This is a genomic window from Streptosporangium nanhuense, assembly GCF_059358815.1.
Genome location: NZ_JCADBG010000014.1, coordinates 56,782 through 113,528, shown reverse-complemented (window position 1 = coordinate 113,528; position 56,747 = coordinate 56,782). Strand labels below are relative to the sequence as shown.

Below are 56,747 nucleotides of genomic sequence, written 5' to 3'. Positions count from 1 at the left end.
AACCGGAACTCCGGCCGCTCGTGCCAGTGCAGCTGCAGCCGGGTGCCCCGCATGAGCGGGGTGAGCGCGGCCTGGCGGCGCATCACGTCGGCCGCGCCCTCGTCGAAGAGGTCCGCGGAACCGATCACGGCCGTCGGCCAGCCGGTCTCCTCGTGCGTCTCGCGCAGCCAGCGCACCTCGTCCAGGGCGCGGTCGAGTGACCAGTTGGCCTGCACGTAGACCGCGGAGGTGATGCCGCAGGCGGTGGCCTCCTCGACGTACTCCGTCACCGGGTAGTCGCGGCGGATCGGTTCGTAGGGGCCGAAGATGCGCGGGATCATCTCGCCCTGGAGCCAGGGCAGGTCGGCGGCGCGCCAGATGTGGTGGTGGGCGTCGACGATCCCGGCGGGAGCCGGGCGGGCGGTGGTGTCGTTCATCGGGTACCTCCGGCGTGGATGCCCCCGGTCTCGACCCCGGGGAGGAGCTTGTTCGCGGGGGACGTCATGAGCGGGCTCCCGCGGGGCGTGGGGCGGAGGGGGCGGCCCACCGCCTGGCCGCCGCGCGCCGGGGGCCGGACAGCACCGCCGGGAGGCGGCGGACCTCCGCGAGGGCGGTGGACAGGTCGCGCACGCCGCCGAGGTGGTCGAGGTGGGGGAGCTGGGCGGCCATGGCGCGGGTGACCGGGCTGTAGCCGGGGGAGCACGCCAGCGGCGACCACCAGACGAGCCGGTGGCCCAGCCGGGACAGGCGGGCGGTCGCACGGACCATGGGGACGCAGTCGCCGCGTTCGAGCCCGTCGGACAGCACGATCACCAGCGCGCCCCTCGCGAGCGCCACGAACCGCGGGACGTCCAGGAACTCCTGCAGCGCCGCCCCGATCGCGGTGCCGCCGTCGGCGTCCGTCACCCGCTCGGACACCGCGCGCAGCGCCCGCCCGGTGTGGGGGTGCGACAGCGCGGAGGTGATCCTGGTGAGCCGGGTGCCGAAGGTGAAGACCTCGGTGCGGGCCGGTGCCGCGCGCAGCGCCGTGTGCGCGAGGCGGAGCAGGTCGGGGGTGTGGCGCCGCAGCGAGCCGGAGACGTCGACCAGGATGAGCAGGCGGCGCGGGCGCGGGGGCCGGGCACGCCGGCGCAGCTCGATGATCTCCCCGTCGTGGCGGTGCGCCCGCCGCCAGGCGTGCCGCACGTCCAGCCGGTCGCCGGTCCGCGCGGGTCGCCGCCGCCTCGACGGGGTCGAGGGCAGCACGGCGGGCCAGGCGGCCTCCAGGGCCCGGACGACCGAGCGCCACCGGTCGCCCGCCGCGTCGAAGTCCCGCCTGCCGTACGTGCCGAGCGTGCTGGCCTCGACACCGTCGCCGGGCCGCACCTCTCGCGGGGCGGGGTCGTCCTCGCCCGGCCCCTGGGGGGAGGGGGCCTCGCTCTCCCCGGCGGGCGGTGGGGGTACGTCGTCCCGAGGGCCGCCCTGCCGGAACCAGGCGGTGAAGACCCGGTCGAACGCGGCGAGTTCCTCGACGTCGTGCAGCAGGGTGATCCGGGCGTACCAGTACAGGGCGGTCAGGTCGCGCGGCGGCGACTCGCCGACGACCCGCAGCAGGTCGGCCTGTTTCGGCAGCGCGGTGGTCACGCCCGCGGCGCGCAGAGAGGACAGGAACCCCCACACGTGCCCGGCCGCGAGGGTGACGGGCTCGGCGCCGCCGGACGGCCTCCCCGGGAGGGTGCCGCCGGACGGCTCCACCGGGAGAGCGCCGCCGGACGGCTCCCCCGCGAAGGGGGCGGGGTCAGGCATCGCCGAACAGCTCCTCCGCGTGCCCGAGGAGCAGCCGGGTGTCCTCCTCGTCCTTGATGAGCAGGCCGAGGGCACGCCGCAGCGCCACGGGCCAGGGGCTGCCGCCCTCGGCCAGGGCCACCGCGCCCCTCGCCCACTCCACGGACTCGGCGATGCCGGGCCGTTTGAGCAGCGGCAGGCCGCGCACCCGCTGGACGGCGCGTACCAGCCCCTCCGCGGCCCGCTCCTCCAGGCCGGGTACGGCCGCGCGCAGGATCGCCCGCTCGCGGTCGACCTCGGGGAAGGCGATCCAGTGGTAGAGGCATCGCCGCTTGAGGGCGTCGTGCAGCTCGCGGGTCCGGTTGGAGGTCAGCACCACGACCGGCGGCGTGCGCGCCGCGATGGTGCCCAGTTCCGGGACGGTGATCTGGAAGTCGCCCAGGAACTCCAGCAGGAACGCCTCGAACTCGCTGTCGGCGCGGTCGATCTCGTCGATCAGCAGGACCGCGCCGCGATCGGCCTCCAGGGCGCGCAGCAGCGGTCGCCGCAGCAGGAACTCCTCGCGGTAGAGGTCGCCGACCTCCTGGCCCCGGCTCTCGGCCACCCGGACCTGCAGGAGCTGCTTGGGATAGTCCCACTCGTACAGCGCCTGTCCGGAGTCCAGCCCCTCGAAGCACTGGAGCCGGATGAGCTCGCGGCCGACGACGCGCGAGAGCACCCTGGCGATCTCGGTCTTCCCGACGCCGGGTTCCCCTTCGAGCAGCAGCGGCCGGCCCAGCCGCAGCGCCAGGTGGACGGCCGTGCAGAGGCCCTCGTCGGCGAAGTACCCCTCCCGTTCGAGCGCCGACGCGAGCGCGCGCTCGTCCAGGAGGCGGCCCAGCGAGGAACCCCCGCCGGTCGCCGAGGAGGCCTTGGCGCCCGCCGGGGATCCGCCGGACGCGGAGAACCTGCCGGCCGCCGAGGGCTCGCCGGACGCGGAGAGCCTGTCGGCCACCGGAGACGCGCCGGCCGGGGGCTCGCCGGGAGGGGGGAAGGATCCGCCGGGTGCCGGGGGGAGCCCGCCGGGCACCGGGGAGGCCCCGACGGGTGTCACAGTTGTGCGTGCTCGGTCGTGAGCAGGTGGATCCGCTGGGTGGTGTGCGCGGCGGCGTCGGCCGCGGCGGCCTTGCCGTGCTCGGAGCCGAACGCGGCCACGCGGGCGGCGTCGTCGTCGAAGTAGAGCTCGTTCACCGAGTCGAACGCGGCGTCCTCGCCGTTGCTGACGCTCACCGTGTACTTGCGCAGCCCGGGAAGCTTCCTGGCGAACTCGACGTGGTCCTCCACGACCCACTTCGCGAACTCCTCGTGGGACAGGTTCTCCGCGCGCTTGAGCAGCGAGACGACTTTCAGCATGGGTATCGGTTCCTCCGGATCGGATGGGTGTGCTGGTTCTCAGGCGTTCCCGCGCGAGGACACCTCGCGCGGGGCGTCCTCACGCAGGGCGTCCAGCCCGCGCAGGACGCGTTCGGGGGTGAAAGGCATCGCCGTGATGCGTACGCCGCAGGCGTCGAAGATGGCGTTGGCGATGGCCGGGATCGGCGCGTTGGCGGTCATCTCGCCGATGCCCTTGGCGCCGTAGGGGCCGTTGCCCGCCGGGCGTTCCAAAAACAGGCTGTGCTGTACGGGGATGTCGGCCGGTCCCGGCATGAGGTAGTCGGCGAAGTCGCGGGGCCCGTGGTCGCGCCGGGGGTAGTAGGGCTCGGTGGTCTCGAACAGGGCGTGCGACATGCCCATCCAGGCCCCGCCCTCGACCTGCTGGGTCGCCATCGCCGGGTTGAGCGCCCGGCCGATCTCATAGGCGTTGTACAGCTCCAGCACCTCGACCGTCCCGGTCTCGTCGTCCACCTCGACGACGGCGACCGTGCACGCGTGCGCCTGGCAGGAGTCGGGGTCCATCTCTCCCGTCTCGGGCACCGGCGTGCTCGGCTCCTTGAGGAAGATGCCGCGCCCGGAGATCGTGCGGCCGTGCTTGAAGTGCGCGGCCAGGGCCAGGTCGGTGATGTGGATGCTCGGCTGGTCCGAGCCCTTGAGCTTGATGAGGCCGGTGCCGTCGGTCTCCAGGTCCCCGGCGTCGACCTCCAGCTCCTCGGCGGCGACCTCCAGCATCACGCCGCGCGCCTCGGCCGCCGCCATGATGACGGCGTTGCCGACGCGGTGGGTGCCCCGGCTGGCGAAGGTCCCCATGCAGTGCGGCCCGGTGTCGGTGTCGGCGGTGTTGACCAGGACGTTCTCGATCGGCAGGCCGAGGGTCTCGGCGGCGCACTGCGCGGCGATCGTCTTGATGCCCTGGCCGAGGTCCACCGAGGACAGCGTGATCACGAACGTGCCCGTGGTCGTGGCGTGGATCAGCGCCTGTGAGGGGTCGCCGCCGAGGTTCATGCCGGTCGGGTAGTTCACCGACGCGTATCCGCGCCCGCGCAGCCTGGCCATGGCCTACAGCCCCTCTCGCGTCGTCGACGACATCCGGCGGTACGCCTCGGGCAGCTCGTGCCCGGACATCTCCGCGGCCTTCTGGATCACTTCGACCAGCGCGGTGCCCTCGGCGACCTTGCGGTGGGCCTTGAGGTCCCCGTCGCGGTAGGCGTTGATGAGGCGCAGCTGCAGCGGGTCCATGGACAGGGCCCTGGCGACCCGGTCCATCTGCGACTCCAGCGCGAAGTCGCCGATGGTCACGCCGAACCCGCGCATCGCGCTGGACGGCGTGCGGTTGGTGAACACGCAGTGGCAGTCGGCCCACACGTTCGGGATCGAGTACGGGCCCGGCAGATGGGCGGCGGCCTTGGTGGTGCCGTACGGGGTGTGCCGGGCGTAGGCGCCGGAGTCGACGTACAGCGTGACCTTGCGGCCGATGATCCGGCCGTCGGCCATCACGGCGTCCTTGATGTAGATGCGCTCGGCCGCGCGCGGGGAGGAGACCTGCATCTCCTCGTACCTGCTGTAGACGAACTTGACCGGGCGGTCGGTCACCATGGCGGCCACGCAGGCGACCGGCTCGACCACGACGTCGACCTTGCCGCCGAAGCCCCCGCCGACCGTCCCGCCGACGACGCGCAGCTTGTTGAACGGGGTCTGGAGGATCAGCGCGGTGTTGTCGAGGGTGAAGAAGCACGCCTGGGTGTCGGAGTGGATGCGCAACCGGCCGTCGGGCTGCGGGACCACCACGCAGCCGGTGGTCTCGGTGGGCGCCTGCTCGATCGGCGCGGACTCGTAGCGCCACTCGAAGACGTGGTCGGCCTCCCCGAACGCCTTCTCCACGTCGCCGAACCGGATCCGCCGGCAGTGGTGTCCCTCGTAGGTGAAGTAGTTGCGGCCGTGGTACTCGTTGACGATCGGCGCGCCCTCCGCCAGGGCCTCCTCGACGTCGAAGACCGGCGGCAGGTCCTCGTAGTCGACCCTGATCCTGGCCGCGCCCTCCAGGGCCGCCGCCTCGGTCTCGGCGACCACCGCGCAGATCGGCTCGCCGAGGTAGCGGACCTTGTCCACGGCCAGGATCGGCTCGTCGTCCGGTCCGACGCCGATCAGCTTGAGCGGGGTGTAGATGTTGTTCGGGATGTCGGCGTGGGTGAGGACGCGCGTGACGCCGGGCACCTCCAGGGCGCCGGTCAGGTCGACGGCCTTGATCCTGGCGTGGTGGCGGGCCGAGCGGTGCATCTTCAGGTGCAGCATGCCCCGGGGGGCGACGTCCTCGAAGAACTCGGTCCTGCCGGTGACGTGCCCCAGCGCGTCGGAGCGCTGGACGACCGAGCCGATGACGGTGAAGTCGTCGTCCTCGCGCTCGGTGGCGAAGGAGCCCTTGTCGATGGGGGCGAGCCGGTAGGTCATCGCGAGACCGTCCCTTCCACGGGCCGTTCCTGTGCCGTGCCCGCCTCGCGCCTGCGCCTGGCCGCGTCCAGGATGGCGATCATGATGGGCTGGTAGCCGGTGCACCGGCAGACGTTGCCCGATATCGCCTCGGCCACGTCCTCCTTGGTCGGGTCGGGGACGCGGTCCAGCAGGGCCTCGGCGACCATGATCATGCCTGCCGTGCAGAACCCGCACTGGGTGGCGAAGTTGTCGACGAAGGCGCTCTGCACCTCGTCGAGGTCCCCGCCCGAGGCCACCCCCTCCAGGGTGCGGACCGAGCAGTCCGAGACCGTTTCCACGGCGACCAGGCACGCCGTCACGGGCCGGTCGTCGACCAGCACGGTGCAGGTGCCGCAGCTGCCCTGCGAGCAGCCGCGCTTGGCCGCGGTGAGCCCCAGCGAGTCGCGCAGGGCCGCCAGGAGGGTGGTCCCCGGCCTGGCGATGAACTCCCGGGGTTCGCCGTTGACGACGAGCGAGACGATCTGTGACGACATTGTCCGGCCCTTTCTGGGGGATGGGCGCGTGTACGGGGGCGGCTAGGAGGTGAAGGCCCGGCGCAGGTGCACGGGCAGGACGCGTGCCCGGTACCAGGCGCTGGCGTAGGCGTCGTCGAAGGGCGCGGTGTCGGAGCGGGCCGCCTCCCCGGCCTCGGTCAGGACCTCGGGGCTCAGCGGGCGGCCCGCCAGCAGCCGCTCGGCCGACACCGCGCGCACCGGGCGCGGGGCGACGCCGCCGAGGGCGATCCTGGTCGAGGCCACCACGCCGTCCTCGACGCGCGTCACGGAGGCGACGGTCACGATGGAGGCCGAGTTCAGCCTGCGGCGCATGGCCTTGTGGTAGTACCAGGTCCCCGGTTCGGGCAGGGCCGCCGTCACCGCCGTGACGAACTCGCCCGCGCCGATCCCCGAGGCGAGCACCTCGGCCACCGGGGCGTCGCGCCGCCCGCCCGGCCCGGCGATCTCGCACACCGCGTCGAGGGCGAGCAGGCAGACCGCCAGGTCGCCGTACGGCTGCGCGACGAACAGGTTGCCGCCCACCGTCGCCAGGTTGCGGATCGTCGGGGAGGCGATGGTGCGCACCGCCGGTCGCAGGAAGGCGAGGCCGGGATGCTCCTCGACGGAGGACAGGGGAGCCGCCGCGCCGATCCTGGCCACGTCGTCGCGGACCTCGATCCCGGCCAGCCCGGCCCTTCGCAGGCTGATCAGCTCGCCGCCCGTCGCGGCTCCGCCGCTGACCAGCGGCATCACGACGGTGCCGCCGCCCATGATCTGGCCGCCCCTCGCCGAGTGGACCGCCACGGCCTCGGCGGACTCTGGCACGTGGACCGCCTGGATCATCATGTCCGGACCCCCTGCGTTACAAGCGGGTTAACTATCGATAATTGATTATCGGAACCGTAGGCTGTGGGTTGTCCCGGAGTCAAGGGGAGGTCAAGAGGAGATCGATGAACGAGAATCGATACTCGGTAGGATGCGCTCCATGACCGAGGAGATGGCCGGGGGGACGACCGGGGAGATGACGGGGGAGCCCTCCATGCTGCCGCGGCTGACGCTGTCGCGGCAGATCCGCGACTCGCTGGTCAGCCGGATCGTCTCCGGCCAGTTCAGGCCCGGTGAGCGGCTGGTGGAGACACGTCTCGCGGCGACGTACGGCACGAGCCAGGCACCCGTCCGCGAGGCGCTGCGCGAGCTGGAGGTCATGCGGCTGGTGGAGATCCTGCCGCGCAGGGGCACGTTCGTGCGCCCGTTCGTCCACGAGACGCTCAGGGAGAGCTACGTCGTGCGGGCCGCGCTGGAGGAGACGGCCATCCGGCTGGCCCTGCTCGCCGGGACCGTCCCGCTGGAGGCGCTCGGGTCGGACGTGGCGGCGATGCGGGCCGCGGCCGCCGAGGGCGACGGCGAGGCGTCCATGCGGGCGAGCGTGTCCTTCCACCGGCGCATCGTCGAGGCCGCCCGCAACGAGCTGCTCAGGCTCTCCTGGGAGGGCCTGCAGATCGAGGCGCGCACGTCGGTCACGATGCTCGCCACCGGCGTGGACCTCCACGACATCGCCCGCGACCACGCCGAGCTGCTGGCGGTGATCGAGCGCGGCGACCTGGAGACGGCCTGCAAGCACGCCCGCGACCACCAGTGGCACTACGCCGACCTGCCGCACGACGCCCACGGCCGGATCCGCGACACCGCCGCCGGCTGAACCCCGGCCGAATCACGGTTGGAACCCGATCACCGGGGTAGCCGGGCTGGGCTGTCGTCATCACCGGCCGGAACGGCGGGTGCCCGATCCTTGTGAGGGGCCGGCGCCCGCCGCGGCACGGACGGCGAGATCGTACGGGCGCGGGAGCCCGTACGACCTCACCGCCGGGACCGGGAGGCGAGGGACGCGGACACGTTTCGAGGAAGGGTGAGATCGTGACGAGCAACTCTGGACAGACCGGTTCCGAGGCGGCGACGGCCGCGGCCAAGACGCTGGCCGACCCCAACGCGACCGAGGAGGAGAAGTCCGCCGCGGCCAGCGCGCTGTCGCAGGCCCCGGAGAGCCACGGGGAGACCGGCTCGGAGGCGGCCTCGGCCTCGTCCAGGACCCTGTCGGACCCGGACCAGGGCGACACGGAGAAGTCCGCCGCGGCCAGCGCGCTGTCGCAGACGCCGGAGAAGACCGACGACAAGTGACGGTCGCGGCTGCCCGGAGGTCACCTCCGGGCAGCTCGCCGTCCGAGACGTCGCGCGATCGTCACGAGGTCGCCTCCGGACGGCAGACGGTCTTCATGAGATGGCCCAATGAGATGGCCCACGGACAGCTCGCCGCCCGGCTCCACGAGGTCGCCTTCGGGCGACAGCCGGGCTGAGGCGTCACGCGCTCGCCTCCGGACGGCAGGCGCCCCGAGGCGTCACGAGGTCGTCACGAACCCCGGACGGCTCGCCGGCCGGGGCGTCACATCGCCCAGCGGCGGAAGCCGCCCTCGGAGTTGATCACCTGGCCGGTGATCCAGGCGCCGTCGTCGGAGACGAGCCAGCGGACCAGCCGGGCGACGTCCTCCGGCTTCCCCCACCGGCCCGTGGGCAGCGCGCGGCCCACCTCGCGGGTGATGTCGGGATCGGCCCAGCCGGTGTCGACCGGCCCCGGGTTGATCGCGTTCACGGTGATCCCCCGGTCGGCGAGGGCGTCGGCGAGGCTGAGCGTCATCTGGTGGATCGCGCCCTTGCTGATGGCGTACGGCAGCTCCTGGCTCATCGGGGCGAGGTGCTGTCCGGAGGTGAACAGGATCACCCGCCCGCCGGGCCGCCGGTCGTCGTGCCGGGAGGCGAAGGCCTGTGTCAGCAGCACGCTTCCCCGGGCGTTCACCGCCCAGGAGAGGTCGAGCTCGGCCGCGGTGATCTCGTCGAGCGTTCCCAGGGCGCTGCGGGCGTGGTTGGCGACCACCACGTCGACATGGCCGAAGGAGCGCTGCGCCAGCTCGATCACCGACGCGGGCGTCTCCGGGTCGGCGAAGTCGGCCTCCACGTGCCGCAGGCGCCCGCCCTCGCCGCCGAGCTCCTCAAGGAGTCCCCGCATACCGGCGGGGTCGGCGCCCCACGGCTGGTCGGCGTCGTGCGGCGTCCACGAGTGCGCCAGCACGCTCGCCCCCGAGGCGAGCAGCTCGCGGGCGATCGCGAAACCGATCCCGGCCCGCCTGCTCACCCCGGTCACCACCGCGACGCGCCCCGCCAGCGATCCCCGGCCGTCGGCGTCGTTCGTCTCGATCGTCATGATCCGATCCTGCCGGAGGGACCTGTTCCCTCGCGACCCGCCGTCGCGAGCGCATCGCTCATCCCGCGCATCCCGCTCATCCGCTCATCCGTTTATCCCGCGATGGGCGTGCGACCTGTTCGCGCCCTTCTGGCACCCTGGTCGGGTGATCGAGGAGTTCGAGGCGGAGCGGCCGAAGATGTTCGGCCTGGCGTACCGGATGCTCGGGTCGGCCGGCGAGGCCGAGGACGTCGTCCAGGACGCCTACCTGCGCTGGAGCGGCGCCGAGCGCGCGAGCATCGTCTCGCCCGGGGCCTGGCTGGCCAAGGTGGTCACCAACCTCTGCCTCAACCGGCTGACCGCCGCCCGCGCCACCCGTGAGCGCTACGTCGGCTTCTGGCTCCCCGAGCCCGCGCCGACCGGAGAGCTCGGCCCGCTGGAGAGCGCCGAGCGGCGCGACGCGGTGTCCATGGCCTTCATGCTCCTGCTGGAACGGCTCACCCCCGCCGAGCGGGCCGTGTTCGTGCTGCGCGAGGCCTTCTCGTACGGGTACCGCGAGATCGCCGACGTGCTCGACCTGTCCGAGGCCAACTGCCGCCAGCTGTACGGCAGGGCCCGGCGCAGGGTCGGCGAGGCTCCGCGGTTCGACGCCCCCGGCGAGCAGCGGCGCAGGATCGTGGAACGGTTCCTGACGGCCGCCACGAGCGGCGACCTGGCCGGGCTGGAGCGGCTGCTCGCCGAGGACGTGGTCTCCTGGGCCGACGGCGGTGGCAGGGTGAACGCCGCGCTGCGGCCGGTCGAGGGCCGGGAGCGGGTCGTCCGCTACCTCGCCGGGGTCGCCGTCAAGTTCGGGGTGGGCGTGGAGTTCGGCCGCGCCGACGTCAACGGCCAGGAGGCGATCATCGCCTGGCGCGGGGGAGAGCTCATCGCGGTCTTCGTGCTCGAGGTCTCCGGCGGGCTGATCGTCGGGGTGCGCACCGTGCTCAACCCGGAGAAGCTGTCACATCTGCGGGGGCTCACCGGTTCGTAGGGGTATGACGGAAAACATCCTTGTCACCGGCGGTACGGGCTCTCTCGGCCGCCATGTCGTGAACCGGCTCGACGCGGCCGGCCACCCCGTCCGCGTGCTGAGCCGCACGCGCGGATCCCACGTCGGAGACCTGAGGACGGGGGAGGGGCTCGCCGCCGCCCTCGACGGTGTCGGCACGGTCGTCCACCTCGCCACCGACCCGCGCGGCCCCTCGGTGGACGTCGAGGGCACCCGCCGGCTGATCGCCGCGGCGCCCCCGGGCACCCATCTGGTCTACATCTCCATCGTCGGCGTCGAGCGGCACCCGTACTCGTACTACCGGCGCAAGTACGAGGCCGAGAGGATCGTCGAGGAGTCGGGGCTGCCGTACACCGTCCTGCGCGCGACGCAGTTCCACAACCTGGTCCTGTTCGCGCTGGAGACGCTGGCGAAGGCGCCGGTCATGCTCGTCCCCGCCGGGACGAGACTCCAGCCGGTGGAGGTCGAGGAGGTCGCGGAGCGGCTGGTGGGGCTGGCGCTGGGCGCGCCCGCCGGGAGGGTGCCCGACATGGGCGGCCCCGAGATCGTGAGCGTCGACGGGCTCGCGCGGACCTACCTGCGCCTCACCGGCCGGCGCAGGCCCGTTGTGCGGCTGCCCCTGCCGGGCCGGGTGGGCGCCGCCTTCCGGGGGGACGCCCACCTCGCGCCGGACCACCCCGGCGGGCGCGGGACGTTCGCGGACTTCGTGTCGGCGACCTCGGGCCGGAGCGGGTACGGGCCCAGGGCGCGGGGGCGCTGACCCCGGAGCCGTCCCACCCGGCCGGGTCAGGTGGCCCGGGTGCCCGTCCGGGCGGCGATGTGGTCGGGAGGGGCGATCCCGGCCGGGAGCAGGGGGTCGGCGACCGGGGCCAGCCAGGTGGTGGCCAGGGGCAGCCGGCCCGCCCAGAGCCCCAGCTCGGCGTCGGGCCCCTCGCCGTCGTCCGGCGGTCCCGAGCTCACCTTGACCGACGCCTCGGCCAGGGAGATCGCGAGGATCGTCGTCGCGGCGAGCTCCTTGCGGCTGGGCCGCCTGGCGTAGTCCCACTGGCCGGGGGCGGCGTGCTCGGTCAGGATCCGCAGCGCGGACAGTTTCTCCTCGCCCTCCAGGACCCTGGGCACGCCGTAGACCATCGCGGAGCGGTAGTTGACGCCGTGCTCGAACACCGACCTGGCCAGGACGAGGCCGTCCACGTGGGTGACGGTCACGCAGACCGTTCCCAGCCCCTCGCCCGCCGCGGCCCCTGATCCGTCCGCACCCGCGTCGGTGCCGGTGTCCGCGTCCCCGGATTCGGGCCCGGACCCGGCGGACCGCCGCGCGGGCACCCGGCCGGTCAGGCTCCTGCTGGTCACCGAGCCGTGCACGTAGAGGTGGTCGGTGTCGAAGCCGTAGACCGTGGGGACCACCATGGGCACGCCTTCCGAGATCACTCCCAGGTGGCAGACGAACCCGGCGCCCAGCACTTCGTACAGGGCGGCACGATCGGTACGGCCCTTGTGCCGCAGGCGCCGGTGCCGGGTGCGCTCGGTCGCGGACAATTCGCTCATGGGGCAGTATTCAACCAGGTGACCTCGGGGTCCGGATGCCTCGCACAACCCAGACGTAACCCGGACATCACCCGGACGTCACCGGTCCGGGCCGTCGCGGGAGGATCTACGGCGAACCCGTGGCCCGAACGGAGAAAGACCCGCCGTGGCGGGTCTTTCGCGAGGAGGCCGGAGGAGGCTCAGGCGGCGGAGGTGGGGCCGCTCGTCCGTGGAAAGCGGAGGACGTTGCGGCCCGTGTAGGCGCTGAGGTCGACGACCTTGGCGTCACCGGTCGCCCCTCGGCGTGTCGCGGAACGAATGTCCCTGATCTTGAGCCGTGCGACATATGGTGGCACGACCACAAGTCTCCTCATTGAGCCCCCCGGCGTGATGGTTCCGTTATAAGAAGTATCTACAGATCGCCGCATAAGACTGCCGTAAAGACCAGGTCAGTAGGGGAGCGGGCGCCCCGAGGGGGAACGCAGGTCCAGGCCGGAGGCGCGGTCGCGGCGGTGCGGTCTCCGCCGCCGGGTGATCCTGGTGCGTCGCCGCATGATCCTCCCCCTTCCAGGGCTCGCCGTGCTCCGCGTCCTATGACGCCGCTTCGCCGGACGCTCGGGCGCCCGGCCCGCACGGTCGCCCGTGCGAGCCAAACCTAGTCCGCCCCGCCCCTCTCGATCAACCGTTTTGGCTACGCAGGGTTCCCGCGACCATACGGGTGGTGACGGCGATCCGGTTCCATGCGTTGATCGTCGAGATCGTCACGACCAGCGCGGCCAGCACCTCCGGCTCGTAGTGCCTGGCGGCCTCGTCCCACACCGCGTCCGGCACCGTCTCGCCGCGGTCGCCGAGCCGGGTGGCCTCCTCGGCCAGGGCGAGGGCCGCCCGCTCGGCGTCACTGAAGAAGGGCGTCTCGCGCCAGGCCGCCACCGCGAACAGCCGCTCGTCGCTCTCCCCGGCCGCCTTCGCGTCGTGGGAGTGCAGGTCGACGCAGAAGCCGCAGCCGTTGATCTGGCTGACCCGCAGCTTGACCAGCTCCTTCGTGGCGTACGGCAGCCCGCTGCCGGCCAGGTACCTCTCCAGCAGCTGCATGGCCCGATAGGCCTCGGGGGCGAGCTCGGCGATGTTCATCCGCTCTTTCATCGAACACTCCTGAGTTTCTCCGGGTTCATCACGATGTCGATCTCGGTGATCCGGCCCTCGGAGACGGTGAGCCCGTAGACGACGACCCCGCGGTCCCGCGCCCACAGCAGTCCGGCCCGGCCGTTGACCGTGGTCACCGCCAGCCTCGCGGTGTCGCCCGACTTCCTGATGACCCCGAGCATGAAGCGGCCCACCCGGTCGGAGCCGCGGACCGGCTTCCGGGCCGAGCCGACCACCCCGCCGCCGTCGCTGCGTACCACCACGTCCGGATCGAGCAGCGCCATCAGCGCTTCGAGGTCGCCGTCGCCGTCGCCGTCGCCGCTGTCATGGATGATCCGCGCGAAGGCCTCGACCACCCTGCGGTGCTCGGCCTCGTCGACCTCGAAGCGGGGCGCCCGCGCCGCGACGTGCCGGCGGGCGCGCGCGGCGAGCTGCCGGCACGCGGCGGCGGAGCGCCCGACCGCGCGCGCCACCTCCCCGAACGACAGCCCGAACACGTCGTGCAGGACGAAGGAGGTGCGCTCGGCGGGGCTGAGCGACTCCAGCACCACCAGCATCGCCAGGCTCATCGACTCGTCCAGGGTCACCCTGTCGGCGGGGTCGCCCTCGCCCACCACCGGCTCCGGCAGCCACGGCCCGACGTACTCCTCGCGCCGTACGCGCGCCGAACGCAGTACGTCCAGCGCGAGTCTCGATACTGTGACCACCAGCCAGCCCGTGACGTCCGCGATCTCCGAACGCTCCGCCCTGCCCAGCCTGAACCAGGCATCCTGGACCACGTCCTCGGCCTCGTGGACGCTGCCGAGCAGGCCGTAGGCCACGCCGACCAGCCGTGGCCGGATGGCAGCGAACTCCGCCGCGAGAGCTTCGTCACCGTTCACGTAAGGAGGACGAGACATGTTCCAAGTGTGTGACATCGCCCGAACCTCGCCGTCTTCCAGGGCGTCCAACCCACCGGCGAACGGAGCGTGAGTTGAGTACGACACTTATCGACGGTGATCCCCAGCGGCTGGGCGGCTACTGGCTGGCCGGGCGGCTGGGCGCGGGCGGCCAGGGCGTGGTCTACGAGGCGTACGACGCCGAGGGCACGCGGGTCGCGGTGAAGGTCCTGCACGGCGACGCCGGGACCGACCCGGAGCTGCGCGACAGGTTCGGCCGCGAGGCCGCCGCCGCCCGCCGGGTGGCCTCGTTCTGCACGGCGGGAGTGCTGGACGCCGACCTCGACGGTCCCAGGCCCTACATCGTCAGCGAGTACGTGGAGGGCCCCAGCCTGCGCCGGGCCGTCGCGGAGGGCCGCCGCTTCACCGGGGGTGACCTGCACCGCCTCGCGACCGCGATCGCCACCGCGCTGACCGCCGTCCACGAGGCCGGGGTGATCCACCGCGACCTCAAGCCCGACAACGTCCTGCTGGGCCCGGACGGCCCACGGGTGATCGACTTCGGGGTCGCCCGCACCGAGGACATGTCGCTGACCGCGACCGGCATGGTGGCGGGCACCCCGACCTACATGGCCCCCGAGATCTTCATGGGCCAGCGCGCGACCGCGGCCGTCGACGTGTTCGCCTGGGGCGGGATCATGGTCTTCGCCGCGACGGGCGCCGACCCGTTCCGCGCCGAGAGCCTGGGCGGGATCATGCACCGCGTGCTGTCGGTGCAACCCCAGCTGGACATGCTCCCCGAGCACCTGCGGCCGTTCGTCGCCGCCTCGCTCGCCAAGGACCCCGCATCCAGGCCTGCCGCCAGGGACCTGCTGCTCGCCCTGGTCAGCGGTGACGGGGGTGTCGACACCCCGAGGCTGCTCGCGGCGGGCAGCGACGCCGGGGCGCAGATCCGCGCGACCTCGTCCGACCCCGCGCTCGGCACCCTCGCCGAGGACGCCTACGTCGCGCTCGGCCCCGCCGAGCGGGAGCTGGCCCCCGAGATCTTCCTGCGGCTGGTCACCGTGACCGACGACGGCCAGCTGATCATGCGTCAGGCGCAGTGGGCCGAGCTCCTCGACGGGCGCCAGGAGGGCGAGGCCACCGCGGTACGGCGCCTGGTGGAGGTCTTCGCGTACCTGCTCACCCACGACGACCGGGAGGTGTGGCTGTCGCGGCCCGCGCTGCCGCAGGCCTGGCCCAGGCTGCGCGCGTGGATCCAGGCCAACCGGGACGGCCTGGCCGTGCACCGGGGCATCCTCACCGCCGCGCGGCGCTGGCAGCTCCAGGGGCGCAGGGACGGGGACCTCTTCCAGGGCGGCAGCCTGGAGAACGCCATGCGCTGGGCGGCCACCGGGCGGCGCAACATCACGCTCAGCCCGGTCGAGCGCGACTTCCTGGAGGCGGGCGCCGCCCTCACCCGGCGCCGGGCCCGCAGGGGCAGGGTGCTCTCCGGCACGCTGGCCGTGCTGCTGGTCGTCGCGGTGGGCGCCGGGGCGTTCGCCGTGCAGCAGAGCAGGGTGGCCGACGCGCGCAGCGCCGTCATCGCCTCCCAGCGCGACCAGGCGACGGCCGCCAGGCTCGCCGCGACGGCCGAGACGCTGCGGGTCGCCGAGCCGGTCAGGGCCATGCTGCTCAGCGTGGCCGCCTGGCGGTTGTCGCCGGTGGTCGAGGCGAGGGCGAGCCTGGCCGGTTCACTGGCCCAGCGGGAGACGGCCACCTTCCACGACCCGGCCACCGGGGTGGAGCCCCTCAGGGCGCTGAGCGCCGACGGGCGCACCCTCGTCAGCGCGAGCGACGGCGAGGCGCGTGTCTGGGACGTGCGCACCGGCAGGCGCGCCGGCGGCCTCACCGGGATCGGCGGCGAGCTGCGCGGGATCGCGCTGAGCCCGAAGGGCGGAAGGCTCGCCGTGATCAGCGGCGAGAGGCTGAGGATCTGGGACATGCGGACCGGCAGGCCGACCGGCGCCGTCATGCGGGTCCAGGGCCTGACCGGAGGCGGCGACACCACCGCGGCCTTCGGGCAGTCGGAGGACTGGCTCCTGGTCGGGCAGGGGGAGGGGTTCATCGCCTGGAACATCGTGACCGGCCAGAGGCGCTCCCCGGTCGGGGGAGCCATCGGCACCGACGTCTCGGCGGACGGGCGCGGGCTCGCGACCGGGGACATCAACGGCGAGGCGACGGCCTTCACCCTGGACGGCCTGCGCAGGATCCCGCTGGGGAACCGCTGCGCCACCTGCGCGCCGAGGACGGCCTACAGCCCCGACGGCGCGACCGTCGCCATCGGCAGGGGCAGGGACATCGAGCTGCGTGACGCGTTCACCGGGGCGAAGCGGGACACCGTCTTCGAGGAGGGCGCGACCGAGGAACTCGTCTTCAGCCCCGACGGGCGCTTCCTGGCCACGGCGACGAACACGGCCCTGCGGCTCTGGCGGGTCCAGGACGGCAGGCTGCTGCTCACCCAGCGGATCGACGCGTACGACCCCGTCGTGGCCTTCGACCCGGACGGGCGCACCCTGCGCTACCTCACGGAGGACGCGGTGACGAGCCTCGACGTCTCCTCGCTGACCAGGCCCGTCACGCTGAAGGGACCGGGGACCGCCTGGGCGGCCCTCAGCCCCGGCGGGCGGTTCCTCGCCTCCAGGGCGGACGGGGCGGGCGAGGTCGTGATCCGCGACGTGCGGCGACGCGAGCGCGTGGGCTCGCTGGACATCGGGCCCGGGGGCGCCGACGGCTACTTCGAGATGGCCTTCAGCGCCGACGGCGGGCGGCTGGTGGTCAACAACGGCATGGACGACCCCCGGCTCACCGTCTGGGACACCTCCACCTCCAAGCGGGTCACCGCCGTCGGCCCCACCCGCAGCGGTTCGGCGGAGGCCGTGGCGATGAGCGCCGACGGCACCGCCGTGGCCTCGTACACCCGCTACTTCGACGCCGAGACGCGGCCCGAGGGAGAGGTCCACGTCTGGGACGTGCCCAGCGGACGGCTGCGCTGGTCGCGGCCCCAGGAGAGGGTCGAGAACCTGGCGTTCACCCCGGACGGCGGGGCGCTCGCGGTCGCGGGCGGCGAGCACCGGCTGCTGGACGCGGGCACCGGCGAGCCGTTCGGCGGCACCTACGGCTCGTCCACCGTCCGCATCCCGGCGATCGCGTTCGCCTTCGGCGCGGACGGTGCCCGCTTCGCCGTCGCCGACGACGCGGGGCGGGTCTCGGTGTTCGAGACCCGGGGCAGGAAGCGGGTGGGCGAGATGATCCGGGGCGAGGAGGGGACCGGGGTCGGCCTGACGTACTCGCCCCGCGGCGACATCATCGCCGCGGCGGTGACCGAGCGGTCGGCGGGGATCTGGGACGTCGGGACCGGCCGCCGCCTCGGCCCGCCGATCGCCGCCCAGACCGGCGACCTCAAGGCACTGGTGTTCACTCCCGACGGTACCCGGCTGATCGCCGTCGACTCGGCGGGCACCCTGAGCGAGTATCCGGTCGAGCCGGAGGCGGTGGCGCGGGCGGTCTGCGGGCGCGCGGGCCGCACCCTGTCGCGCGAGGAGTGGCGCACCTACCTGGAGGACCTGCCCTACCGGGACGTCTGCCCGGCCTGAACGGTCTTCGCGGGGCGGGACGGGGCGGGACGGGGCAGGGGGCAGGGCAGGGCGGGATGGGACCGGGCGGGGCCGGGCGGGGCGAGGGCGTTCCGTTTCGCCTGTCCGTCCTTCGCGGTGGTCCCGGCGCGGGTTTTGGACTTACTTGGGTGGAAGCCTGCCCTATGACGCCTCTATACCGGGAATTTCACGACCAGGGGGATTTTGCCGGAGAGCTGTCACAGGTGCGGGGTTTGTCCTGTCTTAGCTGGTTACCGGATGGCGAGGGACGCCCTCGGGGGACAGGAAGGCATCTCATGAAAATCGTGGTGATCGGCGGTACCGGCCTGATCGGGTCCAAGCTCGTGGCCAAGCTCGGCGAGCACGGTCACGAGGCGGTGGCGGCCTCGCCCAACACCGGGGTCGACACCCTGACCGGCGAAGGGCTGGCCGAGGTGCTGGCCGGCGCGCAGGTGGTGATCGACGTGTCGAACTCCCCCTCCTTCGAGGCCGCCGCGGTGCTGGAGTTCTTCGAGACCTCCACCCGCAACCTGCTCGCCGCCGAGGCCGCCGCGGGGGTGGGCCACCATGTCGCGCTGTCGGTGGTGGGCACCGGGCGCCTGGCCGAGAGCGGCTACTTCAGGGCGAAGATCGCCCAGGAGAAGCTGATCGAGAACTCGTCGATCCCGTACTCGATCGTGCACGCGACGCAGTTCTTCGAGTTCGCCCGCAGCATCGCCGACACGGCCACCGACGGCGGCGCGGTCCGGGTGGCGCCGGTGTTCTTCCAGCCCATCGCGGGCGACGACGTCGCCCGGACGGTCGGCAGGATCGCGGTGGGCACCCCGCTGAACGGCAGGGTCGAGGTCGCCGGGCCCGAGCGCTTCCGGATGGACGGCTTCTTCCTGGACGCCCTGGCCGGCTGGGGCGACCCGCGCGAGGTCGTCACCGACCCGCACGCCCGCTACTTCGGCGCCGAGCTGGGCGAGACGAGCCTGGTGCCGCTGAGCAAGGACGCGCTGCTCGGCGAGATCCGCTACGGCGACTGGCAGAGCCGGAACACCACCGGAAAGTAGCGCGTCACCGCCGGGCACCGGCCCGGCTCCGTCACCCATTCGTTCCATTCGTCACGGAGGTATTTCCCATGCCGGACAACGACGCGACGCACACCGGGCAGAGGCCGAGATCGACCGTCTGGCAGACGGCGCTCACCACGCTGCAGGAGGTGGAGCCGCCGTTCGTCCCCGAGGGGGCGCACGCGATGACCGTGGTCATCGAGTACCCGCCCGGTGACCCCGGCACGCCGCCGCACCGGCACTCCGGCCCGGCGTTCGGCTACGTGCTGGAGGGCGAGATGCTGTTCGAGCTGGAAGGCGAGCCCGAGCGCGTCATCCGGGCCGGGGAGGTGTTCTGGGAGCCGGGCGGCGACGTCATCCACTACCAGGACGGCAACAACCGCGACGACGTCCGGGTCCGCTTCACCGTCACGATGCTGTGCGAACCCGGCAAGCCGATGCTCACCCTGGTGGACGACGAGGAACTCGCCCGGCGCGCGGACCGCCGTGCCCCCCGGAGACCCTGACCACGAACGGACGTCCGCCGTGGCGCCGCCACCGGGGGACCGGAGGGCCGGGCGGACATTCCCCCGAACCAGCATGAAGGAGAGAAGATGAGCACCCCGAACGGCGAGAACGGCTTCCTGTACGAGCTCGAGGTGGAGGTCGAGGCGGAACTCACCCTGGTCGAGTCGAGCCACCCGGAGGAGGCCGCGGACCTGCCGGTCACCGAGTGGCTGTTCGATCCGGCCGACGCCCAGCGCGACGAGATCGGCCTGCGCGGCCTTCTCGGCGCGGTCGAGGCACTGGAGGGCGGCTCCCACCCCGACGGTCCTCCCCTGGACGGATGCGCCTGAGGAACCCGCCCCGAGGGTCCTTCCCTGGACGGATGCGCCTGAGGAACCCGCCCCGAGCCGGCCCGGCGCCCATGGGCGGACGTTCCTGAGGCATCCGTACCGGCCCGGCGCCGGCGGACCCCAACTCTTCGACAGCCGAAGCGAGACACCCGATGAATCCCTCAGAATCGCGGGAGACAGCCGCTGCTCCCTCGCCGGCACGGATCGAGACGCTCGAAAGCCTGCGCGGACACCTCCAGTGGGCGATCGAGCTGGAACACGCGACCCTGCCGCCGTACCTCTACGCCCTCTACTCGCTCGACCCGGAGCGGAACCCCGAAGCGGTCGAGCTGGTGAGCGGCGTCGTCGTCGAGGAGATGCTCCACCTGGCGCTGGCCGCGAACCTGCTCAACGCCGTCGGAGGGCGGCCGCTGCTGGACACCCCGCAGATGCTGCCGCCCCATCCCCGCCCGCTGCCCCACGGGGACCGCTCCCTGCAGCTGTCACTGGTCCCGTTCGGAGCGGAGGCGCTCGGGATGTTCCTCAGGATCGAGCGGCCCGCGCCGCCCGGCGGCCCCGCGGAGAGCGACGGCTACGAGACGATCGGGCAGTTCTACGGCGCGATCGAGGAAGGACTGCGCCACCTGTGCGCCCGGTTCGGCGAGCGGGAGGTCTTCCGCGGTGCCCCGTCCCGCCAGGTGACCGCCGAGCACTTCCGGCCCAGCGCCGGGAGGCTGATCGTGGTCAACGACCTGGCGTCGGCGCTGGAGGCGCTGGAGGAGATCGTCGAGCAGGGCGAGGGCATGGCTCACGCCGAGGTCTGGGACGGCGACCAGGACGTCTTCCACCCCGGGCGGGAGGAGGTCGCGCACCACTACCGGTTCGAGGAACTCAGGGTGGGCCGGCGCTACCGGCGTGGTGACACCCCGCGGTCCGGGCCCACCGGCGCGGCGATCCCCATGGACCTCGCCGGCGTCCGTCCGATGAGGCGCAACCCGCGTCTCGCCGACCACGCTCCGGGCAGTGCGATCCGCATCGCCCAGGAGGAGTTCAACCACACCTACTGCGCCGTCCTGCACCTGCTCGAACAGGCCTTCAACGGCAGTCCGAAGACGCTCGCGGTCGCGACCGGCACCATGGACGCGCTCAAGGCCCAGGCTCGGGCCCTGATGCGGATGCCCGACGAGGGAGGCAGGACGGCCGGTCCCACCTTCGAGTACGTGGCACCCGAGCTCCGCCGCCGGAGCCTCGGCGACCGGCGACGGATCGTCGTGCTTCGCGACGACCCGTACGTCGTGTACGGCGGGGTCCCGCTCCCGTGACAGGGTGACCCTGTGCCGCTGCGGCCGGTCCTCCGACAAGCCGCTGTGCGACGGGACGCACCGGAGGATCGGCTTCCGCGACGAGGGCGCCGGGGCGACAGGGGTGACGAGGGGAACACGCCGGGACCGCGGCCGTGACCGTGCCGATCCGGTATGCGGCGACGTCTCGGTCTGCCCGGTCCTGCCCGCTTCCGCCCGGTCGACGTTCGTCCTCGTCAGAGGAAACATTCTTTCCCCGGGTCGCATCAAACACCGCATGAGAGTGGCGCAGGAGTTGATCGTGGGCGACCCGTGGCGGCTGGGCGGCTACCGTCTCGCCGGGCGGCTGGGGGCGGGCGCCCTGGGCGTGGTCTACGAGGGGTACGACCAGGGCGGGGGACGGGTCGCGGTGAGGGTCCTGCACGGCCGCCCGGGGGCCGGCGCGCCGGCCGAGGCCGCCGCCGCCCGCCTCGTCACCTCGTCCTGCACGGCGAACGTGCTGGCCGCCGATCTCGACGGGCCCAGGCCGTACATCGTCAGCGAGTACGTGGAGGGCCCCAGCCTGCGCAGGGCCGGGCGGGTCTTCGGCGACGACGACCTGCGCGGTCTCGCGGCCGCGGTCGCCACCGCGCTGACCGCCCTCCACGACGCCGGGGTGGTCCACCGTGACCTCACGCCCGACAACGTGATCCTCGGCGGGGACGGTCCCAGGGTCACCGGGTTCGGGATGGCCCCCGGGCGGATGACGTCGCTGACCGCCACCAAGCTCAGGACGCGCGTGCCGTCGTACACGGCGCCCGAGGTCTTCACCGGCGGCGCGGCGGGCCCGGCCGCCGACGTGTTCGCCTGGGCCGGGATCGTGCTGTACGCCGCGACCGGCCAGGACCCGTTCGCGGCGGGCAGCCTGGGCGCGGTGATGCACCGGATCCTCTCGCTCGACCCCGACCTGGGCTCGCTGCCCGGCCTCCTGCGGCCGCTGGCCGCCGCCGCGCTCGCCAAGGACCCCCGCGCCAGGCCCGCCGCCCGTGACCTGCTGATCGCCCTGCTCCCCGGGAGTGCCCCGGACCCCGGCACGGCCGCGCTGCTGCGGGCGGGGACCGAGGTGGCCGCCGGAGTCCGTACGGCCTGCGACGACCCCGGGCTGGGAGCGCTGGCCGAGTCCGCGTACGCCGCCCTCGGCCCCGCGGACCGGGAGCGCGCGCCCGCGGTGTTCCTGAGGCTCGTCACCCTCGCCCCCGACGGACAGCCGGTCGCCCGCGAGGCCAGGGTGCCCGCCGGGTCCGAGCGCGTCCTGCGCGGCTTCGCGGGGCTGGTCGCGCACGAGGGGGACGGGGCGCGCCTGGTCCACCAGGCGCTCCCGTACGCCTGGCCGCGCCTGGGGGAGTGGATCGAGGCCAACCGCGCCCGTCTCGCGGCGCGCGACAGGTTCGACAGGTTGCTTCCCCTGCTGCCGGTCGCGCTGATATTGGTACTGGTGATGGTCGCCGGGGTGCTCATAGCGGGGCGGATTGTCTGACCTGCGGATACCTGGGTAGAACCCTCACCGGAAATGCCATTGGTTTTGGGGGGAAACATGGCGAGCTGTGAAACGTGCGGTAACGACTACGACATGAGCTTCGAGGTGCACGCCCAGGGCAAGGTGCACGTCTTCGACAGCTTCGAGTGCGCGATCCAGCGGATGGCGCCCATCTGCGAGCACTGCGGGGTCCGGATCGTCGGGCACGGCGTGGAGGCCGGGCAGCGCTGGTTCTGCTGCGCCCACTGCGCGAGGAAGGAGGGGGCGACCGCGATCGTGGACAGGGTCGGCGCGCAGGTGTGAGCGCGCAGGTGTGAAAGCGTGGAGGGGCGGGACACCGGAGTCGTGACCCGGGCCGGCGCGCGTTGACGGCTCGGGGAGCCGTCCGTGAACCGGGGATGGTGAACTCACCCGACGGCGTGAGGCGGTATTAACGAGACTGACACGATCCGGTATTCCGTGAGTCTGGCTGAGATCGCCTCCTGCCTTCACACTGGGGCCTATGTGGGATTTTGATGTCCTCGTTCTCGGGTCCGGGCCGGGCGGGCAGAAGGCCGCGATCGCGGCGGCGAAACTCGAACGGCGTGTCGCGCTCGTCGAGCGGCGCAACATGCTCGGCGGGGTCTGCATCAACACCGGCACCATTCCCTCCAAGACACTGCGCGAGGCCGTCCTGCACCTGACGGGCCTCAACCAGCGCGGCATGTACGGCCAGAGCTACCGCGTGAAGGACGAGATCACCGCGGCCGACCTGGGGATCCGCACCCAGCACGTGATCGGCCGGGAGATCGACGTGATCCGCAGCCAGCTGTCGCGCAACCACGTGACGACGCTCAACGGGCACGGCCACTTCGTGGACCCGCACACGATCGGTGTCGTCGACGAGCACGGCCACGAGACCAAGGTCACCGCCGACAAGATCGTCATCGCCACCGGCACCCGGCCGGCCCGCCCCGACACCGTGGAGTTCGACGACCACGCGATCATCGACTCGGACGGCATCCTGCAGCTGCAGGACATCCCCGACTCGATGGTGGTCGTGGGCGCCGGGGTGATCGGCATCGAGTACGCCTCCATGTTCGCCGCGCTGGGGACCAAGGTGACCGTGGTCGAGCGCCGCGACCGGATGCTCGACTTCTGCGACCTGGAGATCGTCGAGGCGCTCAAGTACCACCTGCGCGACCTGGCGGTGACCTTCCGCTTCGGCGAGACCGTCGCCGCCGTGGAGCGCCGTCCCCGGGGCGCGCTGACCGTGCTGGAGAGCGGCAAGCGGATCCCCGCCGAGACGGTGATGTACTCGGCCGGACGCCACGGCATGACCGACGAGCTCGCCCTGGAGGCCGCGGAGCTGGCCGCCGACGCCCGGGGCCGCATCAAGGTCGACGAGCACTACCGCACGGCCGTGCCGCACATCTACGCCGTCGGCGACGTCATCGGTTTCCCCTCTCTGGCCGCCACCTCCATGGAGCAGGGCCGCATCGCCGCCCACCACGCCTGCGGGGAGCCGCTGCGCGGCATCCACCACCTGCAGCCGATCGGCATCTACACGATCCCCGAGATCAGCTTCATCGGTCCCACCGAGGACGAGCTGACCGCCTCCCACGTTCCCTTCGAGGTCGGCATCTCCCGCTACCGCGAGCTGGCCAGGGGCCAGATCATCGGCGACACCTACGGCATGCTGAAGCTCCTGGTCTCCCCGGAGACCCGCGCCCTGCTCGGCGTGCACGTCTTCGGCACCGGCGCCACCGAACTCCTGCACATCGGCCAGGCCGTCATGGGCTGCGGCGGCACCGTCGACTATCTGGTCGACGCGGTCTTCAACTACCCCACCCTGGCCGAGTCCTACAAGGTCGCCGCCCTGGACGCCACGAACAAGCTCCGCCGGGTGGCCCGCTTCGAACTCTGATCCCTGCCCGGATCGGGGCGTTCACGGCCGCGGGCGCAGGAGGTATTCCCCGGCGAGCCTGACGGCCTCTCGTTTGGTGTGCCCGGGGTGGTCCACGACGATGAAGTGGCGGCCGATCGCGAGCGTGAACGCCAGGGTGCTGCGCGCCTCGATCTCGTCGGGGTCGGTGACGAACGTGCCGAACATCTTCCGCAGGAACTCCATGCGCTCGTTGTCGACACGCCGCAGGCGCGTCGCGACGGCCTCGTCGTGGCGGGCCCAGGACCGGACCGCGAGGTCGATCCGGTGGAAGTCCTTGGAGAAGGTCAGCTGACCGCCGAGCCGGATCCTCTCGGCGGCGTCGCCGCCGGCGGCGTCGACCCGGGCGAGGACCTCCTTGGTGCAGCGGCGCTCCCACTCGTCGAGCATTTCATCGAGCAGCGCGGGACGGCCGTCGAAGTATCCGTAGAACCCGCCCTTCGTCACGCCGAGCCGGGTGGCGAGCGTCTCGACGCGGACCGCGTCGGGCCCTCCCTGGGCGAGGGCTTCGAGGCCCGCCTCTATCCAGTGGGTTCGCGGTGTGCGTGCCACGGCGGTGATCCGGCTCCGTCCATTGATCGCGTCGAAGTTGTACGGTACCGTACATAAAAAGTATACGGCACCGTATACGCGGGAGGGCCGGACCGTGCCGCGAATCGCAGAGACCGCCCACACCGAGCGGCCGTGGCGCGTCCACGAGCTCACGCGTGACTTCACGGTCGAGGACGTGTGGTCGTTCCGCACCCCCGGAGCCGGGCCCGGCGACTTCCCGGTGATGCTCGCGGCGTTGCGGGCCGCGGCCGGATCCGCGAGGCAGCCCCGGCCGGTGAGGTTCCTGTTCGCCGTCCGGTGGAAGCTCGGCGCGCTCCTCGGCTGGGACGAACCGTCGGCGGGCGTCGGGGGACGGGTCGCCTCGCTCCGCGACCGCCTGCCCGCCGACCTCCGCGACGCTCCGCGCGGCCCGGACGACGAGAGGATGCCCCTCAAGCCGGTCTACGAGCTCGGCACGGAGGCCGCACGCGAGCTGGCGAACAAGACCGTGCACGGCGTGATGCACTTCGGCTGGGTCCAGGGGGCGAACGGTGACCACGAGCTGCGGATGGCGGTCCTCGTCAAGCCCAACGGATGGTCCGGGCGGCTCTACATGGCCGCCATCGCGCCTTTTCGATACCTCGTCGTCTATCCGGCTCTGACCCGCCAGTGGGAACGAGCCTGGCGTGACCGCCCTTCCTCATGCCCCCACAGGGGCGGGGCATGAGGAAGGGCGGTCACGACGAGATCCGGGAGACGACCGCTCCGCCGGGCGGGCGGGATCATCCTCGTGCCGGGAGCGGGCCATCTGTCCCCGGCGGCGCTCATCGCCGGGGAGGGCGTCGCCGGCTGGGTGGGCCGGAGGATTGTGGGCGGCCGTCCCGCTCGTGCCCACGGGTGGGGGCGCCGGTAAGACGGTGGAGTCCCTCCGGAACGACCTCGCCTTCTGGGCCGGTCCGGGGAGCTTCTCGGCGCCGCTGATCCTCCTGGGGTGCCTGACGTGGCACCTCATCAGGACGCGGGGTGGCCGTGTCGGCCGGGACGACGCTCACACGCGGCGGACCTGAACTGATCTTTGTGATGAAATATGCCGAATGGAGAGAGCAAGGCAACTGGTGGGCGAGATGCTGATCTACTGCTTCGCGATCGTCCTGCTCACCGGCGGCTTCCTGGCGTTCTTCTACACGCCCGGCAGTGAGACCGTGTACTACGACGGCGGCTACACGCCGCTGCGCGGTGTTCCCATGAGTGCCGCCTACCGGTCGGCGCTGGAGATCAGCTTCGAGGTGCGCGGCGGCCTGCTCATTCGGCAGGCACACCACACCTCCTCGATCCTGCTCGTCCTGGGAGCCGTCGTCTGGACCCTGCTCGGCGGGTTCCGGTACGTGTTCGCACTGCTCGGCCTGGGGTTGAGCCTGCTCGCCGGGCTCTCCGGCTACGGAGCCGTCGACGACCTGCTGTCCGGGACCGTCCTGGGAGAACTGCCCACTCCCTGGTGGTACGGCCTGCACCTGCTGACGGCGCTGGGGCTGGGCGCCGTACTGGTGATCTCCTCGCGGCGAGAGGCCGCCCGGCACCCCAGAACGCCCCGGTTCGTGGCGCTGGGCTTCGGCCTCACCGTTCTGGTGATCTTCTTTCTCTGACGCTCACCGGTGCCGTGGGGCCGGCGAAAGGGGTTCCGCGGCTCTCGATCGTCCCCGACCGGATGTACGACCTGTGAGGACCTTCCCTGGGCCGCGCGATGAACCCCGAAGCCGCGGTGAGGTAGAGGTCGCGTAACCGGGAAAACCGTTCGGCCGGTGAGACGGTCACGGCCTGGCATCCGGACACGTGAGCAGAAGATTGCGTGGGATCGCGGCCGTCGACACGCGGACCGCCGCCGAGGGCGAGTACTCGACCGGCGACGGCACCGTCGTCGTCGTGGGCCCGGCACCGGAGGCGGCGCTCTCCGGCACCGTTCACCCGACTCCGCCGACCGGGCCGCGTTCGCCGCGCGTCCCCCCGGCGGCTCCGGCGGCCTCCAGGACCTCGGTCACGGCGTGGTCGCGTACGGCCGGCAGTGTCACCTCGCCGAAGACCGCGGCCTCCTCCCAGATGCCCGCCCGCGCGGCGGGGCAGAGCCTGGCCGCCAGGGCGGCGGCCCGTCCCTGAGCCGGCCCGTCCCTGAGCCGGCCGGTCTACGCGGAGGAGCCGCTGGTGAGGGCGATGGTCACGACGAACATGATGATCACGGTCAGTGCGAGGGCCGACCACCCGCACACGGTCCCGCGATACTGCATCACCTCCGCCTCGCGGTAGTTGCCTTTGCCCTTCTCGACGTGGGCGAGGACCCCGAAGACGATCGCCGTCATCCCGAGCGGCGAGCAGCCGAACATGCCGATGACGCCGAGCACGAATGGCAGGGCTCCCAGGACGGGAATCGGGGCCGGGGGCGCGGGCCATGGACCGGGGCGGTCCGTCCACGGTTGTCGACCGTGTTCGGGCTGCCCGAAGCCGGGTTGGTCATAGCCGGGCCAGCCGTATTCAGGTCGGCCGTACCCGGGCTGCCCGTACCCGGGTTGGCCGTAGCCGGGCCGGCCGTGATGGTCGGCCTGCGGATGTCCGGGCTCCCAGTGCTGATCGGGTTCCCAGCGCCGATCGGGCCGCTGAGGCCGATCAGGCCGCCCGAATCCCGGTTGGGCCTCCCACCACTGTGTCCCGTGGGCAGGCTCGTCGTACCCGTGGCTCCCACCGGCCCCGGTCTGATCCCCGGACGGGCCGAAGCCGGACCGGGCGCGGGTCCACTCGCCGCCTGAGGTGGCGTCTTCGTCGGGAGAGGCGTCAGGGGCGTGGGGGTGGTGTTCCGTGGCCGTTGCGGACGGTCCGGTGAGACGTTCCGTCAGGAACGCGTCGTAGGCGGCTCTGGTGTCGGCGTCCGACAGGATCTCATAGGCGCGGCGCGCCAGATCGAACGCCCGGCTGTCCTTCGTCCCCGTCTTGTCGGGGTGGGTGGTCTGGGCCAGGCGCAGGTACGACGCCCTGATGTCGCGGGCGTCCGCGTCGTGCGGGAGGTTGAGGACATCGTAGGCGTTGTGAGCGTCCAGAGAGTCGAACCGCCGGTCCGTCATTCCCTCAGTGCCTTCTGGCCACGTGGGCGATCCGGCAGATGAGACGCCACGTGAAAGGGCTCCCCGCGTACCCTCTCGGTTGCGATCGCGTTCCCGACGCGAACGTCACCTTGCGGCCGTCGGTGATGTAACACCAGATGCTCCATCCGGAGTTCACGAGATTGTCGGAATCCTCGTAGTACCAGAAGGCTCTCGGCTTTTCACCGCCGCCGAAAGGCTCCTGAAGGAGAACCTGGGCGCGGTGCGGCAGGTGGCCGAGGAAGTCCCGGAATTCCTGGCCGAACATGCTCTCCCGGCCGGTCGCCGTCGCGCCCGCCGCCCGCGTCCCGCCCCCGCCCGCGCCGGTGGGACGGGTCCGGTCGTGGATCTCCTCGAAGCGGAAGGACGCGGGGTCGAGAGGCAGGTAGGTGATCTCGTGCTGGCGGCGGCCGGCCGCCGACACGATCGGCGTGGCCTCGCAGAGCGCGTGGGTACCGAGGACGGCCCCGTAGATCTGCTCGGCGTTCCACTGGTGGGCCCACCATTCCAGCACCTCGCCGGCACGCGCCCGCATCTTCTGCCGTACGGCCGGATTGAGCATCTCCCACGCGCGTTCCCTGCCGGCCATGTCCGGGGCGGTGGGGACGTCGCCCGCGGGGTATGTCGGCGGCCGGTCGATCCCCCCTTCCCGGCCCCGGGAGGGGAGGTTCGAGCCCGGCCGGGCGATCGGCTGGTTCCGGGGGCGGTCGAGTTCTCCGAAGTCGGCCATGGCCCTCATTTTTCCCGTCACATTTGAGGTGTGATGCGATAGCCAGTTTTTGTTATGGGATCATAACAATGGTCGGCTTTTCGCCCCAATGCGAACACCGCGTGTGCACTCTCCGTGAAAAGGGGTTCGGGTCCGGTGGACTTGCCGAGGTATCCGATCCCTCCATATCGAATTTTGTAATCTTATTTCGTATTTCAGTGCTTAAGGGAGTTGGTTGGGGCTATACGCGCTACGGCACGGGGACGGTGGCGGTTCGGCGCCGTTCCAGGACGATGACCGCGATCACCAGCGCGGTCAGCACGGTGAGCTGCGCGAGGGCCGACCAGAGGCCGAGCGCGACCGTCAGGAGCGAGACCAGGGCGCCGGCGATCCGCAGGCCGTTGCCCGCGATGCCGAGGACGCGCCGGAACCAGGCGTCGCCCGCCATGAACAGGGCGACCCCCGCGGCCAGCGTCAGGGCCGCGCCGAACTTCAGCGGGTCGACCGGGTGGCCGATCGCCTTCTTGACGCCCGCGGCGACCGCGACGATGCCCAGCAGCATCGGGATGTGCGCGTAGAAGTAGGCTCCGAGGATCAGCCGGGTGCGCCGCACCGGCTCGGCCGCCTCCAGGACGTGCTCGGCGCGCGTCTCGTCGTCGCCGCCGAAGTAGAGCCACCACAGGCAGGCGGCCAGCGCGAGGCCGAGCACCGCCGCCAGGCCGAGGGCGAGGCCGACGTGGAGCCCCTTGGCGCCGATGCCGATCGCCACGATCGACTCGCCGAGCGCCACGATCACCAGCAGGCCGTGCCGCTCGACGATGTGCCCGGCCCGCAGGTTGAAGCCCTTCTGCCCGATGAAGTACGGGCTGCCCCACAGCAGCACCACCGCGCCCGCCCACAGCAGGTAGCTGTACGGCGCGGGGACCAGGGCGGCCAGGCCGATGAGCGCGACCCCGCCGAGGTTGAACGGCAGCACCCGGGCGAAGGCCGAGGTGACCTGGAGGTAGAGCCCGGCGTGCACGACGATCAGCAGCAGGTACCCGATCGCGAACGCCGTGCCGTCGCCGTCGAACGCCGAGGGGATCGACAGGGCCACGATCATGAATCCGGCCATGCCCAGCAGGATCAGCACCCTGCGGGCGGGCCGCGTCGGGGGGACGGCGTTGGTCAGCCAGGCGTAACCGGCGTACATCCACCAGATGGCGCCGAAGACCAGCAGCCCCCGCAGCGCGCTCTCGGCGGGCCTGCCGTCCTGCAGGCCGTCCACCATCAGGCCGGTGAGCTGGGTGACGGTGAAGACGAAGACCAGGTCGAAGAAGAGTTCGAGGGTGGAGACGCGGAGCTCGGTCTCCGGCGGAGCGGGTTCGGCCCGCTCCGCGAACCAGCCGGGAAGACGCATCCGATCATTGTGCGGGTACGGCACCCTCCCGCGAATCTCAATAAAAGCCGAAAAAAGACCTTCTGTGCCGGATGGGAGATATGCCGCTTAAATAATTAGCTCCCGGAGGGGGGCTGGTCCTTCTTCCCGGCCACGAGCGTGTCGCCGGGCTTGCCGGGCGAAGGTGTCGTGACCGGCGCGGGCGTGGTCGCGGGGGTCGCCGGGGGCGGCGGAGACGCGGACGTCGCGGCGCCGGACGGGGGCTTGCGGGTGCGCGTACGGGGACGGGCGGCGGGGAACTCCGCGGTGTCCGTGGCGCCCTCAGGGGTGGGTCCGGCGGAGGCGGATCCCGTCGCGGGCTTCTTCGAGGGGGATTCGGCCGGAGCGGGCTCGTCCGGGGTGGCGGGCCTCTTGCCCTGGGCGGACTGGGCGGACTGGGCGTGGTGGGTCTCGGGCTCGCGCAGCGCGGCGATGACGTCGTCGGCCTCGGCCTCGGCGGCGAAGTCCTCGGCCGCCTCGGCCTCGCGACGCTTGATCACCACCATGTGGTCGACCGACAGGCGGCCCGCGCCGCCGACCGCCAGCAGGATGGAGGCGGCGCCGAGTGCGACGATCAGCTTGGCGTCGCCGCCGGTGAGCGGCAGGCCCACCTCGCCGCTCGCCAGGATGAACACGGCGAGGGCCTCGGCGAACAGCAGCAGCCCGCACGCGGCCACCGCGAGACCGGCCACCAGCAGCGCGCCGCCGATGAGCTCCGTCAGCATGGTGGTGGCGGCCCACACGCCGGGCCAGGGGCCGGAGGCGCCCAGGGCCGTGAACTGCTCGGCGGTGGCGTTCAGGCCCGCTTCGAGCTTGTGCCAGCCGTTGGCGAAGAAGATCCCGCCCACGCCCAGCCTGGCGGCCAGGGAGGCAAGATCATGAAGGGTTTGTCGCACGGTTCCTCATTCTGGTTAGATTCCCCGTTCTTGCCCATGCTTGACCGATAAATGACCGAGCTTAGACCTTCCAAACCCTTTACGAGGGGTCGTTCCCCTGTCCACCGGGGCGGCGGGGCACCAGCAGCGTCACGGCCAGCGCGGTGGCGACCAGCAGGAACACGCTCACCAGCACCGTCGCGTGCAGGCCGGAGACGAACGCGACGCGGGCCGCGCCGAGCAGGACGTCTCCCACGCCCCCGCCGATCTCCCGCGCCACGTGCGCGGCGGAGGCCAGTGACTGGCGGGCCTCGTCCATCATCGCGGGCGCGACGCCGTGGACCGGGGCGAGCGAGGGGGCGTACACGGCCGTGGTGATCGTGCCGAGCACCGCGACCCCGAGCCCCGCGCCCAGCTCGTAGGCGGTCTCCTCGACCGCGGCGGCACCGCCCGCGTGGGACTCCGGGGTGGACGACATGATCGTGTCGGAGGCGGCCAGCAGGGTGACCTGGATGCCGAAGCCGATGCCGACGAAGCAGAGCGTCAGGGCCACCGGATGCCCCTCGGTGTGCCAGGTCAGGGTGGGGGCGAGGGAGAGGGCGGTCAGCGCCAGCCCGCCGCCCATCGTGGCGCGCAGCCCGAACCGGCGCAGCAGCCGGGCCCCGGCCAGGCCGCCCGCGATCGAGGCGATCATCAGGGGGAGCATCCGTACGGCCGCCTGGAGCGGGCTGTCGCCGAGGACCAGCTGGAGATACTGGGCGAGCATGAGCTCCAGCCCGACCAGGGCGAAGACCGTCAGCAGCACGGCGCCCACCCCGGCGCGGAACGCCCGCCGCCGGAACAGGCTCAGGTCCAGCAGCGGGAAGGCCAGCCGCCGCTGCCTGCGGACGAACCAGACCAGCAGCCAGACCCCGGCCAGGAACGCCGCCAGGCCGCCCGGATGCCCGGCCCCGGCCTCCTTCAGGCCGAAGGCCACCCCGAGGATGCCCAGCACCGACAGCAGGGCGCTGAGGGCGTCCCAGGGCCGGCCCGCGCGCCTGCGGGACTCGGGAAGGATCCTGGCCGCGACGGGCAGCAGGACCATCAGGATGGGGACGTTGATCAGGAAGACGGCGCCCCACCAGAAGTGCTCGACGAGCACCCCTCCGACGATCGGGCCGACCGCGGCCCCGGCCGCGGCCACCGCGCTCCACACGCCCAGCGCGATCGCCCGCTCGTGCCGGTCGGTGAAGACCTGCCGGATGATCGAGAGCGTGGCCGGCATGATCATCGCTCCGCCGAGGCCGAGCAGCGCGCGTGCGGAGATCAGCGCGAGAGGGGTCGGCGCGAACGCCGCCGCGGCCGAGGCGACGCCGAAGACCAGGTATCCGGCCAGCACCAGGCGTTTGCGCCCGTAGCGGTCACCGAGGGTGCCGAAGGTCAGCAGCAGCGGCGCGACCATCAGCGAGTAGACGTCGATGATCCACAGCAGCTCCACGGAGGAGGGCTCGAGGGCGGCCGTCAGCGCCGGTACCGCGATGTGCAGCACCGTGGCGTCCACCGCGATCAGCAGCAGACTGAAGCAGAGGACGGCGAGGACCGACCATCGGCCGGCCCCGGATGCCCGAGGGTCGCCGTCCGCGCGCCTGGCCATGACGGTGGTCATGGGCCGCTCAGAATCTGTCGGCCTGGACGAACATGCGTCGCAGCTTAGGCGAAGTCGGGCAGTGTCCGGGGCGGCATTGGACGATTGATTCGCATAGTTATGTCCGTTTTGAACCCTCGATTGGTCGATATTCGAGGCCTTTCGCGGCTCTCGACAACCTCTCTAGAGAGATACAGGCATATACCGTCGTCTAGGCAAAAAGTGATCTCGCACCGACCATGGCGATCGTGGGGAGTCAGCGCGAGGCCCGTGAGCCGCCGTGGTGAACGGGCCCGGCGGGGACGGCCCCGCCCCGATCCCGCCGCCGCGCGATCCCGCCGACCCCCGGCACGGGCGCGACCCCGCCCCGGCCCCCGTACCGCCGCCCAGGGACCCGTCCGACCCCCGGCAGTGGTGCGCCGTGGCCGCCGCGTGGCTGGGCCGCGACCGGCCCGAGGCGGCGCTCGAGGCCGCCCGCAGGGCGCTGGACCTCGACCCCCGCTCCGAGTCGGGCACCGACTGGGGGTACCGCCTCGCCAGCCTCGCGTTCGAGCGGCTCGGCCGCGACGCGGAGGCCGTGGCCGCGGCCGAGGAGGCCGTACGCCTCGCACCGGGCTCCTGGGCCGCGCGGATGCGGCTGGGAGCCGCGCTGCGCCGGGTGCCCGGACGCTGGCGCGAGTCGCGGGCACAGGCGGACAGGGCCGTCCGCTACGCGCCCGAGGAGCCGGACCCGCACGTCCTCGCCGGCGACCTCGCGCTGCTGCGCGGTGAGTACGGCCTCGCGGAGACCGCCTACCGCGAGGCGCTGCGCCGCCTGCCCGGCCACCCGGGCGCCAGGATCAACCTCGGCCTGACCCGGCTGCGCTGGGAGCGCCCGCGCGCCCACCACGACCCCGCCTGGCCGGTCGACCCGCGCGAGACGGGCCGGGCCAGGCGGGCACTGGAGCGGTGGTCGCGGCAGATCCGGATCCTGCTGGCCGTCGCCCTCGTCGCGGTCTGCGCGGCGGAGTTCGGGCTCGGCCTGGCCTCCGTGGCGAGGATCGGCGGCGGGCTGGTGCCTCTCGCGGTCCTGGCGATCACCCTCAGGCAGGCGCAACGGGTCAGGCTCTGGTCGTACGTGCCCGGCATGCTCGCCCGCGACCTCTGGCTCAGCGCGTCGGTCTCGATCACCCTGGCCGCCGTGGCCGCGTACGTCGCCGCCGTGGCCACCCTCCCGGCCACCCTTCCGGCCGGGGCCCCGCCGCTCCCGCCCGGCCCGCCGCCGGGCACGCCAGGGATGGTCTGGGCGGCCCTCGCGGGGCTGGTGCTCCTCAACGGGACCGTGCTGCTCGTCCTGCGCGTGCTCGTCGAGGCGTGGCGCGGGCGGCCGATCAGGGCGCTGGCCGACTTCGCCGCCGCCGGCGACGAGCGCACGGCCAGGCGCGACGTGAACGTGACCCTCTGGCTGGTGGCGGGCCGGGCCTGGTCGGTACCGGTGGCGATCGTGGTGGCGGTGGTCGTGCTGGACGAGCGGAGCTGGGCGACGGCCGCGCTCGTCGTGCCGCTCGCGCTCGGCTGGGCGCGCGGCCGGGCCGGCCCGGCCCCCGTCCTCACCCGCGCGCTGGCCGCCGACCGGGGGCTGGCGACGGCACTGGCCCTGCCCGCCTCGGCGTCGGTGCTGCTCGGCGCGGCCGGGGCGGCGCCGGCCCTCGGGCTCGCCGCAGTGGGAGAGACGGCGGGGGAGTGGGCCTGGCGGGCCGGGATCGCGCTGCTGGCCGTACCGATGGCGATCTTCGCCACGAGGTCGGTTCGGGCGTGGTGGCGGGGCGCGCCCGGGCCGTGGCGGGCCTCGCTGGTCATGTACGACGGCCGCGGGGGCCGTCTTCCCGGCGACGCCGGGCCGCCGGTGGGGCTCAGCGGGGAGGTGCGCGCGGCCTTCACCTACGCGCGGGGGGTGGTGCTCGCCTACGCCGATGCCGGAGGCCCGCGCGCGCTGGCCGTCGGCGCGGTCAGCTCGGTCGGCCCGGGCGGCGAGCTGCGCCTGATCGCCGCCTCCGACGCCTGGGAGGCCGCCGAGCGCGACCCCAGGGTGGCGGTCTTCGTCGCCGATCCGCTCGACCGCCGCTTCTGGGCCGAGGTACGCGGCATCGCCATCGGCGACACCGAGGCCGACCTGCTGAGGATCACCCCCAAGGAGGTCGTGGTCGGCGAGTACCCCGGCCGCCACCAGGGCCGGGCCCACCGCGGCTGACCCGTCCCGGCCGGAGCACCGGCCCGTCCTCCTGGGGGCGCGGGGTACGGGTCGTAGGCCGAGGCCGGAGCCGGAGTGAGGGGGAGGGGGGCGGGGCCGAGGTCGTGGCGTCCACCGGGGGCGCGGACCGCCGAGGGCGCGGGCCGCCGGGCCGGGCGGTCGCGGCGGCCGTGAGTCCGCCTTGCCGGGCAGTGACATTTCCCTGCCCGTCCCCCGGCGCGCGCCTTCGCGCGGACGGGCATCGGAGGGCGGCCGGGACCTGGGCGTACCACCCGCCGGGAACGCGGGCGCGGGCCGCCGCGCGCGGGGCTCGGCGGCGGCACAGGGAAGCGTGGGGCCGGAGGGACGGCGCGGGCCGAGCTTGCTGCCTCGAACGTTGGTTTCATCCGTTCTCATCCGGATATCTGATCGTGCCCGCGCGACGGCGTGGCGTGCCCCTCAGGCACGCGCAAACGTCCCCTTGTTGCGGTATAACCGGGGGCGGACCGGGGAGGCGTGATGCGGGAATCCAGCAGGGCCCGTCCGGCGGGGCGCGCGGCGGCACGTGATCTGTTCGAACAGGTGCGGCTGGGCTACTTCCGGCTCTCGCCGCCGCTGCGCAGGCTGATCTACGTCGCGGTGCTGGCCGGGGCGATCGGGCTGGCGCTGGCCCTCGGCTGGCCGGTCCTCAGCACGATCTTCGTCACGCTGACGCTGCTCGGCTTCGCGGCGCTGACCCTGAGCTTTCCCCGCGCCGCCGCCACCCTGCTCGTGGTGCTCGGCTGGCTGGCGACGATCCTGATCTTCCAGACCGTCCTCTTCGGCTCGGCCTCGCCGATCCCGACGGCGCTGATGCTCCTCGGACCCCTGGTCGCCGGAGCCGCCCACCTCATCCGCTGGGTCCCTCCGTGGATGACCACGGTCATGGCGCTGGCACCCGCCGGGATGACGGCCCTCCTGCTCGGCGTGGCCGTCACCGGTTTCGGGCCGTATCCGGCCATCTGGGTCACCTACGCCGTGGCGGCCGGGGTGCTGGTTCACCGGTTCCTGCAGGCCCGCCGGGTGCGGGGCGCGCTGGAGGCGGGGGAGCGGCGCCAGGCCGGGCTCCCGGTCCGCGAGGGCGGGCACCTCTCCCCCGCCCAGGGGAGCGGCGAGCGGGACGCGCCGCCGCCCATCTCGGTGGAGGAGGCGCTCGGCGAGCTGGACGCCATGATCGGCCTGGCCCCGGTCAAGGAACAGGTCCGCTCGATCGCCGCCTCGATCGAGGCGGCCAGGTTACGCAAGGAGGCCGGATACTCCACCGAGCCGCCGATGCGGCACTTCGTGTTCGTCGGCCCGCCGGGCACCGGCAAGACCAGCGTGGCCAGGACCGTCGCGAAGATCTTCTACGCCTTCGGCCTGCTGGAGACCCCCTACGTGGTGGAGGCCCAGCGGGCCGACCTGGTGGGGGAGTTCCTCGGGGCCACCGCGATCAAGACGAACGAGCTGGTCGACCGGGCGCTCGGCGGGGTGCTGTTCGTCGACGAGGCCTACAGCCTGATCAACCCCGGTGACGGCCAGCCCGACAGGTTCGGCGCCGAGGCCGTGCAGACGCTGCTCAAGCGGGCCGAGGACGACCGCGACCGGCTGATCGTCATCCTGGCCGGATACGAGAAGGAGATGGCCACCTTCCTGGCCTCCAACCCCGGCCTGTCCAGCCGGTTCTCCAGCAGGGTCCGCTTCCCCAGCTACGCCCCGGAGGAGCTGCTCCAGATCACCGAGCTGCTGCAGGCGCGCCGGGGCGACCGGATGGCGCCCGAGGCCGCGCCCGCCCTGCTCGCCCGCTTCGAGGACATCCACCGTCGCGCGATCGTCGACGAGCTGGGCAACGCCCGCTTCATCCGCAGCCTCGTGGAGGCCGCCGCGCAGGCCAGGGACGTGCGCGTGGTCGGGGCGGGCGGCGCGCCCACCACCGAGGACCTGGTCACCACGGTCGAGGGCGACGTCGTCAAGGCCTTCGACGAGCTCACCGCCCGCTACCGGGGCTACCAGGCCGCCCCCTCCCTTGAGGAGGCGCTGGCCGACCTCGACCGCATGGCCGGTCTGGAGCCCGTCAAGCGGCAGGTGCACGCGATCGCCGCGCAGCTCAGGGTGGCGAAGATGCGCCAGGAGCGAGGGCTGCCGACCCCGCCGCAGATGCGGCACTTCGTCTTCGCCGGGCCGCCCGGCACCGGCAAGACCACCGTGGCCCGCATCCTGGGCCGCATCTTCGCCGCGCTGGGCCTGCTCGCCCAGTCCGACGTGGTCGAGGCCCAGCGGGCCGACCTGGTCGGCCAGCACCTCGGGGCGACCGCGATCAAGACGAACGAGCTGGTCGACCGGGCGCTCGGCGGGGTGCTGTTCGTCGACGAGGCCTACAGCCTGGTCAACTCCGGCTACAGCGGGGGCGACGCCTTCGGCACCGAGGCCGTGCAGACGCTGCTCAAGCGGGCCGAGGACGACCGCGACCGGCTGGTGATCATCCTGGCGGGGTACGAGCGGGAGATGAACGCCTTCCTGTCGTCCAACCCGGGCCTGGGCAGCAGGTTCAACCAGCGGGTGCAGTTTCCCTCGTACTCCCCCGGGGAGCTCACCGAGATCGCGGTGCTGCTCGCCGACGAGTCGGGCGACCGGTTCGACGACGCCGCCTGCCGCGACCTGGCCGAGGTCTTCACCTGGGTCTGCGACGAGGGCCTGATCGACGGTCTCGGCAACGGCAGGTTCGCGCGCTCGCTCTTCGAACGCGCCGCGATGCGCAGGGACGTCCGCCTGGCCGCCCTCGGCGGCGCCACCGCCAGCGCCGCCGACCTGACCACCATCACCAGCGCCGACCTGCGCGCCGCGGTGGACGAGCTCGCCGGGAAGTGACCCGGCTCCCCGGAAGGTGATCCCGGACCCGACGGGCGCCTCCCGGACCGGACAAGCCTCTTCCCGGACCCGACGGCCCCCTTCCCGGGCCGGACAGGCCCCTTCCCGGATCCGGCCCGTTGACCTGGGGGCCCGATCGACCGGCTCCTGGGCCCGGTGACGCCATCTCTCACCGAGATCCCTCCGATTCGGTACGCTGTGCAGCCCGCCGGTCGCGGAGTGTAGCAAGATGGTCACCGACAGCGGCGGGGCTCCGGAGGAGGAAAGATGGCGGGATTCCTTGCCCGCAGGCTGCTCAACTACCTGGTGCTGATCGTCGTGGCCACCAGCCTGGCCTACATGCTGGCCGCCTCCGCCCTCGACCCGCGATCCAACTACGAGGGCCGCAACCCCCCGATCCCCCCGGCCGTCGTCGACGCGCGCCTCAGCGACCTCAACCTGAACGACCGCACCCCGCTGTTCGACCGCTATCTGACCTGGGCGTCCGGCCTCGTACGCGGCGACTTCGGCAAGACGGTGGCCGGAGGCTCGGTCGGCGACGACCTCGGGCGCCGGATCGGCGTCACGCTGCGGCTGATCACGCTCGGGCTGATCCTCGGCAGCGTCACCGGCGTCCTCATCGGCGCCTACGCCGCGGTCAGGCAGTACGGCCTCTTCGACCGGCTGTCGACCGGCCTGTCCTTCGTCGTCCTCGCGGTCCCCACGGTGGTGCTGGCCAACATCCTAATCATCGCCGCGATCCGGCTCAACGAGGCGGCCGGGACCCAGATCCTCCTCGTCAGCGGCGAGGCGACCCCGGGCCTGCCGGGAGGGTTCGCCGCCGCCGCGCTCGACCGGATCCGGCACCTGATCCTGCCCACGCTGTCGCTGTCGCTCGGGCTGGTCGCCGTCTACAGCCGCTACCAGCGCAACATGATGCTCGACGTGCTCGGCGCCGACTTCATCCGCACGGCCATGGCCAAGGGGCTGAGCCGCCGCGCCGCGCTGACCCGGCACGCGCTGCGCACCGCGCTGATCCCGGCGGTCACCTACTTCGCCTTCACCTTCGGGTCGCTGCTGGTCGGCACCACCTTCACCGAGAAGATCTTCGGCTGGCACGGCATGGGGGAGCAGCTGGTCGACTCGATCTCCACCAACGACGTCAACACCGTCGCGGCGATCAGCTGCTTCGCCGCGCTGGCCGTGCTGCTGGCCTCGCTCGCCTCCGACGTGCTGCACGCCGTCCTCGACCCGCGCGTCCGGGTGGGGTGAGCCGGAGATGACCATCGCCGACGAGGAGCTCGCCGAACAGCGGGCGTCCGTCGACAGGATCAAGGCGCCCTCGCGGCTGCGGGTGGTCGCGGGCCGCCTGCTGCGCTCGGGCCGGGGCAGGACCGGCTTCGCGCTGCTTGCGCTGATCTTCCTGCTGGCCTTCGCCGGCCCCTACCTCACCCGCTGGACGTACGCCTCGAAGGACTACACGGCCTTCCTCGCGCCGCCCTCGCCCGAGCACTGGTGGGGCACCCTGCAGACCGGCGCCGACGTGTACGCGGTCACGCTGCGCGGCCTGCAGAGGTCCCTGCTCGTCGGCCTGCTCGCCGCGGTGGTCGGCACCGCGCTCGCGGCCGTGGTGGGCGCCTTCGCCGGATACTTCGGGGGCTGGACCGACCGCGCGCTGACCTGGCTGACCGACCTGCTGCTGGTGCTCCCGGCCTTCCTGATCCTGGCGATCATGTCCCCGCTCTTCGCCGGGGGGCAGTGGCCGGTGTTCGTTCTAGTGCTGGCGCTCTTCCTCTGGATGGTCACCTCGAAGATCGTCCGGAGCATGACCATCTCGCTCAAGGAGCGGGAGTTCATCCACGCGGCCAGGTTCATGGGGGTGCCCCCGACGAGGATCATCTTCCGGCACGTGATCCCCAACATGTCCTCGCTGCTGGTCGTCGACGCCACGCTCAACGTCAGCGCCGCGATCCTCACCGAGACGTCCCTGTCCTACTTCGGGTTCGGCATCCAGCCGCCCGACGTCTCGCTGGGCAGCCTCATCGCCGACGGCGCGCAGACGGCCCTCTACGCCCCCTGGACGTTCTGGTTCTGCGCGGGCCTGCTGATCGTCACCGTGCTCGCGGTGAACCTGGTCGGCGACTCGCTGCGCGACGCCTTCGACCCCACGTCCCACCGGGGCGGGTGACCGGTGACGAACGAGCGGCCCTCGGGAACGACGTCCCGGACCGGTGGTGACGCGTCCGTGCCGGACCCGGCCGCGCCCGTGCTCGAGGTACGCGACCTCGACGTCACCTTCGGCTCGGGGCCCGGCGCGGTCCGCGCGGTCAGGGGCGTGAGTTACGCGATCCGTCCCGGCGAGGTGCTCGGCGTCGTCGGGGAGTCCGGCTCCGGCAAGTCGGTCACCTCGCTGGCCGTGATGGGCCTGCTCCCGGCGCACGCCCGCGTCACCGGCTCGGTGCGGCTGCTCGGGCGGGAGATCCTGGGCGCCCCGGAGCGGACGCTCACCGCGTTCCGCGGCAAGACGGTCTCGATGGTCTTCCAGGACCCGCTCTCCGCGCTCACCCCCGTCTACCGGGTGGGCGACCAGATCGCCGAGGCGATCCGCGTCCACCGGCGGGTGAGCGCGGGCCAGGCCGCCAGGCGCGCCGTCGAGCTGCTCGACCTGGTCGGCATCCCCAACGCCGCCCAGCGGGCCAGGGCGTTCCCGCACGAGTTCTCCGGCGGCATGCGCCAGCGCGCGGTGATCGCGATGGCGATCGCCAACGACCCCGACGTGATCCTCTGCGACGAGCCGACCACCGCGCTCGACGTGACCATCCAGGCGCAGGTGCTGGAGGTGCTGAAGACGGCGCAGCGCGAGACCGGCGCGGCGATCGTCGTCATCACCCACGACCTGGGGGTGGTGGCCGGGTTCGCCGACCGGGTCCTCGTCATGTACGCCGGGCGTCCCGTCGAGGTCGGCTCGGTGGACGAGGTCTACTACCGCAGCCGCATGCCGTACACCATGGGCCTGCTCGGCTCGATCCCGCGTCTCGACCGGGGCCGGGAGCAGCCGCTGGTGCCCATCGAGGGCAGTCCGCCGTCACCGGCGGCGCTGCCGCCCGGCTGCCCGTTCGAGCCGCGCTGCCCGATCGCCGTCCCGGAGTGCGCCGAGGCCGAGCCGGAGCCGGAGCCGGTGGGCTCGCCCGGCCACCTGGTGGCGTGCGTGCGCTCGGGCGAGATCGAGGCGGCGGGCTGGACACCCGCCCAGGTCTACGGCGTGCGCGACCCCGCGGCCGGTCCCGCCCGGCGCCCGGTCGCTCCCGCCCCTCTCGCCGCCCCGGCGGTGCCCGTCGGCCCCGCCGCCCCGGCCGGCCTCACCGGCTCAGTCACCCCCGCCGGTCTGGTCACCCCCGCCGGTCCGGTCACCCCCGCCGGTCCGGCCGGCCCCGCCGACCGGACCGTTCCCGTGGTCCCGGCGGGCACCGCGGGACCGGCCGCTCCCGCCGCCGGGGAGCCGTCGCTCCCGCGCGACGGGCGTGACGTGGTCCTGGCGGTCGAGGACCTGGTCAAGCACTACCCGCTGGTCAAGGGGACGCTCCTGCGGCGGCGGGTCGGCACGGTCCGCGCGGTGGACGGCGTCGGCTTCGACGTCCGCGAGGGCGAGACGCTCGGTCTGGTCGGCGAGTCGGGCTGCGGCAAGACGACCACCCTGATGGAGATCCTCGAACTGGCGGCGCCGCAGCGCGGCAGGATCGTGGTGCTGGGCCGCGACACCTCGCGGATGAGCGCCCGCGACCGGATGGCCGTGCGGCGCGACATGCAGGTCGTCTTCCAGGACCCGCTGGCCTCGCTCGACCCGAGGATGACCGTCTACGACATCCTCGCCGAGCCGCTGCGCGCGCACGGCCGCCGTGACCCGGGGCCGAGGATCGGCGAGCTGCTCGGCCTGGTCGGGCTGGAGCCCGGCCACGCCGCCCGCTACCCGCAGGACTTCTCCGGGGGCCAGCGCCAGCGCGTCGGCATCGCCCGCGCCCTCGCGCTGGAGCCCCGGCTGGTCGTGCTGGACGAGCCGGTCTCGGCGCTCGACGTGTCCATCCAGGCGGGGGTGCTCAACCTGCTGGAGGAGCTGAGGGCCCGCCTGGGCCTGTCGTACCTGTTCGTGGCGCACGACCTGGCCGTGGTCCGGCACATCGCCGACCGGGTCGCGGTCATGTATCTGGGGAGGATCGCCGAGATCGGCCGGGCCGACGGGGTCTACGACACCCCGCTGCACCCCTACACGCGGGCCCTGCTGTCGGCGATCCCGCTGCCGGACCCGGTGCTGGAACGCTCCAGGAGGCGCGTCCTGCTGGAGGGGGACCTGCCCAGTCCGGCCGACCCTCCCTCGGGGTGCCGCTTCCGCACCCGCTGCCCCCTGTTCAAGGCGCTCGACGAGACCGTCAGGCGGCGCTGCGTGGAGGAGGAGCCCCAGGTGCGGCCGCTGGGGGACGACCACGGCGTCTCGTGCCACTTCGCCGAGAGGATCGACGCCGTATGACCCGGCCGCACGCGCAGCCACGCACGCACTCGCACGTCCATTCGCACGTCCATTCGCACGTCCATCCGCACGTCCATCCGCACGTCCATCCGTACGCCCGTTCGTATGCCCCGGGAGGAACACCGTGAAATCAATCCGGCGCGTGGGCGCGCTCGCCGTCGCGCTGGCCGTGGCCCTGGCCGTCGCGCCGGGTCTCGCCGGGTGCGGAAGCGGGGGAGGCGGGGGAGGCGGGACGCCGGGCGGGCCCGCCCCGGCGGTCAAGGCCTACGACATCAATCCGGTCGCCAGAGACCGGGTCGCGGACGGGGGCGTGCTCCGCTGGGGGATCAACGAGTACCCGTCCAACTGGAACCTCAACCACATCGACGGCAACCTGGCGACGGTCAAGAGGGTCATGGACGCCCTCATGCCCTCCCCCTTCCGCTCCGACGCCAAGGGGAAGATCTCCCCCAACACCGACTACCTGTCCGAGGGCAGGGTCACCTCGCGCGAGCCCAGGCAGGTCGTCACGCTGACCCTCAACCCGCGCGCCAGATGGTCCGACGGCACCCCGATCACCTGGGAGGACTACCGCGCCCAGTGGCAGGCGCTGAGCGGCCGTGACTCCGGCTACCGGGTGGCGAGCACCACCGGCTACCAGGACATCGAGAAGGTCGCCAGGGGCAGGGACGACCACCAGGTCGTGGTGACCTTCGCCAAACCCTTCGGCGACTGGCAGTCGCTGTTCGGGCCGCTGTACCCCCGGAGCACCAACGCCACCCCCGAGGCGTTCAACACCGCCTGGTTGAACCGCGTCCCGGTCACCGCGGGCCCGTTCGGGTTCGTCGCGTTCGACCCGACCGCCAAGACCCTCACCATCGCGAGGGACGACCGCTGGTGGGGGGATCGCGCCAAGCTGGACCGGATCATCTACCGCTCCCTGGAGAGCGACGCGCTGGTCGGCGCCTTCAGCAACGGCGAGCTCGACACCTTCGACATCGGCCCGTCGGCGCCCGACTACGCGCGGGCCAGGAGCACCCCGGACGCCATCGTGCGGCAGGCGGCCGGGCCCGACTTCCGGCACATCACGATGAACGGCGAGAGCGCCCTCCTGTCCGACCCGAAGGTCCGCAGGGCCGTCGCGATGGGCATCAACCGCCAGGCCATCGCCCAGTCGGACCTGCAGGGCCTCGACTGGCCGATCGTCCTGCTCAACAACCACTTCTTCATGAACACCCAGGAGGGATACCAGGACAACGCCGGTGAGATCGGGACGTACGACCCCGGGAAGGCCGGGCAGGAGCTGGACGCCGCGGGCTGGAAGCAGGTGGGGCAGACCCGCAGGAAGGACGGCAGGGAGCTGAAACTGCGCTTCGTCCTGCCGTCCGGCCTGCAGGTCGCCAAGTCCGAGGCCGAGCTCGTCCAGGACATGCTCGGCCGGATCGGTGTCGGGGTCACCCTGCAGTCGGTGCCCGGGGACGACTACTTCACCAAATACATAATCCCCGGCAACTACGACATCACCGCGTTCGCGTACGTGGGCACGCCCTTTCCCGTCTCCAGCTCCTACGGCCAGTACGCCGACGCCGCCAGGCTCCCCGACGGCGGCAGGCAGTGGAACGCCAACCTCGGCCGCATCGGCTCGCGGCAGATCGACGCCGCCATGAACAAGGCGACCGCCGACCTCGACGACGCCAGGGCCATCGCCGACACCAACGCGGCGGACAAACTCATCTGGCAGGCGGTCAACGTGGTGACGCTCTACCAGCGACCGCAGAACGTCGCGGTCAAGAGCGCTCTCGCCAACTTCGGTGCCCGGGGCTTCTACGACCTGAGATACCAGGACGTCGGCTTCGTCCGTTGACGTCCGCCTCGCGCCTGTCAGGGGCGGGAATTCCCGGGCACGTCGAGCGGCTCGGGCTCTGCGGGGTGTCGGGTCCGCGTTCCGGCGGCGTGTCGACCGCTTCGGGCCCTCACCGCCGGTCCGAGGGCTGGAGCGTCGAGTGGCGTGAGCCTTCGGTCCGGGCCGCCCCCTGACCGAAGGCCGGAGCGGTGGTCCCCGGCGGGCCGCGTTCTGTCGGCGGCGGAGTGTAGAAAGTCGGTCATGGCTATCTCCGTGTCCTGGCCGCAGGTGCTCGCCTGGCGGTTGAGGCGGCAGTTCGTCGATCCGGCCGACGGGCCCGACGCGGTGTCCGTGGTGCGGAGGCTCGCCGGGGTGCAGGCGCAGGTGGCCTCCTCCGCGGGGCTGGCGGTGGCCGTGCGGAGCGCGCGGCCGGATCCCGGTGAGATCGACCGCGCGCTGTGGCGGGATCGCGGCCTGGTCAAGACCTGGACGGCGCGCGGCACCCTGCACCTCGTCCCCGCCGACGAGCTGGCCTCCTACGCGGCCGTCCTCGGCTCGTTCCGCACCTGGGACAAGGGCTCCTGGCAGCGCGGCCACGGCGTCACCGCCGCCGAGGTCGCCGCCATCCTCGACGCCGCGCCCAAGGCGCTCGCGGGCCGCGTCCTCACCCGCGAGGAACTGGTCGACGGCATCATCGAGGTCACCGGCGACGCCCACCTGCGTGAGGCGCTCACCTCCGGCTGGGGCGCCCTGCTCAAGCCGCTGAGCTTCCTCGGCGAGCTCTGCTACGGTCCGCCGCGCGAGGGCCGGGTGACCTTCGCCGCCCCCCGGGACCGGGTGCCCGGCTGGCCTCGCGAGCTTCCCTCGGTGGAGGAGGGCGGGGTGCGCCTGCTCCGCTCCTTCCTCGGCGCCCACGGCCCCGGCGCCCCCGAGACGTTCGACGGCTGGCTCTACCGGGGGGCCACCCGCAAGGCGACGCTGCGCGGCTGGTTCCGCGACCTCACCCCCGAGCTGGCCGAGGTCGAGGTGGACGGCCGGCCGATGGTCGTGCTCGCCGAGCACCTCGACGACCTGGCCGCGACCCGGCCCGCCACCGGGGTCCACCTCCTGCCCGGCTTCGACCAGTACATCCTGGGCGCCCCGCGCGACCTGGAGCCCCTCCTTCCCGCCGAGGCGAGGGCGAAGGTCAGCCGGGCCGCCGGCTGGATCTCCCCGGTCGTGATCCACCGGGGCCGGGTGGCCGGGGTCTGGGAGGCGAAGGACGGGAAGATCGCGGTCGACCTCCTGGAGGAGGTCCCCTCCGCCGCCCTCGCCGCCGAGATCGAACGGGTGTCCGCGCTCCTGCGCTGACCCGGGCCGGGTGGTCCGCAGTCTCGCGCCGACCCGGGCCCGTCGGGCGAGGCGCACGACGCCGGGCCCGCCGGGGCGAGGTCTCCGGACGAGCCCTGCGGCGGGTTCCGCGAGCCCTCGGTCCCTGCCGCCGCAAGAGGCGTCCGCTCGCCCGGGGAGGTCTGCTCGCCCGGAAAGGTCTGCTCGCCCGGGAGGCCTACAGCGGTGCCGTGAACTCCCAGCCCCGCTCCAGCAGGGCGTCCACCGCCCGTACGGCCCGCGACAGCCGGACCTCCGGCGGCCCGGTGACGACCAGGTGGGGCAGCCCGCCCGCGAGCAGCTCCTCGCGGAAACGGGCGTCCATCCGGTGCCGGATCGCCTCCCCGTCGCGCCAGCCGTCCTGCTCGAAGGGCACGCCCTCCACCGAGGTGTGGATCCACAGGTCGTGCCGGGCCCGGCGGTGCACGGCGGTGACCTCCCCGGAGAGCTCGCCGAGATAGCGCTCGTGCCACAGGGAGGTGGTGAAGGCGTCGGTGTCGCACACCAGCAGCGGCGACCCCGTCCTGGCCGCGGCGTCCTCCCACGCGAGCTGCCGCTCGGCGATCACGCCGAACTCCGCGGACTCCCACCCCAGGTCGTCCAGCCACGGCTCGGGCAGCCCGCCGAGCTTGGCCCGCCGGCGGGCCAGGGCGAGCTTCTCCTCGCAGTACGTCCTGCCGTACTCGGGCACCCACCGTGTCGCCGCCCACGGCCCGCCGCGAGCCGCGTAGTGGGCGGCCAGGGACCTGGCCAGCGTGGTCGTGCCGCTGGACTCCGCGCCGACCACCACCACGCGCCGTGCCAGGTGGCCGCGTACGGGCGGGGAGAGACGGTCCCAGCACGACACCGGGTCGTTCCTGACCATCGTCCCGCTGACCGGGAACCGTTCCCGGCCCGCGTCGACGTCGACGTGGGCGGCGCCGAACCGGCGGGCCAGCTCGGGCCCGTACGCCTCGGAGGAGAACACCGCGTCGATCTCCGGTACGTGGCCGTGCGCCTGGGCGAGGCCGTGCCGGAAGACCTCTACGTGCGCCGACCAGATCTCCGGGTCGTCGTAGTCGATCTCGACGTCGTCGAGCACCGGGGCGATCGTCACGTGGGCCTGCGGGTGCGCCTCGCGCAGCCAGGCGGCGCGCAGCGCCAGCGGGACGCTCTCCGCGGTCGACGCGGCGACCACGACGCTCACCCCGGCGCATCGCGCGGCGGCGGTGTCGATCAGGTGGTGGTGTCCCGCGTGCGGCGGGTAGAACTTGCCGATCACCAGCCCGTGCGCGAAGGCCCCGTCACCCGCGGGCGCGTCCCGCGGCCCCTGACGCCCGCTCACGCCGCCGCCGGGACGGAACGGGACGCGAGCTCCGCGCGCCAGGCCCGCAGGCCCGCGACGCACAGCGCCAGGAAGATCACATACAGGGCGGCGGTCAGGTGAAGGCCCTTGTAGGCGTAGAGAGGTATGTAGATCACGTCGGCCGCGATCCACAGCCACCACGACTCGACCAGCTTCCGGCTCTGCCCGTAGGTCGCCGCCAGGGACAGGGCGGTGGTCAGGGCGTCCCAGACCGGCACGGTCGAGTCGGTCCAGGTGGCGAGGGCGAGGGTGAGCCCGGCGGTGGCCACGACCCCGAAGCAGGCCAGCGCCGCCCACTCGGCGCCTCCGGTGCGGCGGATCGCCAGCGGGGTCCGCCCGGTTCCGCCGTACAGCCACTGCCACCACCCGTACAGGCCCAGCGCGACGTAGACGATCTGCAGCGCCGCGTCCGCGTAGAGTCCGGCGGTCAGGAAGACGGCTCCGAGCAGGATCACGTTGGCGATCCCGATCGGCCAGTTCCAGATGTTCCGGCGGACCACCAGCCAGACCGTGAGGACGCCGGTGGCGAATCCCAGGAGCTCCGCCCAGCTGGTCGGGGTCCCCGCGACGGTGAAGGCCGGTCGCAGGAGGGGCGCCATCAGCTCGGCGAGCGACATGTGATCTCCTCAATCGTCGCGATGACGATAATCGGTCGCCTCGGCCCGGTCACGCGCGGGGCGCCCGTAGGAGGCCCGATCGTCTCCGGTCCGGTGACATGTGGCTCGATGACACGCGGTCCGGAGGCACGCCGGCCCGGTGGGGGCCGTCCGGCCGGGTCAGGCGAGGCGGAAGCGCACCCGGTCGCCGGGGCGGAGCTGGGCGGCACCGGCGAGACTCGCCGGGGTCAGGACGGCGATGACCGGGTAGCCGCCGGTCGGCGGATGGTCGGCGAGGAACACGATCGGCTGGCCGCTGGGCGGCACCTGCACGGCCCCGGCCACCATGCCCTCGCTGGGCAGCTCCCCCTCCCGGGCACGCTCCAGGCGGGTACCGCGCATCCGCACGCCCACCCGGTTGCTGTCCTGGCTGACCTCGTACGGCCCCGCGCACAGGGTGGCCAGGGCCCCGGAGACGAACCAGTCGTCCCTGGGGCCCGGCAGGACCCGCAGGAGGCCCGCCCCGGGCCCCGGGAGCGGCGCCGCGTCCACGGTGATCGGCGGCAGGTCACCGGTCGGCCCCACCGGCAGGAGCGTCCCGGCGGCGAGCGGGGCGGGGCCGAGCCCGGAGAGCGAGTCGGTCGAGCGGCTGCCCATCGTGACGGGCGCCTCCACGCCGCCCCGGACGGCGACGTAGGTGCGCAGGCCGCCCCCGGGCATGCCCAGCCGCAGCTCCCCGCCCGCCGGGACCCAGAAGGGCGCGCACATCCCCTGCGAGACCGTGACAAACCGGATCGCACCCCCCGGAGAAGTCCCGTCCAAAGAAGCCCTGCCCGTGGACGTCCCGCCCTGAGAGCCCTCGCCGGAGGACCCCCCGCTCACGGACGCCCCGCCCACGGTGGTCAGGGCCGTCCCGCCGGGGACCGCCGCGCGCGGTCGTACGAGCTCCAGGGGACAGGCGGCGCCCGTGACGGCGGCCCAGGCGCCGGTGGTGAAGCGCAGCCGGGCGCCGCCGAGGGTCAGCTCGATCCCCGCGGCGTTCTCGGGGTTGCCGACCAGGCGGTTGGCCAGCCGCAGGCTCGGCTCGTCGGCGGCGCCCGAGCGGGGCACCCCGAGGTGGGCGTACCCCGGCCGGCCGAGATCCTGCACGGTCGCGTACGGCCCCGGTGCGATCACCTCGATCATGGCTCGCCGACCGCCAGGAACCGTACCCGCGTCCCCGGTGTGAGCAGGGCGGGCGGGTCGGCGGCCACGTCCCACACCGCCGTCGCGGAGCGGCCGAGCAGCCGCCAGCCGCCGGGGGAGGCCGAGGGGTAGACCGCCGAGTAGGGGCCCGCGACCGCCACCGCCCCGGCGGGCACCGAGGTCCGCGGGGTGTCCAGCCGGGGGACGTGCAGCGCCGGGTCCAGCCCGGTGAGGTAGGCGAACCCGGGGGCGAAGCCCAGCCAGCCCACCACCAGCTCCCGCCCGGTGTGCCGCTCGACCACCTCCCCGGGGGAGAGCCCGCTCAGCGCGGCGACGTCGTCGAGGTCGGCGCCGTCGTACACGACGGGAAGGACCACCTCGGGCGCGTCGGCGGCCACCGTCGCGTCCGCCGCGGACGCCGTGTCCAGCAGGCGGGAGAGCTCCTCCCGCAGGCGCGCCGGGTCGGCGCCCGGAGCGCTGACGAGGACCGTGACGGGGCCGGGCACGATCTCGACCACCCCGGCGGGCAGGTCGGCCCGCAGCAGGGCGTCCAGCCGGTGGGAGACCTCCAGCGAGCCGGTCTCCACCAGCAGCGCGTGCTCCCCGGCCCGCCGGACGCTCACGTGAAGGACCTCCCGGTTCCTCACGTGAAGGACCTCAGCGTCACCCCGGCGTCCACCAGGCCGTCGCGGACGGCGCGGGCCATCAGCACGGCGCCGGGGGTGTCGCCGTGCACGCAGATCGAGCGCGCCTCGACGGGGACCCGCGAGCCGTCCACCGCCTCGACCACCCGCTCGGTCGCCATCCGCACGGCCCGGCCGGCGACCGTGCCGGGATCGTGCAGCACCGCGCCGGGGGAGCGGCGGGAGACCAGCGTGCCCGAGCCGGTGTACGCGCGGTCGGCGAAGGCCTCGACGACGGTGGCGACCCCCTCCCCGGCGGCGATCTCGTGGACGACCGAACCGGGCAGGGTCAGCAGCGGCAGGCTCCGGTCGTAGTCGGCGACCGCCGCCACGACGGCCCCGGCCTGCTCGGGGTCGCGGCAGATCCGGTTGTACAGCGCGCCGTGCGGCTTGACGTAGGAGACCCGGCCGCCCATCGCCCTGGCGATGCCGTCCACCGCCCCCAGCTGGTAGAGCACCTCGGCGCACAGCTCCTCGGGGGCGACGTCCATCTCGCGGCGGCCGAACCCGGCCAGGTCCCGGTAGGACACCTGGGCGCCGATCGCCACCCCCCGGTCGACCGCCGCCGCGCACGTGCGGCGGATGGTCAGCGGGTCACCCGCGTGGAACCCGCAGGCGACGTTGGCGCTGGTCACGACGTCGAGCAGGGCCTCGTCGTCGCCCAGCCGCCAGATCCCGAAGCCCTCGCCCAGATCGGCGTTGAGATCGATCACCATGGCTCACCTACACCGGGGGTTCGTCGGGGATGTCCGCGATGTCATCGAGGGCGATGGCCAGCTCCTCGGGGTCGTCCCCGATGCGCTCGGCGATCTCGATCAGCACGTGCAGCACGTCGTGCCGGTCGTGTCCCAGGTCCAGCAGCCGTTGCGCCGCCTCCCAGAGCTGCGGCGGGTCGCCCTCCCAGAGCCGGGCGGCGATCTCCTCGTGCCAGGCGAGGTGCTCGTCGTAGTCGCGCCGGTTGAGCTCGCCGGCGTGGTCGATGCCCAGCAGGATCCGCCGGTCGGTGTCGTCGGCCGGGTTGAGCAGGCTGAGCTTGATCTCGCCGTGCGTGCCCTGCAGGAAGGGGAACGCGAACACCCGCCTGGCCAGTGCCGAAAGGTCGCCGTCCGGCAGCAGCCGGTCGAGCAGGTCGCGGTCGAGCCCGAAGGTCGTCGGGTCGCGGTAGGACTCGGCGAACTTGCCCGTCGCCTCCCAGACCGCGTCGAGCGTGGCCCGCAGCCCCTCGTCGGGCAGCCCGGTCCGGCCGGCGGCGAAACGCGCCCACGCGCCCAGCACGTGCGGCACCGCCTCCTGCTCGGCGGTGGTGAGCATCACCTTGCGCGGCAGCCAGTCGAGGAGGAACGTCTCGCACTTGGTCGGGCTCACCCGGAGCGGGCGGCCGAAGTCCTGGTCGCAGCCGTAGTCGATGATGTGGTCGGCGCACCGGGAGGCCGCCGAGGGGTCGGACAGGTGTTCGGCCGCGTCCGAGGAGAGGAACTCGGCCGCCAGCATCGCCCGGCGGTCACGGCTGTAGGGGGCCTCGCTGTGCAGCGGGGCGGGCCGCTTCCTGCCGGGCGGCAGCGCCTTGATCCGGGACCTGGCGAAGGCGTGGTAGGCGCTGTAGCTGTCGCTGACCGGCGCGGACGTCCTGCGCTGGCCGTACTCGGCGGTGGCCTTCATCGCCGATTCGAGCAGCGCCCTGGCCTGCTGCGGCTCGATCTCCCCGAACCTGAGCATCGGGTTGCCCTCGGCCTCGGCCCTGGCCTGCTCCAGCAGCTTGTCGACGTGCGAGGAGACCCAGGCGTCGCGGGCGATGCCGCGCATGTTGTAGTCGACGATCACCACCAGCGCGTGCCGGTCCTCGACGCTGTCGGCGCCCCGGTAGCCGAAGGTGCACACCACGGTGTCCTGGTCGCCGTAGGCGTCGCGGGAGACGAAGCAGCCGGTCGTCTTGACCACGCCCAGCCGGTCGGCCCAGCGGGGCCTGGCCACGTCGCGCTCCATGAGCGCCAGCGCGGCTCCCTCCGCCTTGGCGGCCTGGCGGGCCGTGCCGAGGTAGGCCAGCGCGATCAGCAGGGTGAGCGCGGCGGGCGAGCCCGCCTTGGCCGCGTAGTCGACCAGGCCCTCGCCGAGGACCTGTTCGGCGTCCCCGCGGCGCAGCCGGCGACCCCACCAGGCTCCGACCATGTCGGAGACCATGAGCTCGGCGTCCAGCGGGCTGCGCACGGCGAGCAGCTCGCGAGCGGCGAGCAACATCTCGGAGAAGACGGCCTCGGGGGACTGGCTCTCCCTGGGGTCTCGACGATGTCGCCGGCTCAAGCAGCCTCCCCCGTCGGGCGCGCGAGCCCATCGCGGACGCCGCCGCCGTGTCGATTGGCCCGCTCGCTTCCCTCGCTCACGTCCCAACCTTCTCGCATTCCCGGTCCAAACGGTGCGTAGAAGACGGCCGGGTGCCCCCGATGCTACCGGGGACCGCGGGGCGGCGGCGCGGAGTTGACGAGGGCGAGCAAATGCTCGCGGGCGACGCGCTCGACGACCTCGGCCGTCGCCTCGATGCCGAGATGCTCGGCACAGGCGCAGACATCGGCCACGCACCTGTCGACGGTGTCGAGGGGAACCGTCAGGAACTCGGCGGCCAGGTGAGAGGTCACCGGCTCGTGGAGGACCGCCGAGGGGCGCGCCGACGTCGAGGACGCCGGGGACGCCGGGGACGCTGCGGGCGCCGAAGACGCGGCGAAGGTCGGGGAAGACCCGGCGAAGCGGGTGGTGAGAACGGGCATGGATGTCGCATTCCTCCGGAGTTTCCCGGGGGGCATCCCCCGGATGTGTCGGCGAGGACGTGCGTTTTCATTCCACAACTTATCTCGGGAGTGTCAACCCTCGGCGCCGTGATATGGAAAGCTGGCCCCGTGTCTTGACTGAATCCTGCAACAGCGGAGTAAGTGAGTGTCCCCGAACAGGGAGCCGAATTGACGGCGAGTCAGTAGCCTGATCTCGCCTGCAAGCCCGACGGAGATGAGGTGGGCAGTTGCCGGGACGGTCCGGCCCGATCCTGCTATGGTCCTGGCCGCAAACGTTCGGAGGCGCAACGCCGGCCGGTCGGCGCCCGTGCGGGAGCCCCCTCGCGCCGGCGCGAGGGTTCCGGTCGTCGGAGCGGCGGTTTTCCCAGGGTTCCCGGGGTGCGCGGACCGCATCCTGGGCGGGGCTTCCGTCCGCACCTGCCCATCGCCGATGATGTACTCCAGGATCCGGTCCCCCGGAGCCGCGCTACGCCAATTCGCAAGTTTGGAGATGTGCCTCGTGGGAGACCCTGGCACGCGACGGAGGTGCCGACCATGAGCGCCGAAACCTCCGTGCCCCGTCCCCGGGAGTCGGGTGTGGACATCTCAGACTCCGGCCTGTTGCAGGGCCTGCTGTCACAGTCGCCGTTCGCCTTCGCGTTCTTCGATCCGGGCGGCCGCTTCGAGCGCGTCGACGAGGTCTTCGCCGACGTGGTCGGCCTGCCCGCCGAGCGCCTGGTCGGCCGTTCCCCCGGCGAGCTGCTCTCCGCCGACCTGACCGCCCTGATCGAGGGGTCGGTGCGGGGCATCGTCGCGGGGGCCGAGGTCGAGGGCGACCAGCGGATCCGCGTGCGCACCGCCGACGGCGAGACCCACCACTGGTCGCTGACCTTCTCCCCGATCCACGACGACAAGGGCACGCTCCGGGCGATCTGCCTGGTCGGCGTCGACATCACCGACAGCAGGCAGGTCGAGGAGGACCTCAGGCGCAGCGAGGAGCGCTACCGCTCGCTGGTCGAGGCCCAGTCCCAGCTCGTGTGGATCACCGCGCCCAACGGCGTCGTGGAGGAGGACGCGCCGCAGTGGCGGGCCATCACCGGCCAGGGGCTCGAGGAGTACCTCACCCACGGCTGGCTGGAGGCCGTCCACCCCGACGACCGCCCGCACACCGAGGAGGCGTGGCGCGAGGCGCTGCGCGGCCGGACCATGTTCGAGTGGAGCTACCGGGTCCGCACCCGGGCCAGCGGCTACCGGCACTTCGAGGTGCGCGCCGTCCCGATCATCCGGCACAACCGGGTCGTCGAGTGGGTCGGCGCCAACACCGACGTCACGCCGCAGCGCGAGGCCGAGGAGATGCGCGGCCGCCTGACCGACCAGCTCGGCGCCGCGGCCCTGCGGACCGCGCGCCTGCAGGGCGCCACGGCGATGCTCGCCGAGGCGCTCACCGTCGAGCAGGTGGTCCAGGTCATCATCGACGTGGGCCGCACCGCGCTGGCGGCCGACCGCTCGGCCGTGGCGCTGCTCGACGTCGACCGGGCCGCGCTGAAGCTGGTCAACAGCGGCGGCATCCCCGACGTCCCCGGCGCGCCGGGCGAGGAGATCCCGCTGTCGCACTCCAGCGTGATGACCATGGAGGTCAACAGCCGGCGCCCGGTCTTCGCCGAGTCGCCGGAGAGCCTGCGGTCCCAGCTGGTCGACGCGGGCGGCGACAACGAGGCCATCACCGGGTTCATCGCCCACAGCGACGAGCGGGCCTGGGTGGGCCTGCCGCTGCTGGCCGCGGGCCGCGCGCTCGGCGCGCTGAGGTTCTCCTTCACCCGCCCGCAGAAGATCTCCCAGGAGGACGGGGTGTTCCTGGAGGCTCTCGCGGGGCAGTGCGCCCTCGCCGTGGAGCGGGCCACCCTGTTCGAGCGCGAGCACCGCACGGCCGAGACGCTCCAGCGCAGCCTGCTGCCCGACCGCCTGCCGGTGGTCCGGGGCCTGGTCCTGGCCCAGCGGTTCCGCTCGGGAAGCCGCCACGTGCAGGTCGGCGGCGACTGGTACGACGCGTTCGTCCTCCAGGACGGCCGGGTCGCGGCGGTGGTCGGCGACGTCATGGGCAAGGGCGTCAAGGCCGCGGCCGGGATGGGCCGCATCCGCAACGCGATGCGGGCCCTGGCGCTGACCAACCCGCCGCCCGCGGCGGTGCTCACCGGCCTCGACAGGGTCTTCGAGGCCACCGAGGAGGAGGAGCAGGTCACGACCCTCGCCTACATGGTCGTCGAGCCGGGCACCGGAGAGGGCACGCTGGCGCTCGCCGGTCACCCGCCGCCCCTGCTGGTCTCCCCGCAGGGCGTGCCGCTGCTGTGCGACGGCGAGCCGGGCACCCCGCTGGGCTGGCCCACGAGCCGCAGGCAGTTCAGGTTCTGCGTCCCGCCGGGCCACACCGCCGTCCTGTATTCGGACGGTCTGGTGGAGAACCGGAAGCGTGGGCTGGATGCCGGACTTGCCGATCTTTGCTCTGTTGTGACCGAAGCGCCGGCCGAAGTGGTGGGAAGCCCCCACATGTTGCTAGATTTTCTTGTCGACCGCATGCTGTCCGGATATGAGCAGGACGACGACGTCACGGTGCTCGCGATTCACGTGCCCCTCGCCACGAAGAGTGACTGAATGAAACAGTCATAACGGTTGCTTTCGGGTATCGGTGCCTCGCTTCCGTACGCACTACTCTCTTGGTCGGCCTAGGGTGGAGGGCAACCGCCAGGAGGCGGCCGTATGGATCACGGTGTCATGCCACAATGCTGGACAGGTGCGTCGCGGTTCGCGCGGCCTCGCTAATCACAACTAGAGGTAAAACTGCCCCTAGTTGGGCATCTGGGTCCATTCTCGTCACGCTTTCCTTCGAGAGGTGTTCGTGTCGCCTGCAAGTTCGACTCGCTCGAAGCCATCCGAGCTGAACGAGCCCGTCATTCAGCAGCTGATGGAGCGGGGGCGCTCGCAGGGGTTCCTCGAGTCCGAGGATGTCCGCAAGGCCGTCGAGGAAGCGGACATTCCGATGGCGCAGGTCGCTGGAATCCTGCGAAGCCTCAGCAAAGAGGGCATCACAGTACGACTGACCGCCGAGGACTCCGCGGCTCCCAAGAAGCCCCGCACTCCCGCCAAGCGCCGCACTGCCCCGGCCGCGCCGGCCGCCGTCAAGAAGACCAAGACCGCCGCGGCGGCCAAGGAGCAGCCGGAGACCGTCACCGCGGTCGTCAGCGGCTCCGAGCCCGCCACGACCGCGGCCAGGAAGCCGGCGGCTCCGCCCAAGGCGGCCCCGGCCAAGAAGATCGCCCCGGCTGCCAAGAAGCCGGTTCCCGCCCCGCCGCCGAAGAAGGCCGAGGCCGGCGCCCCGGCCCCGGCGTCCGCGCCGAAGCCGGTCACCGGTGACGACGACGAGGTCATCGATCTCGAGGACGTCGAGATCGAGGACTTCGACCTCGAGGCCGTGACCGAGGTCGAGGTGGAGGTCGAAGCCGAGGCGGAGGTCGAGGTGGAGGCCGAGGCCGAGGCCGAGGAGGAGCCCAAGGTCGAGGCCGTCGAGGTGAACGAGGACGAGGTCCTCATCCTCACCGACGACGACGATGACGCCCCGGTGCCCCAGGTCGCCGCCGCCGGTGCCACCGCCGACCCGGTCAAGGACTACCTCAAGCAGATCGGCAAGGTTCCCCTGCTCAACGCCGAGCAGGAGGTCGAGCTCGCCAAGCGCATCGAGGCCGGCCTGTTCGCCGAGGAGCAGCTCGGCACCGACGGTGAGAAGCTCCCGGTCGACGTCCGCGCCGAGCTGGAGTGGATCGCCGAGGACGGCCGGCGGGCCAAGAACCACCTGCTGGAGGCCAACCTCCGTCTGGTGGTCTCGCTGGCCAAGCGCTACACGGGTCGAGGCATGCTCTTCCTGGACCTGATCCAGGAGGGCAACCTGGGTCTGATCCGCGCGGTCGAGAAGTTCGACTACACCAAGGGTTACAAGTTCTCCACCTACGCCACGTGGTGGATCCGGCAGGCGATCACCCGCGCCATGGCCGACCAGGCGCGGACCATCCGCATCCCGGTCCACATGGTCGAAGTGATCAACAAGCTGGCTCGCGTCCAGCGGCAGATGCTCCAGGATCTGGGCCGCGAGCCCACCCCGGAGGAGCTGGCGCGCGAGCTCGACATGACCCCCGAGAAGGTCGTCGAGGTCCAGAAGTACGGTCGAGAGCCGATCTCCCTGCACACCCCGCTGGGTGAGGAGGGCGACAGCGAGTTCGGTGACCTCATCGAGGACTCCGAGGCCATCGTTCCCGCGGACGCGGTGAGTTTCACGCTTCTGCAGGAGCAGCTCCACTCCGTTCTGGACACGCTGTCCGAGCGCGAGGCGGGCGTGGTCTCGATGCGTTTCGGCCTGACCGACGGCCAGCCGAAGACGCTGGACGAGATCGGCAAGGTCTACGGGGTGACGCGCGAGCGCATCCGGCAGATCGAGTCCAAGACGATGTCCAAGCTCCGCCACCCGTCCCGGTCGCAGGTGCTGCGCGACTACCTGGACTGAGGTTTTCCTGACAAAGGGTCCGCACCGTACGGTGCGGACCCTTTGTCGTTAACGCGGTCGTAACGGGTCGGTAGCACGCCGGGTGAAACGGATTTCTAGGCTGCCGCCTCATGGGTGTGGCCGAAGCTGACACGATTCGCGCCCGGGAGCTGCGGGTGATCGTCGATCGTCCGTGGGCGGACGCGATGCTCGACGACGCGGTCGCCGCGGTGCGCCGGAAGATGTTCGAGGCCGGCCCGATCGCGATCGGCGCGGCCCGCGGCGACCCGGAGAGCCGGGCGCTCAGGGTCGAGGCGCTGGCCAGGGCCGCCGTCGGGCACAGCCGTGCCATCGAGGCGCTGACGGCCCGCGACCGGGCCAATCCCGATCTCTG

Annotated in this window: 51 protein-coding genes (2 of these 51 only partly in view); 25 read left to right on the top strand and 26 right to left on the bottom strand. The window is 72.7% G+C overall.

The features are described 5' to 3' along the window. The 8 genes from AC5L38_RS26030 to AC5L38_RS25995 all read right to left on the bottom strand — a co-directional run. Positions 1-416, bottom strand: the beginning of a protein-coding gene (locus AC5L38_RS26030) for an amidohydrolase family protein (protein WP_495245436.1). It extends 499 nt beyond the left edge of the window; the window shows 416 of its 915 coding nt (coding positions 1-416); its start codon is at positions 414-416; its stop codon lies beyond the left edge, outside the window. Positions 417-480: 64 nt separating this feature from the next. Further along, positions 481-1,764 (bottom strand): vWA domain-containing protein, encoded by a 1,284-nt coding sequence (locus tag AC5L38_RS26025; protein WP_495245435.1) that lies wholly within the window; start codon positions 1,762-1,764, stop codon positions 481-483. After that, positions 1,757-2,836: an AAA family ATPase gene (locus AC5L38_RS26020; protein ID WP_495245434.1), complete on the bottom strand. Its 1,080-nt coding sequence runs from the start codon at positions 2,834-2,836 to the stop codon at positions 1,757-1,759. Before AC5L38_RS26020 ends, AC5L38_RS26025 begins: the two co-directional genes overlap by 8 nt. Continuing rightward, positions 2,833-3,135 carry an EthD family reductase gene (locus AC5L38_RS26015; RefSeq protein WP_495245433.1) on the bottom strand — a complete coding sequence of 101 codons (303 nt, stop codon included), beginning with the start codon at positions 3,133-3,135 and terminating at the stop codon, positions 2,833-2,835. The genes AC5L38_RS26020 and AC5L38_RS26015 overlap by 4 nt, the downstream gene beginning before the upstream one ends. Positions 3,136-3,174: 39 nt before the next feature. Next, complete coding sequence (locus tag AC5L38_RS26010) at positions 3,175-4,212, bottom strand: xanthine dehydrogenase family protein molybdopterin-binding subunit (protein ID WP_495245432.1); 1,038 nt, start codon at positions 4,210-4,212, stop codon at positions 3,175-3,177. Positions 4,213-4,215: 3 nt separating this feature from the next. Continuing rightward, positions 4,216-5,604: a xanthine dehydrogenase family protein molybdopterin-binding subunit gene (locus AC5L38_RS26005; RefSeq protein ID WP_495245431.1), complete on the bottom strand. Its 1,389-nt coding sequence runs from the start codon at positions 5,602-5,604 to the stop codon at positions 4,216-4,218. After that, the gene (locus AC5L38_RS26000) at positions 5,601-6,119 is read right to left on the bottom strand and encodes a (2Fe-2S)-binding protein (RefSeq protein WP_495245430.1); all 519 of its coding nucleotides are present in this window, start codon (positions 6,117-6,119) and stop codon (positions 5,601-5,603) included. Before AC5L38_RS26000 ends, AC5L38_RS26005 begins: the two co-directional genes overlap by 4 nt. Before the next feature lie 42 nt (positions 6,120-6,161). After that, positions 6,162-6,965: an FAD binding domain-containing protein gene (locus AC5L38_RS25995; protein WP_495245429.1), complete on the bottom strand. Its 804-nt coding sequence runs from the start codon at positions 6,963-6,965 to the stop codon at positions 6,162-6,164. Between the two features lie 139 nt (positions 6,966-7,104). On the opposite strand from AC5L38_RS25995, the gene AC5L38_RS25990 reads away from it, so the two are divergent. Next, complete coding sequence (locus AC5L38_RS25990) at positions 7,105-7,818, top strand: GntR family transcriptional regulator (protein WP_495245428.1); 714 nt, start codon at positions 7,105-7,107, stop codon at positions 7,816-7,818. Positions 7,819-8,033: 215 nt separating this feature from the next. After that, complete coding sequence (locus AC5L38_RS25985; protein ID WP_495245427.1) at positions 8,034-8,294, top strand: hypothetical protein; 261 nt, start codon at positions 8,034-8,036, stop codon at positions 8,292-8,294. Positions 8,295-8,556: 262 nt separating this feature from the next. On the opposite strand, the gene AC5L38_RS25980 is transcribed toward AC5L38_RS25985, so the two are convergent. Further along, positions 8,557-9,372: an SDR family oxidoreductase gene (locus tag AC5L38_RS25980; RefSeq protein ID WP_495245426.1), complete on the bottom strand. Its 816-nt coding sequence runs from the start codon at positions 9,370-9,372 to the stop codon at positions 8,557-8,559. A 145-nt stretch (positions 9,373-9,517) separates the two neighbouring features. Here AC5L38_RS25980 and AC5L38_RS25975 point away from each other — a divergent pair, with 145 nt between their 5' ends. Both AC5L38_RS25975 and AC5L38_RS25970 read left to right on the top strand, forming a co-directional pair. After that, the gene (locus AC5L38_RS25975; protein ID WP_495245425.1) at positions 9,518-10,381 is read left to right on the top strand and encodes an RNA polymerase sigma-70 factor; all 864 of its coding nucleotides are present in this window, start codon (positions 9,518-9,520) and stop codon (positions 10,379-10,381) included. A gap of 4 nt (positions 10,382-10,385) precedes the next feature. Beyond that, entirely contained in the window at positions 10,386-11,159 is a 774-nt protein-coding gene (locus AC5L38_RS25970; RefSeq protein WP_495245424.1) for an SDR family oxidoreductase, read from the top strand. Positions 11,160-11,185: 26 nt separating this feature from the next. Here the strand turns inward: AC5L38_RS25970 and AC5L38_RS25965 are convergent, their stop codons facing one another. From AC5L38_RS25965 to sigJ, 4 genes are all read right to left on the bottom strand, one after another. Next, entirely contained in the window at positions 11,186-11,944 is a 759-nt protein-coding gene (locus tag AC5L38_RS25965) for a pyridoxamine 5'-phosphate oxidase family protein (RefSeq protein WP_495245423.1), read from the bottom strand. A 179-nt stretch (positions 11,945-12,123) separates the two neighbouring features. Next, on the bottom strand, positions 12,124-12,279 hold the full coding sequence (locus tag AC5L38_RS25960; protein ID WP_495245422.1) for a hypothetical protein: 156 nt from the start codon (positions 12,277-12,279) through the stop codon (positions 12,124-12,126). Positions 12,280-12,601: 322 nt separating this feature from the next. Then, positions 12,602-13,066, bottom strand: coding sequence for a carboxymuconolactone decarboxylase family protein (locus AC5L38_RS25955; RefSeq protein ID WP_495245421.1), 465 nt, complete (start codon positions 13,064-13,066; stop codon positions 12,602-12,604). Continuing rightward, positions 13,063-13,965 (bottom strand): RNA polymerase sigma factor SigJ, encoded by a 903-nt coding sequence (gene sigJ / locus AC5L38_RS25950; protein WP_495245420.1) that lies wholly within the window; start codon positions 13,963-13,965, stop codon positions 13,063-13,065. The genes AC5L38_RS25955 and sigJ overlap by 4 nt, the downstream gene beginning before the upstream one ends. A gap of 74 nt (positions 13,966-14,039) precedes the next feature. Here sigJ and AC5L38_RS25945 point away from each other — a divergent pair, with 74 nt between their 5' ends. The 8 genes from AC5L38_RS25945 to sthA all read left to right on the top strand — a co-directional run bounded on the left by AC5L38_RS25945 (position 14,040) and on the right by sthA (position 24,172). Next, positions 14,040-17,579: a protein kinase domain-containing protein gene (locus tag AC5L38_RS25945; protein ID WP_495245419.1), complete on the top strand. Its 3,540-nt coding sequence runs from the start codon at positions 14,040-14,042 to the stop codon at positions 17,577-17,579. A gap of 296 nt (positions 17,580-17,875) precedes the next feature. After that, positions 17,876-18,634, top strand: coding sequence for an SDR family oxidoreductase (locus AC5L38_RS25940; protein ID WP_495245418.1), 759 nt, complete (start codon positions 17,876-17,878; stop codon positions 18,632-18,634). Positions 18,635-18,702: 68 nt separating this feature from the next. Next, the gene (locus AC5L38_RS25935) at positions 18,703-19,140 is read left to right on the top strand and encodes a cupin domain-containing protein (protein WP_495245417.1); all 438 of its coding nucleotides are present in this window, start codon (positions 18,703-18,705) and stop codon (positions 19,138-19,140) included. An 87-nt stretch (positions 19,141-19,227) separates the two neighbouring features. After that, positions 19,228-19,470 (top strand): hypothetical protein, encoded by a 243-nt coding sequence (locus AC5L38_RS25930; protein ID WP_495245416.1) that lies wholly within the window; start codon positions 19,228-19,230, stop codon positions 19,468-19,470. Positions 19,471-19,622: 152 nt separating this feature from the next. Continuing rightward, positions 19,623-20,771, top strand: coding sequence for a ferritin-like domain-containing protein (locus AC5L38_RS25925; protein WP_495245415.1), 1,149 nt, complete (start codon positions 19,623-19,625; stop codon positions 20,769-20,771). Between the two features lie 256 nt (positions 20,772-21,027). Beyond that, entirely contained in the window at positions 21,028-22,266 is a 1,239-nt protein-coding gene (locus AC5L38_RS25920) for a serine/threonine protein kinase (protein ID WP_495245556.1), read from the top strand. A 57-nt stretch (positions 22,267-22,323) separates the two neighbouring features. After that, positions 22,324-22,569: a metallothionein gene (locus tag AC5L38_RS25915; RefSeq protein ID WP_495245414.1), complete on the top strand. Its 246-nt coding sequence runs from the start codon at positions 22,324-22,326 to the stop codon at positions 22,567-22,569. 199 nt (positions 22,570-22,768) lie between these two features. Next, positions 22,769-24,172, top strand: a complete 1,404-nt coding sequence (gene sthA, locus AC5L38_RS25910; RefSeq protein WP_495245413.1) for a Si-specific NAD(P)(+) transhydrogenase — start codon at positions 22,769-22,771, stop codon at positions 24,170-24,172. Positions 24,173-24,193: 21 nt separating this feature from the next. On the opposite strand, the gene AC5L38_RS25905 is transcribed toward sthA, so the two are convergent. Further along, complete coding sequence (locus AC5L38_RS25905; RefSeq protein WP_495245412.1) at positions 24,194-24,742, bottom strand: TetR/AcrR family transcriptional regulator; 549 nt, start codon at positions 24,740-24,742, stop codon at positions 24,194-24,196. 94 nt (positions 24,743-24,836) lie between these two features. Between AC5L38_RS25905 and AC5L38_RS25900 the strand changes: the two genes are divergently transcribed. The 3 genes from AC5L38_RS25900 to AC5L38_RS25890 all read left to right on the top strand — a co-directional run bounded on the left by AC5L38_RS25900 (position 24,837) and on the right by AC5L38_RS25890 (position 26,872). Next, positions 24,837-25,448 carry a DUF2867 domain-containing protein gene (locus tag AC5L38_RS25900; RefSeq protein WP_495245411.1) on the top strand — a complete coding sequence of 204 codons (612 nt, stop codon included), beginning with the start codon at positions 24,837-24,839 and terminating at the stop codon, positions 25,446-25,448. A gap of 367 nt (positions 25,449-25,815) precedes the next feature. Further along, a complete protein-coding gene (locus tag AC5L38_RS25895; protein WP_495245410.1) occupies positions 25,816-26,364 on the top strand; it encodes a hypothetical protein in 549 nt (182 codons plus the stop codon). Between the two features lie 187 nt (positions 26,365-26,551). Further along, positions 26,552-26,872 (top strand): hypothetical protein, encoded by a 321-nt coding sequence (locus tag AC5L38_RS25890; protein WP_495245409.1) that lies wholly within the window; start codon positions 26,552-26,554, stop codon positions 26,870-26,872. A 26-nt stretch (positions 26,873-26,898) separates the two neighbouring features. On the opposite strand, the gene AC5L38_RS25885 is transcribed toward AC5L38_RS25890, so the two are convergent. The 5 genes from AC5L38_RS25885 to AC5L38_RS25865 all read right to left on the bottom strand — a co-directional run bounded on the left by AC5L38_RS25885 (position 26,899) and on the right by AC5L38_RS25865 (position 32,492). Beyond that, positions 26,899-27,828, bottom strand: a complete 930-nt coding sequence (locus AC5L38_RS25885) for a DnaJ domain-containing protein (protein WP_495245408.1) — start codon at positions 27,826-27,828, stop codon at positions 26,899-26,901. Between the two features lie 4 nt (positions 27,829-27,832). Beyond that, a complete protein-coding gene (locus tag AC5L38_RS25880) occupies positions 27,833-28,576 on the bottom strand; it encodes a hypothetical protein (protein WP_495245407.1) in 744 nt (247 codons plus the stop codon). 229 nt (positions 28,577-28,805) lie between these two features. Then, complete coding sequence (locus tag AC5L38_RS25875) at positions 28,806-29,954, bottom strand: low temperature requirement protein A (RefSeq protein WP_495245406.1); 1,149 nt, start codon at positions 29,952-29,954, stop codon at positions 28,806-28,808. 95 nt (positions 29,955-30,049) lie between these two features. Continuing rightward, positions 30,050-30,868, bottom strand: a complete 819-nt coding sequence (locus tag AC5L38_RS25870) for a DoxX family protein (RefSeq protein ID WP_495245405.1) — start codon at positions 30,866-30,868, stop codon at positions 30,050-30,052. Between the two features lie 79 nt (positions 30,869-30,947). Continuing rightward, positions 30,948-32,492, bottom strand: coding sequence for an MFS transporter (locus AC5L38_RS25865; protein ID WP_495245404.1), 1,545 nt, complete (start codon positions 32,490-32,492; stop codon positions 30,948-30,950). 259 nt (positions 32,493-32,751) lie between these two features. Here AC5L38_RS25865 and AC5L38_RS25860 point away from each other — a divergent pair, with 259 nt between their 5' ends. The 7 genes from AC5L38_RS25860 (at position 32,752) to AC5L38_RS25830 (ending at position 45,239) form a co-directional block, all read left to right on the top strand. Continuing rightward, positions 32,752-34,701, top strand: coding sequence for a tetratricopeptide repeat protein (locus AC5L38_RS25860; RefSeq protein ID WP_495245403.1), 1,950 nt, complete (start codon positions 32,752-32,754; stop codon positions 34,699-34,701). A 498-nt stretch (positions 34,702-35,199) separates the two neighbouring features. Further along, positions 35,200-37,566, top strand: a complete 2,367-nt coding sequence (locus AC5L38_RS25855) for an AAA family ATPase (RefSeq protein ID WP_495245402.1) — start codon at positions 35,200-35,202, stop codon at positions 37,564-37,566. 267 nt (positions 37,567-37,833) lie between these two features. Next, a complete protein-coding gene (locus tag AC5L38_RS25850) occupies positions 37,834-38,817 on the top strand; it encodes an ABC transporter permease (RefSeq protein WP_495245401.1) in 984 nt (327 codons plus the stop codon). 7 nt (positions 38,818-38,824) lie between these two features. Continuing rightward, on the top strand, positions 38,825-39,733 hold the full coding sequence (locus AC5L38_RS25845; protein WP_495245400.1) for an ABC transporter permease: 909 nt from the start codon (positions 38,825-38,827) through the stop codon (positions 39,731-39,733). A gap of 3 nt (positions 39,734-39,736) precedes the next feature. Beyond that, positions 39,737-42,067, top strand: coding sequence for an ABC transporter ATP-binding protein (locus tag AC5L38_RS25840; RefSeq protein ID WP_495245399.1), 2,331 nt, complete (start codon positions 39,737-39,739; stop codon positions 42,065-42,067). A 124-nt stretch (positions 42,068-42,191) separates the two neighbouring features. After that, complete coding sequence (locus tag AC5L38_RS25835; RefSeq protein WP_495245398.1) at positions 42,192-43,910, top strand: ABC transporter family substrate-binding protein; 1,719 nt, start codon at positions 42,192-42,194, stop codon at positions 43,908-43,910. 240 nt (positions 43,911-44,150) lie between these two features. Next, on the top strand, positions 44,151-45,239 hold the full coding sequence (locus tag AC5L38_RS25830; RefSeq protein WP_495245397.1) for a winged helix DNA-binding domain-containing protein: 1,089 nt from the start codon (positions 44,151-44,153) through the stop codon (positions 45,237-45,239). A 196-nt stretch (positions 45,240-45,435) separates the two neighbouring features. Here the strand turns inward: AC5L38_RS25830 and AC5L38_RS25825 are convergent, their stop codons facing one another. The 7 genes from AC5L38_RS25825 to AC5L38_RS25795 form a co-directional block, all read right to left on the bottom strand. After that, the gene (locus tag AC5L38_RS25825) at positions 45,436-46,581 is read right to left on the bottom strand and encodes an AAA family ATPase (protein WP_495245396.1); all 1,146 of its coding nucleotides are present in this window, start codon (positions 46,579-46,581) and stop codon (positions 45,436-45,438) included. Continuing rightward, a complete protein-coding gene (gene pnuC, locus AC5L38_RS25820) occupies positions 46,578-47,219 on the bottom strand; it encodes a nicotinamide riboside transporter PnuC (RefSeq protein ID WP_495245395.1) in 642 nt (213 codons plus the stop codon). The genes AC5L38_RS25825 and pnuC overlap by 4 nt, the downstream gene beginning before the upstream one ends. Positions 47,220-47,378: 159 nt before the next feature. Continuing rightward, positions 47,379-48,383 carry a 5-oxoprolinase subunit C family protein gene (locus AC5L38_RS25815; RefSeq protein ID WP_495245394.1) on the bottom strand — a complete coding sequence of 335 codons (1,005 nt, stop codon included), beginning with the start codon at positions 48,381-48,383 and terminating at the stop codon, positions 47,379-47,381. Then, complete coding sequence (locus AC5L38_RS25810) at positions 48,380-49,006, bottom strand: 5-oxoprolinase subunit B family protein (protein WP_495245393.1); 627 nt, start codon at positions 49,004-49,006, stop codon at positions 48,380-48,382. The genes AC5L38_RS25815 and AC5L38_RS25810 overlap by 4 nt, the downstream gene beginning before the upstream one ends. Before the next feature lie 20 nt (positions 49,007-49,026). After that, on the bottom strand, positions 49,027-49,782 hold the full coding sequence (locus tag AC5L38_RS25805) for a LamB/YcsF family protein (RefSeq protein ID WP_495245392.1): 756 nt from the start codon (positions 49,780-49,782) through the stop codon (positions 49,027-49,029). A gap of 7 nt (positions 49,783-49,789) precedes the next feature. Next, positions 49,790-51,301: a hypothetical protein gene (locus AC5L38_RS25800; protein ID WP_389917532.1), complete on the bottom strand. Its 1,512-nt coding sequence runs from the start codon at positions 51,299-51,301 to the stop codon at positions 49,790-49,792. 206 nt (positions 51,302-51,507) lie between these two features. Further along, on the bottom strand, positions 51,508-51,825 hold the full coding sequence (locus AC5L38_RS25795) for a hypothetical protein (protein WP_495245391.1): 318 nt from the start codon (positions 51,823-51,825) through the stop codon (positions 51,508-51,510). Between the two features lie 555 nt (positions 51,826-52,380). Here AC5L38_RS25795 and AC5L38_RS25790 point away from each other — a divergent pair. The 3 genes from AC5L38_RS25790 to AC5L38_RS25780 all read left to right on the top strand — a co-directional run. Beyond that, on the top strand, positions 52,381-54,474 hold the full coding sequence (locus AC5L38_RS25790) for a SpoIIE family protein phosphatase (RefSeq protein ID WP_495245390.1): 2,094 nt from the start codon (positions 52,381-52,383) through the stop codon (positions 54,472-54,474). 244 nt (positions 54,475-54,718) lie between these two features. Further along, on the top strand, positions 54,719-56,374 hold the full coding sequence (locus AC5L38_RS25785) for an RNA polymerase sigma factor (RefSeq protein ID WP_495245389.1): 1,656 nt from the start codon (positions 54,719-54,721) through the stop codon (positions 56,372-56,374). 110 nt (positions 56,375-56,484) lie between these two features. Next, positions 56,485-56,747 carry the 5' portion of a hypothetical protein gene (locus AC5L38_RS25780; protein WP_495245388.1) on the top strand. 703 nt of this gene lie beyond the right edge of the window, so the window shows 263 of its 966 coding nt (coding positions 1-263); it begins with the start codon at positions 56,485-56,487; its stop codon lies beyond the right edge, outside the window.

What these genes read in the sequence shown, in the direction of transcription:
- AC5L38_RS26025 (WP_495245435.1), bottom strand. Translation starts at nt 1,764, where the DNA reads ATGCCTGACCCCGCCCCCTTCGCGGGGGAGCCGTCCGGCGGCGCTCTC.
- AC5L38_RS26015 (WP_495245433.1), bottom strand. Translation starts at nt 3,135, where the DNA reads ATGCTGAAAGTCGTCTCGCTGCTCAAGCGCGCGGAGAACCTGTCCCAC.
- AC5L38_RS26010 (WP_495245432.1), bottom strand. Translation starts at nt 4,212, where the DNA reads ATGGCCAGGCTGCGCGGGCGCGGATACGCGTCGGTGAACTACCCGACC.
- AC5L38_RS26005 (WP_495245431.1), bottom strand. Translation starts at nt 5,604, where the DNA reads ATGACCTACCGGCTCGCCCCCATCGACAAGGGCTCCTTCGCCACCGAG.
- AC5L38_RS26000 (WP_495245430.1), bottom strand. Translation starts at nt 6,119, where the DNA reads ATGTCGTCACAGATCGTCTCGCTCGTCGTCAACGGCGAACCCCGGGAG.
- AC5L38_RS25995 (WP_495245429.1), bottom strand. Translation starts at nt 6,965, where the DNA reads ATGATGATCCAGGCGGTCCACGTGCCAGAGTCCGCCGAGGCCGTGGCG.
- AC5L38_RS25990 (WP_495245428.1), top strand. Translation starts at nt 7,105, where the DNA reads ATGACCGAGGAGATGGCCGGGGGGACGACCGGGGAGATGACGGGGGAG.
- AC5L38_RS25980 (WP_495245426.1), bottom strand. Translation starts at nt 9,372, where the DNA reads ATGACGATCGAGACGAACGACGCCGACGGCCGGGGATCGCTGGCGGGG.
- AC5L38_RS25970 (WP_495245424.1), top strand. Translation starts at nt 10,386, where the DNA reads ATGACGGAAAACATCCTTGTCACCGGCGGTACGGGCTCTCTCGGCCGC.
- AC5L38_RS25965 (WP_495245423.1), bottom strand. Translation starts at nt 11,944, where the DNA reads ATGAGCGAATTGTCCGCGACCGAGCGCACCCGGCACCGGCGCCTGCGG.
- AC5L38_RS25955 (WP_495245421.1), bottom strand. Translation starts at nt 13,066, where the DNA reads ATGAAAGAGCGGATGAACATCGCCGAGCTCGCCCCCGAGGCCTATCGG.
- sigJ (WP_495245420.1), bottom strand. Translation starts at nt 13,965, where the DNA reads ATGTCTCGTCCTCCTTACGTGAACGGTGACGAAGCTCTCGCGGCGGAG.
- AC5L38_RS25940 (WP_495245418.1), top strand. Translation starts at nt 17,876, where the DNA reads ATGAAAATCGTGGTGATCGGCGGTACCGGCCTGATCGGGTCCAAGCTC.
- AC5L38_RS25935 (WP_495245417.1), top strand. Translation starts at nt 18,703, where the DNA reads ATGCCGGACAACGACGCGACGCACACCGGGCAGAGGCCGAGATCGACC.
- AC5L38_RS25930 (WP_495245416.1), top strand. Translation starts at nt 19,228, where the DNA reads ATGAGCACCCCGAACGGCGAGAACGGCTTCCTGTACGAGCTCGAGGTG.
- AC5L38_RS25925 (WP_495245415.1), top strand. Translation starts at nt 19,623, where the DNA reads ATGAATCCCTCAGAATCGCGGGAGACAGCCGCTGCTCCCTCGCCGGCA.
- AC5L38_RS25920 (WP_495245556.1), top strand. Translation starts at nt 21,028, where the DNA reads ATGAGAGTGGCGCAGGAGTTGATCGTGGGCGACCCGTGGCGGCTGGGC.
- AC5L38_RS25915 (WP_495245414.1), top strand. Translation starts at nt 22,324, where the DNA reads ATGGCGAGCTGTGAAACGTGCGGTAACGACTACGACATGAGCTTCGAG.
- sthA (WP_495245413.1), top strand. Translation starts at nt 22,769, where the DNA reads ATGTGGGATTTTGATGTCCTCGTTCTCGGGTCCGGGCCGGGCGGGCAG.
- AC5L38_RS25895 (WP_495245410.1), top strand. Translation starts at nt 25,816, where the DNA reads ATGGAGAGAGCAAGGCAACTGGTGGGCGAGATGCTGATCTACTGCTTC.
- AC5L38_RS25885 (WP_495245408.1), bottom strand. Translation starts at nt 27,828, where the DNA reads ATGACGGACCGGCGGTTCGACTCTCTGGACGCTCACAACGCCTACGAT.
- AC5L38_RS25880 (WP_495245407.1), bottom strand. Translation starts at nt 28,576, where the DNA reads ATGGCCGACTTCGGAGAACTCGACCGCCCCCGGAACCAGCCGATCGCC.
- AC5L38_RS25875 (WP_495245406.1), bottom strand. Translation starts at nt 29,954, where the DNA reads ATGCGTCTTCCCGGCTGGTTCGCGGAGCGGGCCGAACCCGCTCCGCCG.
- AC5L38_RS25865 (WP_495245404.1), bottom strand. Translation starts at nt 32,492, where the DNA reads ATGACCACCGTCATGGCCAGGCGCGCGGACGGCGACCCTCGGGCATCC.
- AC5L38_RS25855 (WP_495245402.1), top strand. Translation starts at nt 35,200, where the DNA reads ATGCGGGAATCCAGCAGGGCCCGTCCGGCGGGGCGCGCGGCGGCACGT.
- AC5L38_RS25850 (WP_495245401.1), top strand. Translation starts at nt 37,834, where the DNA reads ATGGCGGGATTCCTTGCCCGCAGGCTGCTCAACTACCTGGTGCTGATC.
- AC5L38_RS25845 (WP_495245400.1), top strand. Translation starts at nt 38,825, where the DNA reads ATGACCATCGCCGACGAGGAGCTCGCCGAACAGCGGGCGTCCGTCGAC.
- AC5L38_RS25830 (WP_495245397.1), top strand. Translation starts at nt 44,151, where the DNA reads ATGGCTATCTCCGTGTCCTGGCCGCAGGTGCTCGCCTGGCGGTTGAGG.
- pnuC (WP_495245395.1), bottom strand. Translation starts at nt 47,219, where the DNA reads ATGTCGCTCGCCGAGCTGATGGCGCCCCTCCTGCGACCGGCCTTCACC.
- AC5L38_RS25815 (WP_495245394.1), bottom strand. Translation starts at nt 48,383, where the DNA reads ATGATCGAGGTGATCGCACCGGGGCCGTACGCGACCGTGCAGGATCTC.
- AC5L38_RS25805 (WP_495245392.1), bottom strand. Translation starts at nt 49,782, where the DNA reads ATGGTGATCGATCTCAACGCCGATCTGGGCGAGGGCTTCGGGATCTGG.
- AC5L38_RS25800 (WP_389917532.1), bottom strand. Translation starts at nt 51,301, where the DNA reads ATGTTGCTCGCCGCTCGCGAGCTGCTCGCCGTGCGCAGCCCGCTGGAC.
- AC5L38_RS25795 (WP_495245391.1), bottom strand. Translation starts at nt 51,825, where the DNA reads ATGCCCGTTCTCACCACCCGCTTCGCCGGGTCTTCCCCGACCTTCGCC.
- AC5L38_RS25790 (WP_495245390.1), top strand. Translation starts at nt 52,381, where the DNA reads ATGAGCGCCGAAACCTCCGTGCCCCGTCCCCGGGAGTCGGGTGTGGAC.